Source organism: Bdellovibrionota bacterium, from assembly GCA_040386775.1.
Lineage (GTDB): Bacteria > Bdellovibrionota > Bdellovibrionia > Bdellovibrionales > JAEYZS01 > JAEYZS01.
In genome coordinates, this window is sequence record JAZKEU010000016.1 from 13,801 (window position 1) to 71,471 (window position 57,671).

At 39.0% G+C, this 57,671-nt stretch carries 44 protein-coding genes, 2 tRNA genes, 1 other RNA gene and 1 pseudogene (1 of these 48 running past the window's edge); 17 read left to right on the plus strand and 31 right to left on the minus strand.

Annotation, left to right across the window (positions count from 1 at the left end; translation table 11 throughout):
- A partial coding sequence (locus V4596_09505; GenBank protein ID MES2769371.1) for a biosynthetic peptidoglycan transglycosylase occupies positions 1–719 on the plus strand: 719 nt, incomplete at its 5' end.
- Here the strand turns inward: V4596_09505 and V4596_09510 are convergent.
- Entirely contained in the window at positions 716–1,444 is a 729-nt protein-coding gene (locus V4596_09510; GenBank protein MES2769372.1) for a hypothetical protein, read from the minus strand. The genes V4596_09505 and V4596_09510 overlap by 4 nt on opposite strands.
- Positions 1,445–1,645: 201 nt before the next feature.
- Here V4596_09510 and V4596_09515 point away from each other — a divergent pair, with 201 nt between their 5' ends.
- On the plus strand, positions 1,646–3,997 hold the full coding sequence (locus V4596_09515) for a hypothetical protein (protein MES2769373.1): 2,352 nt from the start codon (positions 1,646–1,648) through the stop codon (positions 3,995–3,997).
- 7 nt (positions 3,998–4,004) lie between these two features.
- Here V4596_09515 and dusB read toward each other — a convergent pair whose 3' ends face one another.
- On the minus strand, positions 4,005–5,015 hold the full coding sequence (gene dusB, locus V4596_09520) for a tRNA dihydrouridine synthase DusB (protein MES2769374.1): 1,011 nt from the start codon (positions 5,013–5,015) through the stop codon (positions 4,005–4,007).
- Positions 5,016–5,102: 87 nt separating this feature from the next.
- Here dusB and V4596_09525 point away from each other — a divergent pair, with 87 nt between their 5' ends.
- The 3 genes from V4596_09525 (at position 5,103) to V4596_09535 (ending at position 7,404) form a co-directional block, all read left to right on the plus strand.
- Positions 5,103–6,077 (plus strand): cysteine synthase family protein, encoded by a 975-nt coding sequence (locus V4596_09525; protein MES2769375.1) that lies wholly within the window; start codon positions 5,103–5,105, stop codon positions 6,075–6,077.
- Complete coding sequence (locus V4596_09530) at positions 6,077–7,249, plus strand: cystathionine gamma-synthase (protein MES2769376.1); 1,173 nt, start codon at positions 6,077–6,079, stop codon at positions 7,247–7,249. The genes V4596_09525 and V4596_09530 overlap by 1 nt, the downstream gene beginning before the upstream one ends.
- A gap of 79 nt (positions 7,250–7,328) precedes the next feature.
- Positions 7,329–7,404, plus strand: a tRNA-Phe gene (locus V4596_09535).
- Between the two features lie 32 nt (positions 7,405–7,436).
- On the opposite strand, the gene V4596_09540 is transcribed toward V4596_09535, so the two are convergent.
- The 3 genes from V4596_09540 to V4596_09550 are packed head-to-tail and all read right to left on the minus strand — an operon-like array spanning position 7,437 to position 10,777.
- Positions 7,437–8,996: a response regulator gene (locus V4596_09540; GenBank protein MES2769377.1), complete on the minus strand. Its 1,560-nt coding sequence runs from the start codon at positions 8,994–8,996 to the stop codon at positions 7,437–7,439.
- 1 nt (position 8,997) lies between these two features.
- Positions 8,998–9,462 (minus strand): response regulator, encoded by a 465-nt coding sequence (locus tag V4596_09545; protein ID MES2769378.1) that lies wholly within the window; start codon positions 9,460–9,462, stop codon positions 8,998–9,000.
- A complete protein-coding gene (locus V4596_09550) occupies positions 9,452–10,777 on the minus strand; it encodes a PAS domain-containing sensor histidine kinase (GenBank protein MES2769379.1) in 1,326 nt (441 codons plus the stop codon). Before V4596_09550 ends, V4596_09545 begins: the two co-directional genes overlap by 11 nt.
- A 496-nt stretch (positions 10,778–11,273) precedes the next feature.
- Here V4596_09550 and V4596_09555 point away from each other — a divergent pair, with 496 nt between their 5' ends.
- Positions 11,274–11,546 (plus strand): peptidylprolyl isomerase, encoded by a 273-nt coding sequence (locus V4596_09555; GenBank protein MES2769380.1) that lies wholly within the window; start codon positions 11,274–11,276, stop codon positions 11,544–11,546.
- A gap of 1 nt (position 11,547) precedes the next feature.
- Here V4596_09555 and V4596_09560 read toward each other — a convergent pair whose 3' ends face one another.
- Positions 11,548–12,492, minus strand: coding sequence for a TerC family protein (locus V4596_09560; protein ID MES2769381.1), 945 nt, complete (start codon positions 12,490–12,492; stop codon positions 11,548–11,550).
- A 161-nt stretch (positions 12,493–12,653) separates the two neighbouring features.
- Here V4596_09560 and V4596_09565 point away from each other — a divergent pair.
- Positions 12,654–12,743, plus strand: a tRNA-Ser gene (locus tag V4596_09565).
- Between the two features lie 180 nt (positions 12,744–12,923).
- On the plus strand, positions 12,924–13,403 hold the full coding sequence (locus tag V4596_09570) for a hypothetical protein (GenBank protein ID MES2769382.1): 480 nt from the start codon (positions 12,924–12,926) through the stop codon (positions 13,401–13,403).
- A 63-nt stretch (positions 13,404–13,466) separates the two neighbouring features.
- Here the strand turns inward: V4596_09570 and V4596_09575 are convergent, their stop codons facing one another.
- The gene (locus V4596_09575) at positions 13,467–14,366 is read right to left on the minus strand and encodes a M14 family metallopeptidase (GenBank protein MES2769383.1); all 900 of its coding nucleotides are present in this window, start codon (positions 14,364–14,366) and stop codon (positions 13,467–13,469) included.
- Positions 14,367–14,488: 122 nt separating this feature from the next.
- On the opposite strand from V4596_09575, the gene V4596_09580 reads away from it, so the two are divergent.
- Positions 14,489–15,142, plus strand: a complete 654-nt coding sequence (locus V4596_09580) for an SWIM zinc finger family protein (GenBank protein ID MES2769384.1) — start codon at positions 14,489–14,491, stop codon at positions 15,140–15,142.
- On the opposite strand, the gene V4596_09585 is transcribed toward V4596_09580, so the two are convergent.
- Positions 15,139–16,359 (minus strand): MFS transporter, encoded by a 1,221-nt coding sequence (locus V4596_09585; protein MES2769385.1) that lies wholly within the window; start codon positions 16,357–16,359, stop codon positions 15,139–15,141. The two genes, V4596_09580 and V4596_09585, sit on opposite strands and share 4 nt — an antisense overlap.
- 59 nt (positions 16,360–16,418) lie before the next feature.
- Here V4596_09585 and V4596_09590 point away from each other — a divergent pair, with 59 nt between their 5' ends.
- Both V4596_09590 and V4596_09595 read left to right on the plus strand, forming a co-directional pair.
- Positions 16,419–17,042, plus strand: a complete 624-nt coding sequence (locus tag V4596_09590; protein ID MES2769386.1) for an RsmG family class I SAM-dependent methyltransferase — start codon at positions 16,419–16,421, stop codon at positions 17,040–17,042.
- Between the two features lie 106 nt (positions 17,043–17,148).
- A complete protein-coding gene (locus tag V4596_09595; protein ID MES2769387.1) occupies positions 17,149–19,239 on the plus strand; it encodes a zinc-dependent metalloprotease in 2,091 nt (696 codons plus the stop codon).
- A 44-nt stretch (positions 19,240–19,283) separates the two neighbouring features.
- On the opposite strand, the gene V4596_09600 is transcribed toward V4596_09595, so the two are convergent.
- From V4596_09600 to lpoB, 5 genes are all read right to left on the minus strand, one after another.
- Positions 19,284–21,497 carry a cation:proton antiporter gene (locus tag V4596_09600; GenBank protein MES2769388.1) on the minus strand — a complete coding sequence of 738 codons (2,214 nt, stop codon included), beginning with the start codon at positions 21,495–21,497 and terminating at the stop codon, positions 19,284–19,286.
- 5 nt (positions 21,498–21,502) lie between these two features.
- Positions 21,503–21,895, minus strand: coding sequence for a hypothetical protein (locus V4596_09605; GenBank protein ID MES2769389.1), 393 nt, complete (start codon positions 21,893–21,895; stop codon positions 21,503–21,505).
- Positions 21,896–21,958: 63 nt separating this feature from the next.
- Positions 21,959–24,124 carry a transglycosylase SLT domain-containing protein gene (locus V4596_09610; GenBank protein ID MES2769390.1) on the minus strand — a complete coding sequence of 722 codons (2,166 nt, stop codon included), beginning with the start codon at positions 24,122–24,124 and terminating at the stop codon, positions 21,959–21,961.
- A 17-nt stretch (positions 24,125–24,141) separates the two neighbouring features.
- Positions 24,142–25,425 (minus strand): hypothetical protein, encoded by a 1,284-nt coding sequence (locus tag V4596_09615; GenBank protein MES2769391.1) that lies wholly within the window; start codon positions 25,423–25,425, stop codon positions 24,142–24,144.
- Between the two features lie 4 nt (positions 25,426–25,429).
- Positions 25,430–26,017: a penicillin-binding protein activator LpoB gene (lpoB, locus tag V4596_09620; protein ID MES2769392.1), complete on the minus strand. Its 588-nt coding sequence runs from the start codon at positions 26,015–26,017 to the stop codon at positions 25,430–25,432.
- 321 nt (positions 26,018–26,338) lie between these two features.
- On the opposite strand from lpoB, the gene V4596_09625 reads away from it, so the two are divergent.
- A complete protein-coding gene (locus V4596_09625; GenBank protein MES2769393.1) occupies positions 26,339–31,555 on the plus strand; it encodes a hypothetical protein in 5,217 nt (1,738 codons plus the stop codon).
- 235 nt (positions 31,556–31,790) lie between these two features.
- The gene (locus V4596_09630) at positions 31,791–32,465 is read left to right on the plus strand and encodes a hypothetical protein (GenBank protein ID MES2769394.1); all 675 of its coding nucleotides are present in this window, start codon (positions 31,791–31,793) and stop codon (positions 32,463–32,465) included.
- A gap of 71 nt (positions 32,466–32,536) precedes the next feature.
- Here V4596_09630 and V4596_09635 read toward each other — a convergent pair whose 3' ends face one another.
- The 8 genes from V4596_09635 to V4596_09670 all read right to left on the minus strand — a co-directional run bounded on the left by V4596_09635 (position 32,537) and on the right by V4596_09670 (position 40,991).
- Positions 32,537–33,049, minus strand: coding sequence for a hypothetical protein (locus tag V4596_09635; protein ID MES2769395.1), 513 nt, complete (start codon positions 33,047–33,049; stop codon positions 32,537–32,539).
- A gap of 60 nt (positions 33,050–33,109) precedes the next feature.
- Positions 33,110–35,035, minus strand: coding sequence for an ATP-binding protein (locus tag V4596_09640; GenBank protein MES2769396.1), 1,926 nt, complete (start codon positions 35,033–35,035; stop codon positions 33,110–33,112).
- Positions 35,036–35,042: 7 nt separating this feature from the next.
- A complete protein-coding gene (locus V4596_09645; GenBank protein ID MES2769397.1) occupies positions 35,043–36,113 on the minus strand; it encodes a hypothetical protein in 1,071 nt (356 codons plus the stop codon).
- Complete coding sequence (locus tag V4596_09650; GenBank protein ID MES2769398.1) at positions 36,106–36,567, minus strand: hypothetical protein; 462 nt, start codon at positions 36,565–36,567, stop codon at positions 36,106–36,108. The genes V4596_09645 and V4596_09650 overlap by 8 nt, the downstream gene beginning before the upstream one ends.
- A gap of 3 nt (positions 36,568–36,570) precedes the next feature.
- Complete coding sequence (locus V4596_09655) at positions 36,571–37,617, minus strand: rod shape-determining protein (protein ID MES2769399.1); 1,047 nt, start codon at positions 37,615–37,617, stop codon at positions 36,571–36,573.
- A 442-nt stretch (positions 37,618–38,059) separates the two neighbouring features.
- Positions 38,060–38,869, minus strand: a complete 810-nt coding sequence (locus V4596_09660; protein MES2769400.1) for a hypothetical protein — start codon at positions 38,867–38,869, stop codon at positions 38,060–38,062.
- A gap of 18 nt (positions 38,870–38,887) precedes the next feature.
- Positions 38,888–40,513 carry a glycerol-3-phosphate dehydrogenase/oxidase gene (locus V4596_09665; protein MES2769401.1) on the minus strand — a complete coding sequence of 542 codons (1,626 nt, stop codon included), beginning with the start codon at positions 40,511–40,513 and terminating at the stop codon, positions 38,888–38,890.
- 19 nt (positions 40,514–40,532) lie between these two features.
- A complete protein-coding gene (locus tag V4596_09670) occupies positions 40,533–40,991 on the minus strand; it encodes a hypothetical protein (protein MES2769402.1) in 459 nt (152 codons plus the stop codon).
- 29 nt (positions 40,992–41,020) lie between these two features.
- On the opposite strand from V4596_09670, the gene V4596_09675 reads away from it, so the two are divergent.
- Positions 41,021–41,782 (plus strand): HAD family hydrolase, encoded by a 762-nt coding sequence (locus V4596_09675; GenBank protein ID MES2769403.1) that lies wholly within the window; start codon positions 41,021–41,023, stop codon positions 41,780–41,782.
- A gap of 42 nt (positions 41,783–41,824) precedes the next feature.
- Here the strand turns inward: V4596_09675 and V4596_09680 are convergent, their stop codons facing one another.
- The 10 genes and pseudogenes from V4596_09680 to V4596_09725 form a co-directional block, all read right to left on the minus strand.
- Positions 41,825–43,141 (minus strand): aminopeptidase P N-terminal domain-containing protein, encoded by a 1,317-nt coding sequence (locus V4596_09680; protein MES2769404.1) that lies wholly within the window; start codon positions 43,139–43,141, stop codon positions 41,825–41,827.
- 87 nt (positions 43,142–43,228) lie between these two features.
- Complete coding sequence (locus V4596_09685) at positions 43,229–44,191, minus strand: patatin-like phospholipase family protein (protein MES2769405.1); 963 nt, start codon at positions 44,189–44,191, stop codon at positions 43,229–43,231.
- Complete coding sequence (locus V4596_09690; GenBank protein ID MES2769406.1) at positions 44,175–44,957, minus strand: TlyA family RNA methyltransferase; 783 nt, start codon at positions 44,955–44,957, stop codon at positions 44,175–44,177. Before V4596_09690 ends, V4596_09685 begins: the two co-directional genes overlap by 17 nt.
- Positions 44,957–45,895, minus strand: a complete 939-nt coding sequence (locus V4596_09695) for a polyprenyl synthetase family protein (GenBank protein MES2769407.1) — start codon at positions 45,893–45,895, stop codon at positions 44,957–44,959. The genes V4596_09690 and V4596_09695 overlap by 1 nt, the downstream gene beginning before the upstream one ends.
- Before the next feature lie 3 nt (positions 45,896–45,898).
- Positions 45,899–46,159: pseudogene (locus V4596_09700) on the minus strand (exodeoxyribonuclease VII small subunit).
- 10 nt (positions 46,160–46,169) lie between these two features.
- Complete coding sequence (xseA, locus tag V4596_09705) at positions 46,170–47,441, minus strand: exodeoxyribonuclease VII large subunit (protein ID MES2769408.1); 1,272 nt, start codon at positions 47,439–47,441, stop codon at positions 46,170–46,172.
- A gap of 44 nt (positions 47,442–47,485) precedes the next feature.
- A non-coding RNA gene (ssrS, locus tag V4596_09710) (6S RNA) lies at positions 47,486–47,662 on the minus strand.
- A 472-nt stretch (positions 47,663–48,134) separates the two neighbouring features.
- Complete coding sequence (locus V4596_09715) at positions 48,135–48,464, minus strand: hypothetical protein (GenBank protein ID MES2769409.1); 330 nt, start codon at positions 48,462–48,464, stop codon at positions 48,135–48,137.
- Between the two features lie 93 nt (positions 48,465–48,557).
- Positions 48,558–49,661, minus strand: coding sequence for a hypothetical protein (locus V4596_09720; GenBank protein MES2769410.1), 1,104 nt, complete (start codon positions 49,659–49,661; stop codon positions 48,558–48,560).
- Positions 49,658–50,755, minus strand: a complete 1,098-nt coding sequence (locus tag V4596_09725) for a hypothetical protein (GenBank protein ID MES2769411.1) — start codon at positions 50,753–50,755, stop codon at positions 49,658–49,660. The genes V4596_09720 and V4596_09725 overlap by 4 nt, the downstream gene beginning before the upstream one ends.
- A gap of 279 nt (positions 50,756–51,034) precedes the next feature.
- On the opposite strand from V4596_09725, the gene V4596_09730 reads away from it, so the two are divergent.
- The 3 genes from V4596_09730 to uvrA all read left to right on the plus strand — a co-directional run.
- Positions 51,035–52,339: a hypothetical protein gene (locus V4596_09730; GenBank protein ID MES2769412.1), complete on the plus strand. Its 1,305-nt coding sequence runs from the start codon at positions 51,035–51,037 to the stop codon at positions 52,337–52,339.
- A gap of 84 nt (positions 52,340–52,423) precedes the next feature.
- Positions 52,424–55,126: a PBP1A family penicillin-binding protein gene (locus V4596_09735; GenBank protein MES2769413.1), complete on the plus strand. Its 2,703-nt coding sequence runs from the start codon at positions 52,424–52,426 to the stop codon at positions 55,124–55,126.
- Positions 55,119–57,671, plus strand: the 5' portion of a protein-coding gene (gene uvrA / locus V4596_09740) for an excinuclease ABC subunit UvrA (GenBank protein MES2769414.1). It continues 261 nt past the right edge of the window; only the first 2,553 of its 2,814 coding nucleotides appear in the window; the start codon lies at positions 55,119–55,121; its stop codon lies beyond the right edge, outside the window. The genes V4596_09735 and uvrA overlap by 8 nt, the downstream gene beginning before the upstream one ends.

Below are 57,671 nucleotides of genomic sequence, written 5' to 3' on the forward strand. Positions count from 1 at the left end.
CCGAAGATGGTGGATTTTATACTCATAAAGGTTTCGATGTTGAAGAATTAAAAAATAGCTTTATGAAAAACATAAAAAAAATGTCTTTCGCTCGTGGCGGATCAACGATCACACAACAGTTAGCAAAAAATCTTTATTTGACTCCCGAAAAAACTCTAACCCGAAAACTAAAAGAGCTGATCCTGACAAAAAGAATCGAGGAAAGATATTCTAAGGATGTTATCTTAGAAAAATATTTAAATGTGGTAGAGTTTGGAAAAGGCATTTACGGCATCAAGGCCGCCACCGAATATTATTTCCAGAAGCCGCCTTCGATGGTGACTCCACTTGAGGCCGCATTCATTGCTTTCTTACTTCCAAATCCAGATAAATATGCCGTAAGTTTTAAAAAGAAAGAGCTCACGCCATTTGCCAGAAGCCGGATCAAAGATATTCTATTTAAAATGCAACACTACAAAAAAATTCATCCAGCAGAGCATTCAACTGCAAAAGCTCAGCTCCAAACTATGTTTAAACTTGCTCCTGAAATGGAAGGTGAGTCTGAAGATGCAGAATATTATTCTGATTCAGATGGAGCAACCTACGACATGACTGAGATTCGAAAACAACAAGATGAATCCATCAACAAACTAGAGTCTCTTCCCGATAATCCACCGGATTCTTTAGAAACGGTTTATCCTGATGAAATTCCTGCATCAGAAACTTACGAAGTGAATTAACAAGTCGTCTTTTCGATTATCATTATATATGGAACGTCTTTAATTTCATAAACTTCTTGATCACTTTTCAGTCTGATTTTCTCAAGCTTTGAAGTGTCTTTCATTTCAATTTTTTTGCTTTCACATTTCTTGATATCCACTTTTCTAAAAGCCTCTTTTTTCCTGAACTCAAAGCACTCGGTTCCATCGATAAAATAAAGATCTCCACTAGAATCAAAATGAATTCTGCTGATTGCCGCCGGAGTCATATCTTGAGATTTTGAAAGATAAGCTTCACGCTTTAAAGAGTTTAAATTTACCATTTGAATATTGCTCGCACCCATCGTGATGAGCTTGGACGTCAGCTCAAGATTACCTCTATCTGTTAAAACAATTGGATTTCCCATGGGAGAAAAACCCATCACTGCAGCGGTGCCCCTACCAAAAACCGTACAGCCTTTTTCATCTCCGCCACCAATAAACTTTAGGATGTGTTCTTTTTCTGCCTCTTTTTCTAACTTTCCAAAAACTTTCAGCGTGTACTCCGTCTCACCATTTACAGGTTTTCTGTCTACAATGAGGGATTTATCAACGGTATCCAACTCCATGGAGACACATGCTTTCTCGGCTTTTCTACAATTTCTAGAAATCGCAAGATCTGTAGGCTCTAAAACCGCTAAGGGTTTAGTCTGCGCCTGAACATTCAAGAATAGAACAGTGATTAAAATAAAGATCAATTTTTTCATAAATATTAAGGTATCACCTTAGATGCTTGAGTAAAGCAAAAACAAGTCGCTTAAATCTTTAGGCTTTTGTCTAGTTTTTTTGTAAATTTATTATTTTCAATAATAATGCCGATAACTTAGAGTATGTTGCCGTCTTTTTTCACCATTGTATTTATATCTCTTCTAGCTTTACCCGCGCAAAGCAATGATTCCGTTTCTGCAATGGAAAAGGCTAATAAGCAATTATCTTCTATTAATCAATTAACACCCCACTGCGACAATTGCGTATTAGAAAATAGAGACAATTCTTATTCATGTAGTTACTTCCTAAATGAATTGCGAACTGAAGACTTTAACCGCATTGTAACCTTGAATGGTGGGGCAAAGGCTTGCGAAAATTGGTCTTCTAGCCCTGGTACTAAAAATAAATTCTCAAGTGCGGCAGATCTGCAAAATCAACTGGCAAGTATGTTTCCGGAGGTCGGTGACTCTTCCCACAATCAGGTAAAAAATTGTACAAATGATAAAACAGAATTAGATTCTACAAAAAGATACAAAATTGCGAAATTTTATCATTACATCAAGCGTTTCAATCTGGCGGCCTCTCGAGCTTATGAGGAATTATCAGCTATAAATAACTTATTAGGTGAAAACGATGAATTGTCTTGCCTTGGAAAAGGAACTCTTGATGAAGCTCACACAAGATGTCAGGAGCTAAAAAAATGCCCTGTTTCTAAAAAAGGGGCACTTGCCGAGATAGCCGAAAAATCTAAGCTCGACGAGCAATCATATCTTCAGATCAAAAAAGAAATCCAAAACTTAGATAAAACCTGCTTAGCGTCTAAAGAAGAGTATGATTCATTAAAATCTTCACTATCTGAAAGAAAACCTGAAGTAGAAAAATGTCAGTACGGCGTAGGAACAAGAGATCATGCAAAGATCTGCAGGACATACACCTACAAAGAATACCAAAAAATTAGCCAGTGCGATTCTGCAAAAACAAATCTAGGATTTGTTTTGCATATAATTGAAGAATCAAATCCTTGGTTTAAAAGTGATAATTATTTTAATCTGCGAAAAAATTTTGATGTGCAAAGTTCCATAAAAAAGCAAATGCTAATGAATCGTCAAGAACTCAAGAAAAAAATCATTGAGTTTAGAGATGCTAGTTTTTGTATGAATGGATTTTTGAGAGCAGGCCAATGTGATAACAAAAAAATTAGAGGTCTCTTGGCGATTTCTCCAGAAATAGAAAAATCAGAAAATAAATCCTCCAAATATTTATCTACTTTTACTTACCTGAACACTCAGTCTTGTGTAGAAGAAAAAATGTCCTTCAACCGAAGGACCGTACCTCTACTACAAGGTGCGGCCATTGATGTCGGCTTAATTTTGATCGGTGGCGGCGTCGCATCCATTGCCGCCAAAGGAGTTCGCGCAATTTCGTTTGAAAAAAAAGCTGCTGACGCTATCTCTCTTGGCCGTAAAACCGCAGCGGTCTTAGGCGCAAATTTAGCAGTCGCATCACCTGTCTATTTTGATGCCCTAAAAACATGTTTTCGCCCAAATACAAGAAAATTCGACTTCAATACTTCTGCAAAAAATTCTTGTCTAGATTCCTTATCCAATCCATCTTTGGCTCAAGATGAACAAAAGAACTGCGTGACGGCGCTTGCCTGGGCCGGCGTTGCAACATTACCTCTGGTTCCACTACTTCCACAAAGTAAGAAATTAATCGCCGCCATGGCAGCGATGGAAAAAGAGTCAGGAAGAATATTTCTAGCAACATACGGGAAAATAAAAGATTTGAAAGTCGCTGGCTACATCAGAAACAGCGTAAACTTTACTCCTGCCGAAGCGGCGGCACTTCGGACTGAAGCTGAAAAAATATTTGCATCAACGACATTAAGTGATGCTAAAAAAATTCAAACCGTTTCTTCTCTTTATTTCAGGGCACGAAATAAACATCTTTCAACGGAAGAGTTAAAGAAAGTGGAGGAAGCTTTAGCTAATGTTCGTAACGATGCTGATTATAGCTATGCGCAGGCAGAAAGAATTTTTATAGAAAAAGGCATCGACCCCTTGAGCGTAAAATATCATAACACCCTGGCTCACGAAGCAGAACACGTTATTCAACATCTAAGTGAAAAAAATCGAAGCGCCTTTCTTGATATTGTTGAATCTATTATTAAAAGAAAAAATCTTTCGCTTGAACCTCCTGGCTCTCAACTTTACCGCAGAGAATTAGAGGCTATCGGTGCTCAATATGACATGCTAAAACTTTTTCCAGAAGAAATGATCCGAAAAGAAGCTAAAGAAATTCGAGAGAAACTAACAACTATAAGAGATAACCAAGGTAGAGATATAAGAGCTAATTTTAATTCCTCCATATTATTATCATCGCTAACTATGAGCCGTGATGAATATATAAAGGCGATGAGAAATCATCAGGGCTACAATGGGTACTCAGCAGCAAGTATAGATGCTCGACTTTTTAGACAAGTCGGACCTGTTTTGGGAGGAATTGCACTGATAGAGGCCTTCAGATACCTTACTGACTCCGAAACCGAATAAAATTATCTTATCCGTGACCACCCATTAAGAAGCGCTCTGCCGAAGTGTCTGTTTGCGTTAGATGCGCAATAGAACTGAAGTAAGTTTCTACGTGATTAAGAATTTCTTTAGAATCTTTTTGCTGAAAAACATCTTTTCTAAATTGCGCCGATCCCGGATATCCCGCAGAGAACCAACTTGAGAATTTTTTAAGCTGAACGCCGATGACTTTTTCTTCACAATCTTTTTGTAAATACACGTTCAGTAAATTGATAAGTTCGATAAAATTCTTGTCGGTTCTTTCGTTTTGTTTTTTATGGAGGTTCAAGGCCTGTCTAAAAATCCAAGGATTCTTTAAACATCCACGACCAATCATTACGGCATCACAACCCGAAGTTGTTAATCTCTCCACAGCTTGCGCCGCCGTGTGAATGTCGCCATTACCAATGATTGGAAGTTTTGCCTTCGCCTTCACTTCTGCAATGTAATCCCAATCTGCCAAGCCCTCGTAACCTTGTGTTCTCGTTCTACCGTGAATGGCCATCCACGTAATACCTTCTTCGTAGGCAATGCGTGCGACCTCTTGCGTATTGCGCGTATTTGCATCCCAACCTGTGCGAACTTTAATGGTCAGTGGAATTTGAATTGCTTTTTTAACTACGGATAACATCTTTGCAAGGCCGTCGAGATCTTTTAACATTGCAGAGCCTGCGCCCTTACAAACTACTTTTTTGACTGGGCAACCAAAATTCAAATCAACAAAATCTGCGCCTTTATCTTGAACAAACTTTGCACCTTCCGCCACGATCTCTGGAGTTTCTCCAAAAAGTTGGATGCCTACAGGGCTTTGAATTTTTTCAAATTTCATTAAGTCTATTGTCTTTTGACTTCCGTAATTCAATCCATTGGCCGAGATCAATTCCGATATGACAATTCCGCATCCCATTTCTTTCATAAAAGAACGGAACGCATTATCAGTAATGCCTGCCATTGGGGCTAAAACAAATGGATTGTTATGGAGCTCTTGGACTAAATTCATCGAAAAACTGTTATATATGTAATGTTGTATTTGCTCAATAGCATAGGATCAGAGTATGTTAAAAAACTGATTTATCCAGGAGATTTAATGAAAATTTACAATAACATACTAGAAACTATTGGCAATACTCCAATGGTTAAATTGCAAGGCTGTGTGCCCGCAAGTCCTCATAATTACTTTGCAAAAGTAGAGTTTTTCAATCCCGGTGGAAGCGTTAAAGACCGTATTGCCCTAAGTATCGTTGAAGAGGCAGAAAAAAGAGGTCAGCTTAAGCCCGGTGGTACAATTGTAGAAGCAACATCAGGAAATACGGGCGTTGGGCTAGCATTAGTTGCAGCAGTAAAAGGTTACAAATGCGTAATCTCAATACCTGACAAAATGAGCGAAGAAAAAATCAATACGATTAGATCTTTCGGTGCTGAGGTTGTGGTCACTCCCGCAGGCGTAGAAGCTGATGATCCAAGGTCTCACTATAGCGTTGCTAAAAATTATGTAAAAAATAATCCTAATTCTTTTTTGACAAACCAATATCACAACCCTGACAACGTAAAAATTCATTTCGAAAAAACGGGCCCAGAAATATGGAATCAAATGGATGGAAAAATTGATATCTTCGTTGCGGGAGCGGGCACAGGAGGAACTATCTCTGGTGTTGGCAAATACTTGAAGGATAAGAACCCAAAAATAAAAATCATTTCTCCAGATCCAATTGGTAGTATTCTTTTTGACGTTCACAAATATGGTGAAGTTAGAGACCCGATCAGTAAGTATGAGGTGGAGGGTATCGGAGAAGATATGATTCCAGAAAACGTACACTTCAAAGTGATCGATGAATTTATCAAAACACAAGATAAAGAAACTTTTTTGACTTGCAGAGATATTCTAAAAAAAGACGGAATATTCGTTGGACCCTCTTGTGCATCTGCTCTCGTTGCGGCACTGAAATACGGATCAAGAGTTACAGAGCCACAAAACATTGTGGTTCTATTTCCTGACAACGGATCAAAATATTTAAGCAAAGTTTATAACGACAACTGGATGAAATCGAAGGGATTTATCTAATGGGTTCAGATATCGATTACTCAAAAAAGAATTTTGCAACAAAAGCAATTCACGTTGGACAACCACCAGATAAAACAACTGGAGCAATTATGACTCCGATCACTCTGGCTACAACTTACGTACAGGAATCTCCGGGCGTACACAAAGGTTATGATTACTCTCGTGCAGACAATCCAACTAGAGAGGCCTATGAAAGATGTTTAGCAAGCCTTGAGAATTGCAAGTTCGGCTATGCTTTTGCTTCGGGTTGTGCCGCTTCTACAACAATCATCATGATGCTGAAGGCTGGCGATCATGTGATTTGTTCTGACGACGTTTACGGTGGGACATTCAGACTTTTTGATAAGGTGATTCAAGACAAAGGAATTTCCTTTGATTATGTGGATCTGACCAAAACAGACCTCATTAAAGCTAAAATTAAATCCAACACGAAAATGATTTGGATTGAAACCCCAACAAATCCACTAATGAAGGTTGTTGATATTCAAGCGGTCACAAAAATCGCAAATGCTAAAAAGATCTGGACCGTGGTAGATAACACTTTTATGTCTCCATACTTCCAAAATCCAACCGATCTTGGCGCAACGATGACCTATCACTCAACAACAAAATACATTGGCGGTCACAGTGACGTGATCGGTGGATTTGTTGCTACTAATGACAAGGACATTTCCGAAAAATTAAAATTCCTCCAAAAATCTATCGGTGCAGTTCCCTCTCCGTTTGATTGTTACCTTGCAATGAGAAGTTTAAAAACTCTTGCGGTAAGAATGGAAGCTCACGCAAAGAATGCGCAAGCCATTGCAGAATTTTTAGAAAAACATCCGAAGGTAGAAAAAGTAATTTATCCCGGATTGAAGTCTCACCCACAGCATGCCATTGCTAAGAAACAGAACTCAGGCTTTGGTGGGATGATGTCTTTTTATATTAAAGGCGGATTGAAAGAGGCAAAAACTTTTCTAGAAAACGTGAAAATTTTTGCCTTGGCTGAGAGCTTGGGCGGAGTAGAATCTTTGATCGAACATCCTGCAATTATGACACACGCCAGCGTTCCCGCAAAGAACCGCAAAGCCCTGGGAATAGACGATACTTTGATTCGCCTGAGCGTAGGAATCGAGAACGAGAAAGATCTGATCGATGATTTAAAAGGCGCTTTCTCTAAAGTGAAATAAAGTTTAAGATCGTTTGACACTTTTATATCAAAAAGGTACTTAAATTAGCTCTAAAGTATCATAGCTTCTAGACGAACGTGGCCCGGTAGCTCAGTTGGTAGAGCAGAGGATTGAAAATCCTTGTGTCGGGGGTTCAATTCCCTCTTGGGCCACCATTTTTAATACGGTTCTGTTTTTTCTCTTAATCTTATCTACTTGTTAACTCGCAAATGGCTTGAATTAACTCTGTATCATTTAAAGGTTTAGCAATATGGCGCTGAAATCCAGCCTGTAGAGCAGCTGTTTTTTCCTCTTCCCTTGTATATGCCGTCAATGCAATTGCCGGTGTACTTTTCTTCCCAAGATCCTCATCTGCTTTTCTTAGACTTCTTAAAAAAGCATAACCATCTTCGCCAGGCATACCTATATCACAAACAATTAAATCTAGAAGTGAGTCGTGAATAATAGTTCGAGCTTCTGCAGCAGACTCTGCTATTTTAACTTCTGCTCCTGCTCTCTTTAACACAAAACTCACTAATGCTAATGTATCTTGGGAATCGTCTACTGTTAATATGCGTAACCCTTTTAAAGAGCGTGCGGTTCTGTCTAAAGATACTATTGCAGAACTTTTCTCCTCAGCAGCGTCCTGAAAAGAATTTATTTTTCCCTTAGCCTCATCTGCGTAAGGGAGGCAAACAGAGATTGTTGTTCCTTTGCCAAGACCATCACTTTTGATTATGACTTCCCCTCCATGCAACTCTGTAAGATATTTCACTAGAGATAATCCCAATCCCATGCCTCCGTGCTGCCTTATCATGCTGTTATCCTGTTGGCGAAAACGATCAAATACGTAAGGCAAAAAATCCGCCGTTATGCCTTTGCCATTATCCCTAACAACAATTTCTGCCCCAGATTCTTTTGCTTTTAGCATGATTTCTATTTTTCCACCCTCTGGAGTAAATTTTAGAGAATTAGAAAGTATGTTCCACATGATCTGATGAATGCGAACCTGATCACAACACACATTTCTTATATCAGGATCAAAATTTGTCGTAAGAGTAATGTGTTTACTATTTACAGCTAGATTTATAGCCTGTATGGCATCATTAATTATTGGGACTAAGCTTTGTACTTGAGTGAATAGACTGAGTTTCCCAGTGATGATTCTAGACATATCTAATAAATCATTAATCAACGTAACTAATAATTTAGAATTACGAAGTATAATCTCCATTCCTTCCTGAGATTCTTTTTCGGACAATATTCCTTGATTCAGAAGCTCTGAGAAACCCTGAATGACTCCAATTGGAGTTCGTAACTCATGAGATATTGTGGCCAAAAATTCATCTTTGGTTCGACTGGCCTGCTTTAAGTTCTCCTCTGTTGATTTTCTTTCTATTGCATAACGTATAGATTTAAAAAGTGATTCTCCGTCCATGCGACTTTTACAAATATAATCTTGAGCGCCTTCGTGAACAGCTTTCATTCCAAAATCCTCATCATCTAATGATGATAAAACAACGATAGGGAGATTCGATGCTTTGGATAACACCTTCTGCAAAGTTTTATCAATTGTGCTATCAGGTAAACCCAAGTCCAATAAAATTACATCGATATCCTTTTGGTTTAGTCGCTCAAGTCCATCAGACAATCGATTAGACCAGTGAAGTTTTACAGAATCTCCGCGTTTGCGAAGAATATGAGCTTGAATCAAATCTTTATGTTCAATCTCATCCTCAATAAGTAAAATTTGTATTGGGGTTTTCATATTATTCCTTTGCCTTATGTGGCGCTTGATTCCATACACCCCAATAAAGATTTAGGTCTTCGGCCATTTTTCGAAAACTATTAAAATCTAAGGGTTTTACTAAATAACTATTTGCATGTTCTTGATAGGCTCTCGCCCTGTCCGATTCTGCAGCAGAGGTAGTAAGAACTACCACTGGTATAACTTTCAATCGAGAATCCATCTTGATCTTGCGTAAAACTTCATGCCCATCAATTTTAGGCAATTTGAGATCTAATAAAATAATATCTGGAGCAACCTTTTCTTTATATTTGTCTCGACAAAAAAGGTAATCTAGCGCTTCGGCTCCATCCCTAACGCGATCAATTTTATTTGTAATTCTATTATTCTCTAAACCCCTAATAACTAACTGCGCATGATCATCATCATCTTCGACTAACAAAAATGTAATGAGTCTGGGCAACACAAGGTCATTATTATTGTTCATATTCTTCTTCTCCGGGTTGAGTAAAGTCTTTTGGAAAGGCTAACCAGAACGTCGCTCCCGCACCAATCTCTGAGTCTATCCAGACGCGCCCACCGTGAAGCTGCATCGCTCTCGATACAATTGTAAGCCCCACACCCGTTCCTCTATTGTCACTTTCCAATCTTTGGAAAAGGCCGAAAATTTTTTGATGATACTCTTTCGCAATGCCTGGGCCATTATCTCGAATATAAAAGTGAATTTCATGACCCATATCTTTGGAGCCAATTTCTATTTTTGGATTTGGAACATCACATGCGTATTTCAGCGCATTGATAATAAGATTTTCTATGGCTTGGTAGATACGATGGCGATCACCAGATATCTCGTGTAAGCTTTTTTGGATAATTAATTGCACCGACTTATCCTTGATCTGCTGATTTATATTCTCTGTAATATTTTTAACTAGCGTAAACATATTGATGAGTTCAACTTGCAGTTTTACCCGACCCATGCGACTTAATTGCAGAAGATCATTTATGAGCTGGCTCATGCGAATATTTGCACGATCAAGGCGCATTAATGAATCCCCGAGCTTGTCATAATTTTTAGAGGCAATATCTTCTTTAATCATACCCAAAAATCCGGCACTGGTAACAAGTGGTGATTTCAAATCATGAGATACAGTATAAACAAACTGCTCCATCTCGTGATTTTTTTGGCGAACAGCAGAAGTAGATTGGCGAATACGATCCTCAAGACTCTTGCGTTTAGTGATGTCAACAATAGAGGCCAATACAAATCTTCCATTTTCAGTGATCAACGGATTCAGTCCGATCTCTACAGGAAACTCTGATCCGTCTTTTCGAAGAGCAAAAAGATCTCTCCCTGCGCCCATTTGCCTCGTCTGCGGAGATGCAAAGAAAGAACCTCGGTGCCCCGGGTGAGATTTTCTATATCTCTCTGGAACTAAAAAATCCATACTTCTTCCTATAATCTCTTCCCTCTGATATCCAAAAAGAGTTTCAAATTCTTTATTGCAAAAAACTACTCCTCCCACTTGATTCACCATTAGAAGGCCATTAGGAGTTGCCTCAACAACACTGCTAAGCCACTCCTCTCTTTTTTTTAATTCCACATCTTTATTTTTTCTTAGTTCTTCATTGATTTTTAATAGATTTGCGCTGTCTTCTTGTAAGTTTTTAATGTCTGGAAAGGCTAACGCTCGCGGCATTAGATAGATAAGTAATATAGCCGTTGCTAGCGATATTACTGCTGTAAACAGCTTTAAAAATCCATGAATTCCATATTCTGGATTCCAAATTGTTATAATATCCATTATATGGATCGCGCCGCAGAATATAATAAAAAGTGCAAACATAATAAAAATCCAATTGAACACTAAATCTTTTCTTTTTCTGACAAAGTAAAAAAGAACTATTAGCATCATAAAATATGAGAGCGATATGATTACATCCGAGCCCAGATGCAGCCATAAAATATCTGACCTCGCCAAGTAGCTGTGCCCGCGGGGAATAAAGCTGTTAGCGCTGAACAGCTGGTTTATAAATTGTAGCATCTGTTCTCCATACTCAGGATAGTCTTTGCATTTTTGTTATTTAAACAAAAACAATTTATATTGTAAACAATAATTGTTTTATATAGCTGACCGAAAATAAGAGAGCCAAGATACTTAGTGGTGTGACCGGTAAATGAGCCTTTTAGGGATTATTTCTTTAAAAAAGACGCTCTTCTTTAGAAATTCAAAAACGACTTTTGCAAACGACAATATCGTGTTAAATATATCCCATATCTAACCATGAGAGAGGGTAAGTATGAATCAGATTAGAGCTAGCCACATTTTAGTAGACTATGAACACGAAGCTAATGATCTTTTGGGTAAAATTAAGGATGGAAAGACTTTTGAAGAACTCGCGCAGAAATTTTCAAAATGTCCCTCCGGCGACCAGGGTGGGGATTTAGGTTTCTTTAAAAAAGGAATGATGGTTCCAGAATTTGAAGCAGCTGCCTTTGCGTTGAATACCGGTGAGACCTCAAAGCCCGTAAAAACACAGTTTGGATTCCACCTGATCAAAAGAACTGAGTAAATTAGATTTTTATATGACCCTGCTTCTTCTTTTTCTCGTCTTTGCGAGTTTTATAAACAGAAGCCAGAATCGCTGAAACTAAAGCTGCTAAAATCATTAAAAGTGAAATTACGATTGGAATTTTGTAAAAATCAGCAATAAGCATTTTCGTTCCCACAAAAGCTAAGATAAAACTCAACGCTGGCTTTAGATAAATAAATTTATCCATAAGTCCCGCGATGCAGAAATAAAGAGCTCTCAGTCCCAAAATTGCAAATACATTGGAAGTGAAAACAATAAATGGATCCTTTGTTACCGCAAAAATCGCAGGAATCGAGTCAAAAGCAAAAATAACGTCTGTGGTTTCGACCAAAACTAAAACAACAAAGAGCGGAGTGGCCCAGTATTTGCCATTCTTATTAATAAAAAACTTTTCTCCGTGGAACTCTTTCGTGATTGGGATAGCTTTCTTCAAAAGCTTTACGACAATGTTTAGCTCAGGATCAGCCTCTTCTTCTTTCTGCAAGAACATCTTTATGGCTGTGAAAACTAAGAAGGCTCCGAATACATACATAACCCAGTGGAACTTATTAAGAAGTGCCGCACCCACATAAATAAAGATCGCTCTCAATACTAAGGCACCTAAAATCCCCCAAAACAAAACTCTATTTTGATGCGACTGAGGAACTCTGAAATAAGTGAAGAGCATTAAAAATACAAAAAGATTATCTACGCTGAGAGAAAGTTCGATGAGGTAGCCCGCTAAGAATTCCATGCCGGCTACAGGGCCCTCTCTCATCCAAAGCAAGGCATTAAATCCAAGTGCAATCGAGATAAAAAGAATCGTTTTGAGTGTCGCCTCTTTCATCGACATTGATTTTCCCTTTTTTTGGAAAAAGCCCAAGTCTAATGTCATAATGATCAAAACTATTATTCCAAAACCAATCCACATAACTTGATGATTCACTGCTGATACTCCTTCAAAAAATGAACTCAGACTTTATAATAATCCTTATATCATTGCCATTTAGAACGGACAGAGTCGAAGATGTATGACTCGATGCAAAATGCCCTATATTGAATTTAAACCGTTTGAATTTTTGTACCGGTTCCTTTAAACCTAATCCCGGAAGAGTGGCAGAGTGGTTTAATGCAACGGTCTTGAAAACCGTCGGCCCTTCACGGGGCCCGTGAGTTCGAATCTCACCTCTTCCGCCATTTAAATTTTAGAAAACAAATCCTCTCAATAAAAAATCATCAAATATTTTTGATTCTATTTATAAAATTAATCTAATTAAAACTTCAACCACCATAGGCAAATACCTATGGAAGCTATTGTTGCTATTTATTAGCCTTCAAAAATAAAACGAGATACGGTTAGCGGCAATGGAGGTATTTATGAAAATGTTTATTTTGGGTTTAATTTTTTTATCAGCAAATGCATTTGCGCAAGAGAGTGGTTCGGTTTTTCAACTTAGTAGTGTACAAGAATGTAATCAGTCTTGTTTATACGCCGAACTTGAAGCCATAGCAGATCTTACAAGTCGTGCAGACGCTAGATGCAGTCCTGCTGCGGCAAATCGAATCTCTGACTGGCAAACGAATGTGACTGGTTATGGTAGACTAACAACGACTGCAATCTTCTCGTGCGAAAAAGAGAACAAATCAGTTTTTCAAATCAGCGGCGCAAAAGAATGTGGACTGGATTGCTTACAAGCTGAGATTGAAGCTATGGCAGATGCTAAGGCCCGTGCAGAAGCTAGATGCAGTCCTCTTGCTGCAAAGCAAATTTCTAACTGGAATACAGATGTAACTGGCTACGGCAGACTTATTACAACAGCGGTCTTTTCATGTCAAAACGAACAAGCTAATAATTAAATTGTAACTACCTTTCGTCGCTAAAAAAGCGACGAAAGCCTTTTCAAAATACTTTAAGAAAATTTACATTTTATTTACTAAATCAACCAAACTGATCCACATGGCCGTGTGGTTATCAAAATATTTATTTTCTTCATTCCGACGACCTTCAAAAGTGAAAGCCAATGTCTGGTATGCCTCGTAGTAATGGTCCTTAGAAGTTCCATGAGCATCATAACCCAGAATGTCCGGGCAAGTTCCATACTCAAAATCATTTCCCATATGTTGTTTTATCATTTGGCTAGCTGTAACAAAATTATTTTTTGCACTCATAGGCAATGTTGGCCCAGTGAAGGACCAAGGATAAAGAACTGCACCCGTACAGCAATGATAGTCCATTGAGAGCATCAGCTTTCTCTCCAGTTTAGCTTCTGCATTTAAAAAGCTTTTAAGCGCAATTGTTTCGGGCTGAGAAAATCCAATTTTTGGTTCTATAGAGATATCAAAATCACGATTCAAATCATATCCCGCACTATTCTGTCTTCTTCTACGATCATATCCATCAGGATTTAAAATAGGAATGATATAGAGTGAACCACCTTCTTCAAAAAATTGATTGATTGAAGTTTGACGCAGTCCTTTTTCCAAAAACCATCTCGGCAATCTATCTTCAATATTTAAATATTCATCACCATGAATGGCTCCTGCGATATAAATTGCTTTACTCGCTTTTGGCTTTATTGATTTCTTAGCTATTTTTATAAGTGAAAGTGGTCTTCCATCAATAGTTGTTCCATACCGAATGACCTCAGAATATTCCGGATAAGCTTTTTCTAAACTGAATAACTCTTCTACAATATTTTTATATGGCGGTCCGAATATACCTGAATCTGACTGTATTCTGTACGGTTCATGGTCAGGAAAATCTGATGCGAAGGCATTAATAGATAAGAAAATAGTAAATATTAAAAATAAATTTTTCATGTTCCCCTCCCGGAAATCAATTGATTCATAAAGTCTTTATAAACAAATTAATAAAGTCAATGAATCTAGGGCTGAATTAAACAGGCTTGCCATATTCCGCGAAAATTTGTTAAATACCCTCTATGTCGGTAGAACAAACCTTTGAACATTTTTTTAAACCCGAAGCAAAAAGAAGTGGTGCTGATTACTTTGCTAAAAATGCCGTGATCTTATCCAATAAATCAGACACGCATGTGCAAGGGTACATCAAAGGTGTCGCAGCCGGAAGGGTATCGCTTTCTTCAACATCTATCGAAAGTATTTCTTTTTCCGCAAGCTGCACTTGTCCTGTTTCCAATAAAGGACACTTCTGCAAACACATCTGGGCGGTTTTACTTTCTACCGAGATCAATTATCCTGATTTTTTGACTTCTAAAACAAATATCGAAAAAATTTCGAAAACCAATCTCAAGCAAGACGTCTATAAAGAAAAGCAGGCCGACTATCGCAAGCTTCAATATCAAAAACAAAAATTAAGCGCTAAAAAGATAAAAATAGAAAAAGAAAAAAAGAAGTTCCAAGATGAAGCCCCAAAACTCCCGAATGACGTAGAGAGTGCTTTAGTTTTTTTTGAAGAAAATGGATTTCCAATCGAAAAACCTATTCAAGAAGAAACTCTAAATAACGCGAGAAAAAAATTAGCGCGAGTTTTTCATCCTGACGTTGGTGGAAGCCACAAAGAAACCGTAGTTCTCAATGAAAATTACGATATCATTTTAAATTTTATCCGGTCTTAAGAATTTAATTTTTCTAATTCCATTTTTCGCAAAGATGGGCAGAAATACGCAACAACGCCAACTGTACAGAGACAAATGATTCCGCCAAAATAAACTGCCGGCACAGTTCCCAAAATTTTGGCGGCAACTCCGGATTCTAGTTCTCCAAGTTCATTTGAGGATCCAATAAAGATTGAATTTACCGCGGATATTTTTCCACGCATGTGATCGGGAGAGCAAATCTGTACGGCACTTGATCTCGTGATCATACTCACGCTGTCACACGCTCCACTCAAGGCAAGGGCCGCAAGCGACAAATAGAAATTCGTACTTAGGCCAAAAATCAAAATGCAAAAACCAAAACCTGCAACCGCCCACAAGAGCACAGTTCCTGATCGTCCCTTGATGGCTTTACTTGATAAATACAAAGCCACAATGGTGGCACCGACCGCAGGAGCCGCTCGCAGTGTTCCCAATCCTTTTGCTCCGATCATTAAGATATCGCTCGCAAAAATGGGCAGAAGTGCTGTGACTCCACCAAACATCACCGACACCATATCCAAAGTCAGTGCGGGAAATAAAATAGGATGTTTATAAACAAACTTTAATCCCGAAAGAAGTTCATCCTTGATCGACTTGTGCATATTCGTAGAATCTGGCGGCAAGATCTTTATCTTGATTAAGAAAATACTTCCAAAAGAAATGACAAGAGCTATGCACACCGCCGATGAGGCAACGATCGGGCCAAAAAAACCAAAAAGAATTCCGCCCAATGCAGGACCTGCAATTCGTGCCACCTGCATCACCGAAGAAGACATCGCGGTGGCTTTGAGTAAGTTTGCCTTGCCAACTATTCTGGGAACAGAGGCAAAGATAACTGGTTGTGAAAACGAACGAGCAAGTCCGGTTAAGAAAGATGCGCTGTAGAGCATGAACACTTGCATGTTGAGCGACAGTTGTGCCTGATAAATATGTTCGAGCAATAAAATCACACCAGACAGCAAGCTCACCAATAAAACATAACGATAAACAATCAATGGGCGAAGACGATCTACTAGGTAGCCTGCATAAAGCGCCAAGCCTATGGCAGGAACCGCTTCTGTAAGACCTATAAAACCCAGAGCCAATGGATCCTTGAGCAACTCCCAAATTCTCCATCCTAGAATCACTGCCTGCATCTGCACGCCAATGGTGTAGAAGAATCTTGCGGTAAGTAGTTTTTTAAAATCCAATGGCATATTTTCACCTTATAGCGAGGAACTTGTAAGGACTCTTAAATTATCGTAGATTGAATCCTATGTCTAATACTGCTTATTTTGAAAAAAGAATTCCGATTATGTTAGAGCTGGGTTTTAACGAAACTCAATTGCCAATTCTTAAAAAGTATATCGATTTTCTTTGGGAGTCGAACGAGATTCTAAACTTGATCAGCCGTAAAATGACTTTTGAAGAGCTAATTGATAACCACTTGATTGATTGTTTGCTGCCTCTTAAAAATTTTCCAACTAATGTTGAGAATGTTGCAGATTATGGAACTGGCGGTGGACTTCCTGGAATTCTCTATGCCATTCAATTTCCAGAAATGAAGTTTCATCTCTATGAAAAAAGCAATTTGAAGTGTGACTTTCTGGTGAAGTGCTTGACCTTTGCTCCTAATATTATTGTTCAAGGAGATATTCCTTCCGATCTGCCTAATATTGATCTTATCATTGCAAGAGCCTTTAAACCTATCGATGTGCATTTGGATATGAGTCGAAGTTATTATCTTAAAAAGGGGAAATACTTTCTTCTCAAAGCTAGAAAAGAGAAAATCGAAGAAGAGCTTATTCTTGCACGTAAGCGATTCAAAGATCTAAAAGTTGAAATTATTCCTCTCAAATCTCCAGTATTAGAGGTTGAGCGTCACTTGGTTCTTATCTAAATTTTCCGGCCATTTTGACACCAATAACGCGAGCCTACATTTTGCATTATTCTCTTTCTACTTATGAAAAAATGGATTTTCATTAGCGGATACTAGGGAGGGAACTATGTTTAAATTATTCTTCAAGGTGGCTTTGATCTTTGTATCAACAACATCTTTGGCAAATGCATCTAACTTCACAACTTTAAACCAATTGAATTCTAAAAAGATTTTAGAGTCTGACGGAATAAAGTTTGAAGTGCTCAAATCTCGATCCGATGATATCTTGCTGTCTTATCCGAGAGGATTGATTGGCCAAGGAAATATGTTCGGCACCTCAATCATCAAAGTTTCTGACAAAGAAGACGCAGCCCTCGGAAACCTAAAGCTTGCCTGGTTTGCAAGCCTTGCCCGTTCAGAATTGATAAATACCAATACAAAACAAGCATTGATTTTCAAAGGTTCCTTTGGTGGCGAAGGTTCTGAAACTCAACCTTTAAAAGTATTAGCGGAAATCCCGGTGACGGAGGTGACAGATTCTACAGTCACTCTAAACCTCTCTGCCCTGGGTAAAGACCTTGATATCGCGCCAATGTTTGTAAAACACAGTGGAGAAGAGATGCAAAACTTCACTCATCTCGGATCAAAAACCGTATCGGTTGATTTTTCTGTAAGTACTTTAGTGTTTGATGTGGAATCGACATATAAAATCGAGGCAACAAATCAAACCACTAAGGAAATAACTTCTAAAGAAGTTATGATCACAACGAGATGGTTTGTACGATTGAACTCTGGAATGACTCCTTATTTTGTTCCTAGAAAGAATACTCCAGGAGTTGGTTTTTTCACCAATGGCGAAAGCAGCAACGATTATATTTCTAGATTCGCAATCACAGATCTCGCTACAAATCCTGTGAAATATTATGTTAAGAACGTTCCTCTTGAGCACAGGCCAGCAGTTCTCTCGGGATTTGAAGATTGGAATCACAAACTTCAAAGTACCTTAGGACATAATCTTTTGGTTTACGAAGTGCTTGAAACAAATGATCCTCGCTATAACCAAATCATCGCGGGCGATGTGAGATACAATGTTCTAGAATGGGATATCGATAACAAGGCAAGTTATGGCGGCCTTGGCCCTTCGATCAAGCACGGTACGACGGGTGAAACGATCGCCGGTCATACTTTGATTCAAGGACCAGAAATTCTCGCTATCTATAAAAAATGGTTTAAAGTGAAAGAGCAAGTTGCAGCTCTCAGTTCTCGCGGTCAAAATGATCGAGCAGAGAAATTAAAAATGGATTTTGTAAAAGAAATTTCGGCAAAAGTAATTTCTCAAAAAAATGTTAGAAAATATAAGCTTTCTTTCAGAGATATTGAATTGCAAATTCCTTCGCAAGACATCAGGCTGCATGATCCTCTCGCAGTTGATCCATTAGATTTTTATGAAACACCGGTTGGATATACCTATGAAAATTACATGAATGGATATTGGAGAGAAATTATTCCTCATGAGTTGGGCCACAACATTGGCCTAAGACATAATTTCCGAGGAAGCTTAAAGGACAAAGGCGAAGGAACTGTCGGCTCTGTTTCGAGATCGGTAATGGAATATCTTGGAAGAGGTCATAGACACCTCAATAGAGTTTCAGAATACGATATCATGGCAATTGCCTACGGCTACCTTGGAAAAAAACCTGCGCACAAAGATTGGTTCTGCACCGACGGAGATCAAGGCATCTACAGCTATACAAATTCCGCAGAGTGTTCAAATGGGGACGCAACATCGGATCCCTTCAGCTACATGGAAGGCAAAATAAACCGCGGATTGGATCTCTTGTTAGCAAGAAATACATCTTCTGCACCAGAGTGGACCATGAAGGAAGCAGCAGGCCCGATAGGAGGATTTTTCCTTCACCTCACAACCTATGCAACTACCGCACAAGCTTCTGCCGAGAAATGGACAAATTTCTTTGGTAAGGAAGGTCGTCCAACAACTTCAGAGGAAGTTCCAGCTTATGTTTTGAATAGACTCAATGATCTTATCTGTAGCCCTGAGCTTGACGCACAAGCAGCTGCAAAAGACACCCAAGAAGGAAAAATAATCGCAGCGAAAAATTTAGAAGATTATCGCAACCATGCCTTTACGGTTATGAAAAACGTGCCGGCACCTTGGGCCATTGTCAGTAAACAGAACTTTAATTGTTACAAGGATTAGTATCTAGATAAAAGAGCCAACTCAAAAAAAATTGGCTCTTTTTCTCATCTCAGTTTTTCGAGAACGTTTTGGTCGCCGGCTACCCAGACGATGTCGCCTTCGTTGAAGATAAATGAGGCTTCTGGGTTTAGTATTCTTTCGCCGTTTCTTTCAACGCCTACGATGACGGCCTTTGCTTTTCCTCTGATTCCTAAAGAACGGATTGATTGGTTCAAGAGACTTGAATCTTTATCCACTTCTATCTGCTGCAATAAGAACAGCTCATTATCATCGGGGAGCGTACTCATGCTTGGCTCGATGATATCCTTGAATTTGCTGAGCTGCTCATCTGTTCCGATAACAGAAAGTTTGTCGTAGGGATAAAGCTTTTCGTTACCATCGGGGGCTTTGATTTTTAAATCGCCGCGTTCAATCAAGGCAATAGTCACGCCATGTTTTTCACGCACCCCAATTTCTAAAAGAGTTCTGCCTATGCTTGCCGAGTGAGGAAAAACAGAAAACTTTGCGATATGCGCATCCCAGGGAGCAATCGCAGGATTCTTTTTGCTATCGTTTAATTCTTTTTCATTAAGGTTAAGCAGAAATTTTTTCTCAATAAAATTATAAAGAATCTGCAACCGGCTTGAAAAAGCTGCTAACAGTACCACGATAATTACAGTAGGAATTGCAATGGCAATCCCTACGGAAAAATATTGCTTTAGGAGGAAACCAATCAACATCAGGCCAATAACGTATCTAACCACTTCAAGAGCAATGATCGCCCCCCGCAGTCTATTATTGCTCCAAAGTTTAGAATAAATTCCATAACTTATTTTTTTACTCACTAGAGCCCACAAAAATGGTGCCGCACAAATCAATGTGAGAACTAGCGTGATCGCTACTCCTGTAGCACCAGAAGCTATGTTGCTGTAGATGATTTTTGAAAGGACTTTTGAGAACAAAAGAAAGATTCCTAGAATCAAGGTCACATTCAACCCAATATGAATAAAGAAAGATCTCACCAATTCTTTCCACTCGCTCACAGAGCTTACAGTTTGAGCTGATGAGCTGTATTTAACAAGTGCATCATTCACCTTCGTGGGAACTCTTTTTTGAATGAATTCATAAATAGGAATGGAGTACTTGATCATATAAGGAGTGGTAAATGTCGTGATCGCCGAAACAGCAACAGCAATGGGATACAAAAAATCACTTGTGACCTTTAAACTCACTCCTAGCGTAGCAATAATAAAAGAAAATTCACCAATCTGCGAAAGACTTAAACCAGCTTGTACCGAGTGCTTTAACGTTTGGCCAGCGGCCAAAGCGCCAGCCAGCGTACTGATAGCCTTTCCAACAATGGTAACAATAGTAATGATTACTACGGGCCCTGCATATTCAACGAGAACTTGAGGATCAATCAACATTCCAACAGAGACAAAAAAGATCGCGCCAAATAAATCTTTTACGGGCTGAATGATATGTTCGATTTTATGAACATAGGTGGTCTCCGCCAAAATAGATCCCATAATGAAAGCCCCAAGTGCCGGAGAGAATCCTGCCTCTGTTGCCAGAAGCACCATCATCAAACATAAACTCAGCGAAACTATCAAAATCGTTTCAGATGACATTAATTTTTGGGCGCGCCGTAGAAAAGATGGAACAATCAAAATTCCCGCTACAAACCAAAGAACTAAAAAAAATCCAAGCTTGAGGACAGAGCTGATCATCTCTGCGCCTTCGAACTGCTGACTGATAGAAACAGTCGATAGCAACACCATAAGTAAGATCGCAACCAAATCTTCTACAATAAGGGCACCGAACACCAGTCCTGCGAATTTTTGATTCTTCACTCCCAGTTCATCAAATGCTCTGATAATAATTGTCGTAGATGAAATGGATAAAATTCCTCCGAGGAATAAGCTATCCATATGCGACCAGCCCAAGAGTTGTCCTGTCACATAACCAATACCCAACATCCCAAGAACTTCAGTGATGGCCGTGATCGAAGCTGCTCCGCCCACTTTCGTTAATTTTTTAAAACTGAATTCCAATCCCAAACCAAAAAGTAAGAAAATCACTCCGATCTCGGCCCAAATTTGAATATTTGGAAGATCAGAAATTGTTGGGAAAATAGAAAAATGAGGACCAACCAAAATACCAGCAATAATATAACCAAGAACAACCGGTTGCTTTAGTTTTTTAAAAATCAGTGTAGTGAAGCCCGCGGCGCCTAGAATTAATGCAAGATCTCTTATCAGCGGGGGTAAATGTATCATTTAAATTATTGAGCCTTCGGACAATCGTGCATTCTTAAAAGTCTTGCACCAAAATACGTACCGGACTTATCAAACTCCCATGGCGGGTATGGATAAAATTTTGCGACCACGCACTTTCCCTTCTCCGCAACAGACCACTGGCGATCCTCTGTAGAGGCCGTCATAATTTCACCGTCTTCAACTTGGATCGCTACAGCGTAGGAGAAGAGTTGCTTTTCTGCTAGTTTTTGATTGGCATTTTCGCTTCCAACTATAGCCATGGGAGCAGTTGGTTTTTCTACGTTAATGATGATACCCTTCACTTCTTTCGCGAAAATATAACTATAAAATCTCACAAACGCTACACTTGAGCCCATCAAGATCAGAACGAATACGATTGCATAGAAAAACTTCTTCATAAAACCTCTTTAATGTATAACGCTAAAAGTATCTAAGCTTTTTTGCTAAATCAAGCTGTATGTCTACGGTGACTTCTTAGGCGCGCTTTGAGGCTTAGCTGACTCATCTTTTATTTTAAAATAATTTGTTAAAAGATCGATCTTAGCCTTCGCATCTAAACTTTTGTTGAATTGCACATAAAAAGATAAATTTCTAAAAACCAGTTTTGCATAGTATTCAGTTTCTAAATACGGAATGTCTTCAATGAATTCGTATGTATTGCCTTCGTAGCGAGATTTCAACCAACCTTTGACAGGATTGACGCCGGCATTGTATCCCGCTGCAGTCAGCAACATTGAGTTGTCAAAAATATTTAGGAGCTGTCTCAAGTGTGCAATTCCCAATGGCAGAATGATTGCTGGGTTATAAAGCTCTTCAGGATTTGAGAATGTCACTGCTGTTTCGTCCGTGTGCTTGGCAGCAACTCTTGGTAACAATTGTAATAACCCGAAGGCATCCGCAGGAGATCTTGCCTTTGCATCAAAGAGCGATTCTTGTCTCATGATCGAATAAACCAATTCATGGGGAACTTTAAATTTTTTAGCGTATTTTTCAACGATTTCAAAATGTGGTTTTGGATAAAAGAACGACGGAGCTTTTTCGAAGAGTTCGAGTTTGGAATCCTTTTCAAAAATTTCTATGATCTGTTGATTCTCCTTCAGAAGCCCAGAATCACTCGACCAAGCTAGGAATTGAAGTCTCGTTGCTATTTTTTTACGAGAAGATTTTCCTATACTTCTCCACAAATCACTTAGGTACTCAGACAGAATCTGAGGTTCGTCCATAGCCAGTAATGTTTGAATTGTTTTTTCTCTAGATGGATCAACAATATCGCTTTCCTCCATTTTTACTTCCGAGGAAAGTTCTTTTTCAAAAAATTTGGGATTGATCTCTAGAGTCGCGAGTCTTCCGTAATAGCCCAAAGTATTTTCTTCAGAAATTTCTTTCAATATATCTTTGGCCTTTTCTTCTTTCTTCATATCTCTATAGAGCATGGCTTGCCAAAACAAGCTCTTGTAGTAGGAAACTTCGTCGTCTGGCCCCTTGCTTTTACTTTCCAAGGCCTCCAGTCCGTCGATGGCTTTTTCAAGCTGATTGTTCTTCTTGGCATTCCAAGCCACCAGCCAGAGTAGTTTTAATCTAAAAGTTTTATCCGGATCTTCTTCTAGGGCCTTTTCGAAATATTCGATCGCTCCAGAATAATTTTTCTTTTCCTGATCCATTCTTCCAAGAACCCAGTAGACTTGATCAAGTGATGCGGATTTGGGAGAGTTCTTGGCCGCTTCTAGCAGCAAGTTTTTAGCTGCCTCTATTTGCCCTTCAGTCCACATGTCTCTTGCAAGTTGAACAGTAGAGTCCGTATAGAATTTTGCGAATTCCTTTTTAGGATTTTTCAAAAAATACGTTTCAAAAAATTTATGACCTTTTTTAAACTCCGCAATTCCCTTCTCTTTACTTTCCTCAACTCTATAAGTAATTCTAGAATACTCATAAGCTTTAAAAATATCATCTAGCTCATCGGCTTTAGATTTTACTGATTTGTACTTATCAAGGTCTCTTGTGGATTCCTTAATGATTTGATTATAAATTTTTCGACTGGGAGCAAATTTTCTTTGCATACGTAAGCCATAGGCCGCTTCAAAAAGTTTTTTCTCTGGAATGTCTCGTCCATACTCTACATAGAATGCTGGAAACATAAAAAGCATCTTATCAAATAGTTCTTTTTGTTTTGCAGGATTAACTTTTTTTATATTTTTTCTATAGAGATTTGCTCTTTCTAAAAATTCAAGCGTCGCTCTGGCCTGCACGTCGAGATTTAAATACGCCTCATAGTACTCCGCAAATAATTCTGGACTATTGGTTTCTCTCAAACCACTGATGATGGCATCTTTTTTTAACCAATCATGTTTTAGATCCTTTACGATATTCTGTTTTTTATTGCACTTCTGAGCATATCTTAGATTCACGACCGCTTTTATCTCTGGAGTTGGGGCTTCTTGCTTTAGAAAATTTTTAAAAGCTTGGCAGGTTTTTTCAGATTTTTTATAATCCTCAATCCATTGATTTTCATTTTCTTTTTTCTCAGCCTCAGATGCAATCGCACGTTGCGCTGAGTCCAAAGAACTGCAGGACACAAAGATGAGTGCAGCAGGAATAAATGTCAGGATTGTCGAGCGAAGATGCTTCATCACAATCAGTTTAGTACTTAATTGTATGATCTCCAAGTGATAAACGTTTTTTGCTGAGCTTTGATCTTAACTTTAGCTGCAGACATTTCTTCTGAAAGTGCATTTCCGTTGGGACCAATACTTTCCGCAGAGATTTCATATTCTCCTGGTGGAAGTTTTATTCTCGCGACCTGAAATGCCCCTGGAAGCGTTGACCACTGCCGAAGATCTGCCTGATCCGTAAGGTTCAATCCAATCCAAGCCACTGCGCCCAAGAGTTCGTTTTTCTTTCCAACTTGTTTTGCAGCTGCATACTTTGCAGCAATTCCCGCAGCTCTTTTTGCAATCAGTCCAGCGTATTGATCATCGAGAGTTTTGATTGCTACATCTGACACATTATAAATTTCTTTTGTTGAAGCATTTGTTGAAAGTGAGGAGCTTAAACCCTTTATATAAACCTTTGCCGCTGAACTCTGTGTAGCCTGTGGATAAAGTTTGGGGATCCGTGGAAAATCTGGATGAGGTTTTTTAATTGGCCCAGGTCCTTGTTGATAAATAAAAATCAACTCGCTGTCACCCTTACCAATTGGATTCTCTTCTGCTCTTTTTGCAACTTCCGTTATATTGATTCCATGTTTTTTAAACAAAAATCCTAACTCATCCATGCGCGAAGACATTTTTGCTAATCTATAAGCATCTTTTTGGTAAACTTTATTTCTAGGTTCTTGATTAAGAGCGTCTTTATAGGAAATGTAGGCATCATCCCACTTTCTATCGGCTTCCCAAATGATTCCGCTCAAATAAAATGCAAAGGCATTTTGATCGTAGTTCTTTTTTCCTTCATCACGATATTTTTGCAGAACCTCGTTCGTTCTTCGGGTCTCCACCAGAGCGCCATCCAAATCATTTTTCATTAAAAAATCTAACGCCAAATAAACATGGATAAATACTTTTTCAAAATCATCACCCTTGTATTGAACCATGCCTTCGTTCATGAGAATGCTTGCGGCAACTTTTGAAATGGAGTGATAGTCCTTAAGGGCCGCGATGTCGTCCGCTTTTAGAAAAGCCTTGATGCTTTCATCGTATTTTCCTGCGAGATGCAGAGCCATTCCATAATCCAATAGATAAACCAACTGATCATCACCCTCTTCTTCGGCCAGAGGTTTTAAGACATCAATTGCTTTATCGTAATCGCCAGATCTTAAATATGAATTTGCTTGTGAACTGGTCCGAGAAAAATGCGAACAGCTCACAAGAAAGAGTAGAGAGAAAAGCCAAAGCAAATTTTTCTGAAAACTTTTCGATGCTTTGGCTTTCATGATCTTATAATCCTATAGATTTCTTTTTGTAGATTTTTCTGATTTGCTTGTATCCAGACCAAACTATGACGTTTCTTTCTAAGCTTGTTAGATTCAAAGTCACTTTGTAATAAACAGTTTTGTCTTTTCCAACTTCTTGCACAATAGAATCTAAGCGGCCATTAAGAATATAATCTGCACCTTCTTGTTTTCCCGGACCTTTTTTGGTGTCTTTAGAAACCATTCCCGTGTCTTGGTAGTCGTATTCGCCTTTGATGTCTTCTCTGGCTTCTTTATCCACGAATAATACTTTTCCAGAATTCATTAATTCTACACGCACCATATCCATCACACTTTGTGTGTCGATGTGTTCGCTCGTTTTATTTTGTAATTGCGTGATCATCACAAGTGGTTCTTTTTTTGCTGCTGCGATAGATCTGTGCGCCGTTAAGCTTGCCACTAGATCTTTAACCACTTTTTGCATGTCGGTTTCAGACCATTTGTCGTTGAGTAAGTTTGTGCTCTCTACGTTCTCATCGTAGTCACCTTTTTTGAAGGCTTTTGGTCCACACGCAGTCAAAGACAATGCGATTATTAATACTAGAAACTTCATTTTTCCTCCGGTTGCTTGATAACTTTATCGCCCGATATATTTCGAGTTAAAGACACAGCCAATTTTCTAAAAAAGAGACCTTACTTGTCTCTTTTTTAGAAAATTGGCCGGTGCTTATTTATATTAAACAGGAGATTTGGAGGTGCCAAGCTCTTATACAGGTGTTTGACATAAATTGTATGTAGACCATTATTTAGACAGGGCCTTGGTCTGGTGCAGCGTAATTACTTATAACTATTGATGTTTTTTTGCCTCAAAACCATACACTCCAAAATCCCGTGGCACATAGATTGTAATTACCTACTTGTGAGGTAATCCATTATGAAAAAACTGATTAATGAAGTTGTGATATTCCTGCTGATCATCTCGTTCACCAGCAACACTTTGGCAGCAAATACGAATTCATCTTCTGACAAGAAGCCATTGATTGCCATGACTCCAGGAGCGGAGACGCGCGCACAACCTACGCCTAAAACATTCTCGGAAATAGTCCTCGAGCATCTTGGTTTAGGTCCAAAGCCAACTATCACTCCGCAGGTTCAAAAGGCCAATATAGGAAAGTCCGGCAAGCATACTCAAGATAAGTATGGGGCTACAGAAACTCCCAACTCATTACAAATTCAAAAAGACATTATAAAAATTAGAGAAAAAAGAGAGATGGCAAGAAAATTTAGAGAGTTCATCGCTCTAGAACAAAAAAACGAACATACTTATAGAATACAGCTTGAGCAACAAAGAAAATCTATAAACTCTCAGACTATAAAACAAATCAATGATTACTATGAAAGAATAGATACTGAAAAATCTAACAATTCATCTTTGGATGCAAACGTTATCAATTCCAGAGAATACCAATTGATTGATGCTTACTACGTGTCAGCAATTCTAAGATACGTTGAAACAAACAAACAAAAATCAGAATCCAATCCAGATGCAAAATTCTCTATGACTGAATTTCAAGCATACTTAGATACAACACAAAAAATGATGAGTAAGCTCTTTGGTTTGAGTGCCGTAGCAACCAAAAATTATTCTTATGAACATCTTTTGGATATTCATGAAAAATTATCAAGCCTACCTGATAAACCTACAGTCATTATGGATATAAGAAAAAATCCATCTACACAAATAGAGGTAGATTCAGATGATGACTTGCTTTATGCCCTCGCAGGTTCTTCAGAAATTTTAAGATTTGCCTTAGAAAATTCATTGGCCCTGGTTACATATCAAGATGGTTTAATGCCTAGAAATGCAGATGGATCAATTGATGATGAGTCCATCGTAAAAATTCGAGATAGATACGGCAATGAACAAGATATGAAACTCAGTATCTTTATGATGTTGATGGGTGACCGCAGCGGCAACAGAACAAAGTCTTTTGCCCATGGTAATTCTTTATTCGCATTAAGATATCTTCTTTCTCGCTACGAATCGGAGAAAAGAAAAATTGAAGAGATCAAAGCCAACAATAAAAGAACAGTAGAAGTTGCAGCAAATCTGTTAAGAAGAAATACAGAGAACCCGGTGCAACCAGAACTATTTAATAGCGGAACAACCGACTCGTCAAAAAGAAAGCTTGGTATCGTCAATGCCGATGGCTCTTTGGATTTATCCGGAATAGAACTTCCCGCACTCAAGGCTGTCCCTAGAGAAGAAAATATTCGTTTGCAAAATTTAGTTGAAATTTTTCAACGTAGTAATCAAGCTGATAACCAAACAAGAAATGGGTTCTATTATCCAACCTCCAGAACAAACTACATTCTAAAGGTAACGCCTGAAGAAAAAGAACAATTCAAAAAAGAATTTCCAGAGTTAGAATTCGAGAGTCTCGGACGCAAAGGGAATTATATTCACCTCCGTCTAAAATCTGCAGACCAAAAAAAGATAACTCTTATGAGATATAAGGTTCAGCCTGAACTCATTAAAAAATTCTCTCCCCTCATGATAGAAAAAACTCTTGTTTCAGAAGTTAATTCTTCTGTTAAACATGCCGCCGCTGTATTCCCTATAGAATCTGTCTCTTTCTATATCGGTATGTATGTTAATACGATGCTTAACCTTAGTATTAAGTATAAAGATGATCCTGCTGCGCTAGAAAAATATTATCACGAAGCTACCTCTGCAGCTGGTCAGTTAAGCTTTTTTGCCTTCATGCTTGGAAACAGAATATTCACAAACTTAATTGGTCCACATATAGGATCTAAACAAATATTACATCAACTCCTAGGATTCCTTGGTATGGGTGTAGGTTCTATTGCTTCTGCCGGTTTTCATGATGTTATATCAATGACAAAAAGCTGTGCCATTAATCTTATGGGTGTTGACGAATTTGATGGCAAAGAACAACAAAAAGTTCTGCAAGAATGTCAGGCAACTTACGATAGAGTGGTCAGTTCCGAAAACATGCATAATTATATCGTATCATTTATGAATATTGCGATAGCCGGTGGTGCGTCTACAGCGACAACCGCCATTGCCGGATTGACTACTTCCGTCGCTGCGCAAGGATCAAAATGGGCGGTGCAAGAAGCCGCACTCGCCACCGGTAACAAGACACTTCTTCGTGCTGGTTCGACATTGGAAGGTCTTGCGATGGAAATCAACGTCGCAAATCAAGAGTTGCGCGCCTATTCTCTAACCAAAAGCGTTATGGCCGGTGGGAAGCTTACAACTTCATCTAGACTGGCAAGTTGGTTTGGATTTATTCCTGGAAAAGAAGGAAACTTAATGCGTATCAGTTTAAGCTTCGGACGCTTAGGTTGGAAACTTGTAGGCGGTATTGTTATCTTCTTCCAGTGGGATGAATGGTTTAGACCTTATACCTACAAATTTGAACAGAAAACTATGGGTGCAGGAAAAAAATTAGGATCACTGCACACCAGACAATATGAGCAGCTGAGCTACCTAGAAAAAAATAACTGGACAATGCCACTTTGTATTCTCGATGGACTAAGAACGCCTGCGCCAGGCCCAGTACCTGCTGATTGCGATCCATACAAAAATTCTACCGATATTAAAGAACAATCAAAGCTGTGGAGAGATGCTCTATTGTATAAGTTCATGGGGTCTTATTCAAACTGGTTAATGTATATCGAGAACTACCAATCTCAGTGGTCGATGACTCAGGAGTTTTACAAGCAACTCTCGAGCTATACTTATATCGCTCGATCTGAAAATTTTGATGGAAAAAAACTAAGTTACTTTAATCCATTACTCCACGATGATGACTTTAATGGCGTTCTCTATTCAGATAGAGTTAAATTATTTGATCCCTCGATGATGGACGTTGTGCGAGACGAGATGGGAGAAATCACTTTTGACGGAATGAATAAACTACGCGCACAAAGAGTTATTGATTTGCTACCAGCGATTGGTAACAAAATTAAGGAAATTCAAGCAAAGATTGATCAAACCAAAGGGCCAAAGAACTCCCTGGCTGAGAGTCTTATTGTTAAGGACTTGATTGCTACCAAGACTCTACTATCAAAAATTTCTAAGAATATTGTAAATTACCTCGTTTTATCTGAAACACAAAGAGCTAAGGAAAATAGCTCTATCCTTGATTTCTTAAAAGGAAAAAAATCTACAACGGCAACCGATGTTTCCCTTGGAATAGTAAGAAGTCATTTCTCTAAAAAAGAACTGAATGGCGAAGACTTACCTGTATACAAAGATTTTTCTCCTTTGATCCATGTTATTGATATTATCAATACATCTTTTAAGGACTACACAAGTACCTACAGAAATTATAAAGCAGAGGGGCCTACACGCGAGAAAACTCCTATAGAATCACAAATGATGTATGCGGCTTACGAAAAAGCAACATTCTTTAAAGGCCTCAGAGATTATTTGGGCAATCCTTATCCTGCCTCAAGAGGAGAGGCTTTTGTCCGTGCTTTTGATGATTTTGTTAAAAATTCTTATACAGAAGAACAAATTAAAAAAATGTCTAAAAAAACCGGATCTGTTGGTAGAGATTTACTTTGGAACGCTGTATGCGGTGAGCACTACATTGGCGAAGCAGATCTTGAAAACGATCCCATGAAAAGCAATATCATTGATGAAGAATGGGGTGAAGACGCTGACTTTAAAATACCGCGCCTTGTTCAAAAAAGGAACGATAAGCTTTGCTCAAACTACAAAGTTTCGCATCCTACCCGTGGCTTAAAAGTAACAGATTCAGTTTTGGATTACTTAATGAGAAATTCTGAACTTGGAAAAAGCTCCGGTGATTTTGATTCTCTATGGAAGGATATAATTCAATTAAAATTGGAAAAAATTTATAATAAATTTGATAAAAGCTATCAAGTGTTAATTCGCAAGAATTATATACCAAATTTAACTGGTGAGATTACAGAACCTTCTGAACCAAATCTAGCTGAAAAAATTAATAACTTCACCCCTACTGGTCAAATTACTAATTTCATTTCTGCGAAGCTCGAGCAAAAAATTGATCTTTCTGGAACTCCAATAGAGGTTTATAAGAAAATCAAAGCACAAAGAAATTCTTATGTCGCAAATGTAGGGCTCAATGTTATACAAACATATGTAGGCGAAGTGGATATTTATCTAAAAGTATTAGATAGTGTTTTTAAAAATTCTATAAAACAAAATTTCAGAATAAGGTCTGCACAATTGAAGAAACCTGAAGAAATTAATAAACTCAGAAGAGAGTTATCTGATCGTACGCAAAAATTTGATCATGTAGTGAAAAACTTTAAAGAATCTTTCATAAAAATTCTTTTGAGCTTTAAAGAAAAAAAGGTAGATGTAGAATCTGAGTATGCAGCCTTGCTTTTTTCATACTATAACATTATCAAATCTGTTGGAATTGTCGGCGATATCGAAATCAAACAAGAAAATGAAGATATCCAAGGCGTGGGAGAAACTACAACTAAAATTGTAGCCCATATTTCTAGAAGTACTTTCGGAACGAAAATTTTGGCTATGTATTTTGAGAAGAAGCAGAAAAAGGAATTGGAAGATCTTGTCAAAAAAATGGGAGCTACAGATGATGTTTCAAAGAGCTTCGTACAGGCCCAGGCTCTCGGTGATTTAGTTAACGAAAATTTCGCAAGCAAGATGAAAACAAGAATTGAGACTCACCCGGCGATCAAATCTACCTTTGAAGATCTAATGAAAAAAGTAGAAGCCGAGAAATCCATAAACAATCCCTATACTCAGGCTATAAACATGTCTTTACCTGTCCTGGACGAAGAACGTAGAATCCTATTTCAGCCTGCTGGTACACTGGCGTTTAGCTTAACAAATGAATCCGGTAGTCAGTATTTAATGAATATTCCTAGTGTTATTGATACTTTGAAAAATAAAGAATCTAATCCTCTCGACCTTCTTATGGCAAAGTTAAGCAATCAGTATTTAGCAGTCGTCGGTGCCGCCCGCAGTATCGATGTGCTGATGGAAGAAGTATATTTTAATGTGAATATCCTAGAAGCAGCAGACATTAATAATGAGTATAGACAGATTGAAATACAAAAAGCAGATAAGTTCCGCCCTGGAACAATGAGGAGGAATTAAATTCAGATTTTAAGGATTTGGCATAGAAGTTCTTAAATCTAAAATAAAGCGTACCTAAGGTCTGAAAACATAATTTAGATGTCAAAATTAAGCCCTTAGTCTTACCTTTTTTCATACCTTACAATAAAGGCATGTTTTAATAGAAAACCTAGAGGGTTTAAACTATAATTGAAAAATATTATTAAGTTATTTAAACATTAAAATAATTAAAAAACTATAAACGGAGGAATTTAAAATGAATCTAACTAAGAAAACAGTGATAGTCGCATTATCACTAGTAGCTCTTTCAACTTCAGCAATTGCGGGCCCAACAGGCGGAAAGCCAAAAAGAACTAGCGAAGATGCTGCTTCAAGCTTAAAAGGCGGCAAAAAAGTAGAAGGTACATCTGAAGCTGCTGCGAAAATAAGAGAAGGAAAATCTTATAGATTGGTTCAAGATACTATTACTAAAGTTGGCGTAACTGGAATCGTAATTAGTGGCATTAAAATCAATGCAGAGAACCAAGAAAGAGTTACGCTCAGGCTAGCTGAAGCTCTAGATAAAAATCTTCTTGGAGAAGGTGCACAAGAGACTCTCGCTTCAATCGCTAAAGATCCAACTAACGAAGCAAACAGAGCGCTTTTAGCAAACCTTGTTGGATTAGCTATCAGACAAAAGCTCACTACTGAGAATTTAGTTTTTGAAGAAATGGTAGATGGTCAAATGACTAGACTCAACACTATGGACTTCTTAAATGGAGAAGCTAAATCTATTGCTGCATCTGGTAATCCAAAATTTGCTAGCTTCTTAGCTAAGAAATCTCAGTATGAAAGAACAATGTCTTCAAAAGAAGCTATCAAAAAGGCTCTTGAAGAACTTGGAATTTCTTATGAAGAGTTCGTAAGAAGATGCCTTAAATCAAAAGCATAGTTTTAAAATAACTATAAAAAAAAAGCCAAGCCCTAAAAAGCTTGGCTTTTTTTATGCTCTTTCGAATCTACTTATTGATTCCCCGTACTGTCTTTCACTGGGCGAGCCTTTAAAGTCTTTGGATCCACTTCCACCTTCACTCCTGCTCTTGCGGCATTTTCTTTGAACTCGCGTACGAATTCTTCGTTGGTCACGCCTGGCGGCGGAGTGTTTCTATTTTCGATCACCTGCTGTTCAAATTCAGTTGAAGGGTCTTTTCCGACCGCATGATCGTATTGATCCCTAAAGACTCCTGGATCTTGCGGGTTTTGTTGTTTTGGATTTACAATAAATGGCGCGCGCTTTTTCTGTGTAGGCACCGCTTGCAGATTCTTGGGAGCTTCATTTTTTAACTCCATTTCTTTTCTCTGACCTTCGATTTCGATTCTCTTTCCTGTGCTTATGATTTTATCGTTCACTCGCTGCTCAACCTTCGAAGGCTTCTGTTCGATATTGCCTGTGTACTCTGGACCTTGTGCAAAGGCCATATTCGGAAGGATCGCATTTAGAATTATAAGATTTAGAATTATAAGTTTGTTAATCATGGCTTAAGTATACCTAAAATCTAGTGGTTAATAAAATCATTCTCATTTTGAAACATTAAATTATGTATTTTTCGGAGTAATCATTGGCAAAATGATTTTAAACTCTGTACCTTTGCCCACTTCGGAATCCACAAGGATTTGGCCGTTGTGTTTTTCGATAATTCCGTAAGAAATCGACAGACCCAGGCCGGTGCCTTTGCCTACGGGTTTTGTGGTAAAGAATGGATCAAAAATTTTACTTAAAGCTTTTTCGGGAATTCCTCTGCCATCATCCCTAATAGAGATAACAACTTCTAACCCTTTTTTCTTGGTCTCAATCCAGATCTCGCCCTTACCATCGATGGCTTGAATTGCATTGGAAACTATATTCATAAAGACTTGGTTGATTTGCCCTGCATAACAATAAATCAGCGGAATTTTCCCGAACTTGGTGTGGACTTCAATATCTTTTAATTCGCTCTTTAGAATTTGCAGCGTACTCTCTAATCCCTCTTCAAGATCATACTCTTTTTTCTCGAGCTCGTCAGATCTTGAGAAATTTTTAAGATTAAGGACAATGTCCCTCACTCTTTTTGCGCCATCTTGGCAAGACCTAATGAGCTTTGGCAGATCCTTCATCATGTACTCGTAATCCACTTCTTCTTTTGCAGCGTCAAGTTTCTTTGGGGATTTCTCGGCCACTTCGATAAGCTTTTCAAAACGATCGATATAATCCTTGAGCACTCCCATATTGCTGTAAATAAACCCAATAGGGTTATTGAGCTCGTGGGCGACTCCCGCCACCACTTGACCAAGACTTCCCATCTTAGCAGTGTGAACAAGTTGTGCTTGGGCCTCTTGCAATTCTTGGTTTGTCTTTTCGAGTTCCTTTACTTTTTTGGTCAGTTCGTTTTGTGCTTTCGTCACTTTCTTGGACATATCATTAAAGCTCTTCGTTAATTCCCCAATCTCGGTTCCGGAGTCGGCTTGGATATATGTGTGTGCGCCGCCACTTTCTAAATTTTTAACCGCACTCATCAATTGCACTAAAGGTTGAATCAAAATTCGGGAAACAATCCAAAGTGCAAAAAGAATCAAAAGAATCACGACGCCCACAACGCTGAATACCGTTTTGTTGATTCTTTTTGTTGTCGCGTCGATTTCTTTCTTGGAAGAAGCTAAACCAAACTTAATATTTTCTTGTTCTTTTTCGAAAGGCTTAATCAATAGAGAATAGGGCTCACTCTTGCTTTCAATTGTGATGAACTTTATGTTGTCTGTTTGACCCTTTTGATAGGCGGAAGCCCCAATCAGTAAGAAATCAGGTTGAGTGGAAACAATCGGTTTGAATTCTTTATCCAAAATCAAAACATCTAGGTTAAATCTAGTTTTTAGGTTATCAATAAATTTTTGATCGATACGGATGGTCTCCTGAATGTAACCGTCGATGTTTTTTCTTTTGCCCACAATCTTGGAATAGGAGATCAAATCAAAACCTGATTTAGGGTTGATATCGCTCAGAATAATTTGATTTTTTTCTTTAATGGTTTTTATCAAAGAATCTGTCAGGAAAACATCGCCCTTTTCTAACTGGAGCTCGTTAATGATAAACCCATCTTCATCTTTTTTGAAGGCCACGATCAGCTGCCCCTCTCTATCAAATAGAGAAATCTGATCCAGGTAGCCTGCGCCCAGCCACTCCGAAGCTGCTCTTTTTAGGTTGGGAATATTTTTGGTAGAGATATTGTAAACCAAACCATCGTCAGTTGTATGGAGTTCGCCTGAAGTTTTTAAATAATTTTTTAGTTCATCGATAGATTTGGAAATAACAATAAAATTATCATTCAAACGTTTGAGCATTTCGTCGCTGAATACTTTTTCAAATTGGACTAGTGAATATCCCGTAATGAATGTGAGCGGAATCAAAGAGAACAATAGAAACCAAAGCGTCAGCATGGTTCTTAGAGATTTTTGCGGATATAGAAAAATCTTTTTAATTTGATTCATTACATTCCTAGTTATTTTCCGGAGTCGGGCCTTGAGAAGAATCTTCTGCTGGAACCGTAGATCCCTCACCGCCCTCTTCAGAATCTTCCATGCCTGATGAGCCTGCTCCTGCTGCACCACCGATATTTTTCTTTTCTACCCAGAGAATATATCTCTCTATTCCCTCGGGCATAATCCTTGGATGAGAAGATTTGACGATATTGAATGGAGCATATTTTTTGAGCCCGTCTTGTAAAGTGCCACTATTGTTTTGTGGAACAGAAAAATGGAAGTAACTTCCGCCTTTTCTTCTCCAGCCCAATTCCACTTCCCCGGCTTTTTCGCCCCCAAGACTAGAAATAAGTGTGGCGATTTCTGGAGTGACTGTATCTACGTCCTCCACATACATCGTCATACGATAAACATATGCGTTTCCTTTTTTAGGAGCAGGCTTCGCTACCGGTGCTGTCGCCACAGGTGTTGTTGCTGGAGCTTGAGGTGCAACCGCCGCAACCTCCGTAGGTTTTGTATCCTCAGGTTTTATTGGCTCAATGGAAGGCTTAAGCAGCAGGGGAATTTCCTTGGAAGCAATAATAGGAGCTTTAAGTTTTACATCAGCAACTGCTATTTGCTCGCCAGTTTCTTCTTTGCCTGAAATTTCTGTTTCCGCAACCATTTCGGGTCCCGGCGGCTTGATATCAAATTTTTTCACAAGCATTGAATCTGGCTGTGTTTCTTCGCCCTTAAATAAATTTGGAACTTGAGTGACGAAAAGCGCGATCGCTACCGCCACCACAACAGCTTCAAGGGCCCAACGTACTGGTTGCGGAAAACTATTCCATTTTAATTTAGAGAATAATTTTTCTGTGGGTTTTGGCTGATCTAAGATCAAATCCACTAAGGGTTCTGAGACTGAAATATTTTTTAATTTATCACAGTAAGAAATTCCGATAGAAAGTTTTTTTAATTCTTCACGCACTCTCGGCGAAGACTGAAGCCCCTCTTCTACCGCTTGATGTCTTAAGGGATCGAGCTTTCCTGATTTGTAATCATAAAGCATTTCGATACACATGAATTCACTTAAGTTTCTTTTACGCATCAAAACCCCCGCCAGGAGGAACAATTTCACCTAATATCTTTAAACCTTTTCCAACGCGGTACCTGATGCTTCCCTCAGTTACGCCGAGACCTTCTGAAATGTCTTTATCTGAAAAATTTAAAAGCTGTGACCAGATCACGGCGAGATAAAGTTGTGGATCGATATCTTTTACAAACTCTCTCCAAGGTTCAAGCTTAAGTGTGGGAGGAATAATCCAGCCTTCTGCCAAGAGATCAAAATCTGTAGCTTTGATATTTCTTTTTTTTGAATATTTTTTCCAAACTTTGTAAGTTGAATAAACAAGGAGAGGCTCCGTAGGACCATGAGTCTCTCTGCGCTTTAAACGTTTATCATAAAGTCCTAGGGCTTCAACAGAAGCCTTTAGTGCAAGGCTCTTGTCTAAGAACGTGTAGAAAAAAAATAAAGCGACAGATCTTATCTGTGCTTCTTTCATAGATTAGTCCGTTGTGAGTTGTCTGAGGAGCTTGATCTCTTCAAGCACTTTGCCTGACCCCATAACAACGCAAGTGAGTGGATCTTCAGAGATAGAAACCGGAAGACCCGTTCTTTCTCTCAACAGAACATCAAGATTTGATAGCAATGCTCCGCCACCTGTAAGAACGATACCGTTGTCCACGATATCACTTGCAAGTTCTGGAGGAGTTTTTTCTAGAGCAGTTTTCACAGCATCTACCACTTCAGAAAGTGGATCCATCAAAGCGTCGTGCACTTGAGTGCTTGTGATCTCGATTGTTTTCGGAGCACCAGCAACGAGATCACGTCCTTTGATCTCCATTGTTTTCTCTTGCTCAAATGGGTAAGCATTTCCAATTGCGATTTTAATATTTTCGGCAGTTCTCTCGCCAATCAACAAATTGAATTGGCGACGAACATAATTCACAATTGCTTCATCAAATTTATCACCAGCAACTTTAATGGATTTACAATAAACGATACCGCCGAGTGAAATCACAGCAACGCCAGTTGTTCCGCCACCAATGTCTACAACCATGTTTCCACTTGGTTCTGTGATTGGTAAGCCTGCACCGATAGCTGCTGCCATTGGTTCTTCGATCAAATAAACTTCTCTTGCTCCAGCGGAGTGTGCAGATTCTTTTACGGCTTTCTTTTCCACTTGAGTGATTCCGTAGGGAACGCAGATGATGATTCTTGGACGAATGAAGCTTTTCTTAGCTCCCGTAGATTTTGAAATAAAATATTTTAACATTGATTGCGTAACTTCGAAGTCAGCAATTACGCCGTCTTTGATTGGGCGGATCGCAACGATACTGCCTGGAGTTCTTCCTAGCATCTCTTTTGCTTCTTTACCAACGGCAAGCACTCTTGATTGGTGTGAGCCTCTCACGTTTTTTTGAACCGCAACCACCGAAGGCTCGTTCAAAATAATTCCGCGACCTTTTGCAAACACAAGCGTGTTCGCTGTTCCCAAATCGATAGCAATATCATGAGAGAAATACTCAGATATCTTACTGAAAAAACTCATGGTTATATCCTTCTCAAAAAACTTTTTTAGACTGATCTAGTGTAACTGGTTTGAAATGTGAGTCAACCCTCTAAACCTCTAGAATTATAGCTCAAAAATTTTTTATTTTGACAGCTTAAGACGCGGAGTGATATCAACCCACAGATGACACAAGATATGTACTTCGAAAAAATTCAGAACTTCCTTGAGACAAAACCCGCAAGCCACAAACTCATGAGCTATCTCAACTCGAGCGCTGAAATTGGAATCAAGATTGGAAATAATCTTGATTGCTCATATTTTAAACAAGACGGTAAGGCAAAATTAGAAAAGCGCACTCCGAAATCCCCTGATGTGGTATTCAATTTTACCCCAGAAGCCGCCGAAACCCTTCTTAAAACCGAAGGGATCGATCTAGGTGATCTTGTGGTGGATGTTGTGAAGCTCTACCTGGCTGGAGTTGTTAGTATCCATCTGGCGGGGTCAATCCCTCTTCTTCTATTTCGGGGTTACGTCCAAATTCTAAAAGCTTCTCGCGCGCAGCTTCTGGTACTTTTAAAAGATCGCGGATTAGGTAACTTGTCGATCCTCTCACTAATTCAGAAGCTAAAATCTCCGAAGTAGATCCCGGAAAGTTTCCATTCTCTAGAGCCCTCAAGATTCCATGAAGTTCACTTTTGTAATAAGAGAGAATCAAATAATCTTTTGGACCTTTGACTGTAATGTCCAGGGTTAAAAACAAATCTTTGATTTCATAAAATGCTTCGATTTGAGTGAAGCGATATCTCGAAGGCTCTGTTGTTTTCGCAGGATCAATTGTTACTTTGTACAATCCCTCTTTTACTTTTTCTGTATGGGCCTGCAAACCTAAAAGCTTAGAAACTTTTTTTATCGCTTGCGAAATCGCTAAGCGTGCAATCCAGTCGGCATACATGTATTTGATACCGCTGATGTCTTTTTCTATGACTTTTATATTCGCAAATTCGTACGCTTCGTTGTCTGTCACTTCGAGATAAATTTTGGCTGGATTGCGTTCGCTAGCTTCAGGCTTCGGAGCTTCTTGAAGTAAAATTCTAAAGTAATCCAAGTACCCGCTCTCGTCGTAAAGTTTCTGATATTCAAGGACATCACCTTTGAATCCCACATGAGCGAGCCACTTTCCGAGTATCGTATCAAAATCTGTTTTCTCTAATTGAGATTGGCTTGTTGATGATAAAAATATTATAGATATAAATCCCAAACAAACTATGGAAAGCAAAACCTTCTTCAACACACGTCCCCCCAAAAAGAACTATTTCTTCCACGAGAGCTCAAAGCTTTCGTGTTTGCGTACATCTGCGATATTAAGCTGACGCTCTTCCTCGCTCCAATCTAATTTTTGCTGGAAGATTTGTGACAATCGCTCGAGATGCTTAAAACCATGATCCTTCTCCGCCAAGAATAGTGGTACCCGCCTTAGATAAAAATCCAATAGTTTTCCACACATAGACTCATTTGATGCGAAGTGCGCTTCCATTTCCCAAACCGAGGTTTGCGCTGGACTATAGTACTGACTCACAATATCAAACGCCTCTGAACCATGACGGTCTAAAAGTATTTGGATCTCGTTTTTCGAGAAATGAGTCTTGGAAGTGAGTTCATCGAGTTTACTTTGGGCTTCTTTAAAACTTTCTGCAGTCACTTTTGGATTGAGAGCGACCTTAGTATTTCCGGTTTTAAATTTCTTTCGATCAGCTTTTGAATAATTTTTTAAGAATTTTTCTACAGTTTGTTCGGCCATTTTTCTATATGTCGTGTATTTTCCGCCAGCAACGAAGGTGATATTGCGTGGATCTTCTAAAATCACATGTTCGCGACTCGTTTTACTTTCTGTTTCCGATCCATCATGTACCAAGGGCCTTACTCCTGCATAAGATGCCAGGATGTCTTCTTTTCTGATGGCACCAGGAAAGTATTCTTCTACTACTTTTAAAAGATAATCGACGTCGGCTTTTGTTGAGTGAACTGTTGATGGATTATCTTTGAAATCTGTATCGGTAGTTCCGATGATGATCATTTCGTGTCTAGGTATTCCGAATACGATTCTTTTTTCTCCTTCCGTTGCCATCACCATAGCACACGGAAGTGGCAAGCGATCCTTACTGAGCGTAATGTGAATTCCTTTTGATGGGCGAAGAAGTTTTTTCCACGTTTTCAACAGACTTTCCCCCAAGATATCTGTCCATGGACCGACCGTCGAAACAAAATGTTTCCCCTTGAGAGTGAATTTTTGCCCGGAGAGAACATCTTCGCAATCCAACGCCGTCACTTTTTCGTTCGTCATTTTTGCGCCAACGGCCTTCACGTAACTGATTTGATCCGCTCCTAAGCGCTTTGCAGATCTTAAGGTTTCAATTACAAGTCTATCGTCGTCCATGTATGCATCTGAATAAACAAAAGAACCCATCAGATTTTTGGGCTGTAGGATTGGAATTCTTCCAACAGATTTTTTGGCAGAAAGTCTTTCGTGAAGTTTTGGCGCGCGAAAAAGTGAAAGGGCATCATAGAGCCACATGCCGAGGCCCATTTTATTCATACCCACTCTGCTCCCCTTGTAAAGTGGAAGTAGAAATCTCAAAGGATGAACCATGTGCGGTGCAATTTTAAAAAGAAGCGCTCTCTCTGAGAGAGCCTCGAAGACCAAATGGAATTCCATATTTTCTAAATAACGAATTCCACCATGAATGAGTTTGGATGATCTTGAACTTGTTCCGGAAGCAAAGTCAGAAGCTTCTACGAGGGCTACTCTCATTCCACGGCTAGCAGCATCTCTTGCGACACCTGCGCCCGTGATTCCGCCACCGATGATCACCACATCATATTCTGTTTCGGACATTTTTTTGATGATTTGTTTGCGATCTAAAAAAGAAAAACTCATTTTAACCACCGGTTATTTTTCAAACGATTTTTGTCGTGTAAACTTCTAAGTAATTTTTTGTTTGATTGGCTATTTTAAATGGCAACTGCACCTTTTCATCGAGACTATCAAAAATAGAATCTTTATTAAAGAGTACCCTTTGTAAATGCTTATCTCTGCCATACTTATAAGCAAAATCCAAAAGCTTCAATCCTGTTTCTTGATCTGTGTAAGATAGATATTCAATCCAAAGTGTTTGCGTAAGAGATTCCATAAAGAGAATAGGCTGAGCTAAAAAATATGCTTTGAGAGCTTCTTTCTCGTCGTACATGCCAATGCACCAACCGGTTTTTAGGTAATGCTCAAGAGATTCAGGTCTCCAGGCCGCCTTCCATACCAAATTCATGCGTTCGATCTCGTCGAGATTTTTAATCTTGGATTCTTCGAGGTTTGTGATCTCTTCGAGATTTTGAATGGTGAGGACTTTAAAATTTGACATGTATATAGAGGAATATATAGCTTCTTAGTATGCAGTACAAAGATTTTTCAGATGAGACTTGGAGTTTTATTACGAGGCAAATAGATGATGCCGTGAAGGCCCCGGGCCCTCATTATGCAGCCTTTGATGCCGACGGCACCCTTTGGGACAACGACGCGGGCAATGCCTTCTTTGACTATGAAATTGATAATCAACTTGTACCGCTACCGCCGGAACCCTGGAAACATGTTTATGCCGTGAAAGAACAAGATCCCAAGAAGGCTTTCTTATGGCTTGCGCAAATTCATAAGGGCGTTCCCATCACGACTGTCCGTCAGTGGGCGCAAGATTCCTTGAGCAATCGAAATGGTATTCCGTGCTTTCCTGCAATTAAAAAACTGATCGAATATCTGCGATCAAAAAATGTTCAGGTCTTTGTAGTTACGGCTTCCGTAAAATGGGCCGTGGAGCCTTGTGTGGCTCAACTCAATATTCCTTTTGAAAATGTTTTGGGAATTCAAACCAAGATCATCGATGGTGTGTGCTCAGATATTCAAGAAGGACACATTACTTACCGCGAAGGCAAAGCTCACGCGATACTAGAAAAAACCAACAACATTAGACCCATTTTGGCTTGCGGAAACACCATGGGAGATTATTGGCTCTTAGACATTGCAACTCACGTGCAACTTGCTGTGAGAACAGAAAGCCATGATGTCGCATTTAAAGACAAAAATATTCTGAATCAAGAAAAAGCTCTCTACCACGAAGCCATCCAAAGAAAATGGCTAACTCATAATTTCTTAGGCTAAAAAGGTACCCCTTAGTTTTTCGTACTGGTACTGCGTCAAATTTTAGCTCATCGCCTTTTCGATATCGGCGACTTCTTTTGGCGCGAGGAGTGTTAGATTCTCGTAGCCTTTTTTCGTAACCAAAATATTATCTTCGATACGAACACCCAAACCTCTTAATTCTTTTGGTGCGCCTTCATCATTTTGTGGAACATAAAGCCCGGGCTCAACGGTGAAAACCATTCCCGGTTCTAGCTTTCTAGATTTTTTGCCGATTTGGTAGTGGCCGGCATCGTGCACATCCATTCCTAGCCAATGAGAAACTCCATGCATGTAGTATTTTTTGTAAGAGAGATCTTTGATTAATTTTTCTTTTTTGCCTTTAAGAAGTTTCAGATCGATCATTGCTTCTGTTAGCATCTCGATTGTTTTTTCCTGCATAGCACTGAATTCCATTCCCGGTTTCACCATGGAAATAATGTGCTTATTCACCTTCAATACGTGTTCGTAGAATTCTTTTTGGATCTTTGAGAACTTACCACTAACAGGGAAAGATCTTGTGATGTCGCCAGAGAAATAATTGTACTCGGCACCAGCATCGATCAAAATGATATCGCCTTTTTTGCATTCTTCATCGTTAAAAACATAATGAAGAGTGGTTGCGTTTTTTCCACTCGCGACAATGGCGTTGTAGCCCTGTCTTGCTGCCAATTGATTTTTAAATTGGAATTGAATGTAACCTTCAATTTGTCTTTCATTCATCCCTGGCTTTGTGAACTTCATCGTTTCTTTGTGAGCTTTCGCCGTGATCTCGCAAGCCTTTCTTTGCCATTCAATTTCGGTAGCATCTTTGAAAAGTCTAAACTCACCCAAGAGTTCTGAACTATCAAGAACTGGAATATTCCCACGCACTCCTCTACTGTAAACCGTTTTTGCTTTTTCTAAAGCCCTTAGGAAAATCACATCATGCTTCATGTGCTGCTGAAGTCTAAAGTAAACTTGCTTAACGTCTTTGATCAATTCAGGAAGTTTTTCTTCTAATGTATCAATCAAGTAAACTTCGTCGATACCGAAATATTTTTTTGCACCCTCTGGTCCATAACGAAAACCATCCCAAGTTTCTCTGAGCTCATCTTTTGGACGTACAAATAAAATTGTTTCTGGTTTTTGGCCGGGTCTAAAAACAAATACAGATTTGGGTTCTTCAAAACCCGTCATATAAAAGAAATTTGTATCTTGACGGTATTCATATTCAGCATCGTGGTTTCTTAAAAACTCCGGATTCGAAAAAATCACCATGGCAGAATCCTGCATATACTTGCCGATTCTTTCTCTTCTCTTCTTAAAAATACTCACATCAAATTGTGGCGTCCTAGACAAGCAAAGCTCCTCTCAAAAGGTGAGCCGCACCTTTTGCTCAGAATTGCGTTATTTAACGCAAAGTTTTGGAAAAGGTGCGGCTCACCTTTATAGACCGAATTGTTGGGTGATTTTTTCGGCGGCTTCTTTGCCGGCGCGTTCACCCAATTGAATATATTCTTTTCTGGATTTAAAGTCCAAGATGTTGTTGGAAATAGGAATTCTGATCGTTTGGTGAACGTATTTTTTGTTCTCGTTTATTGATTTATTGATATTTGACCAGAGGATCGCCGTTGATTCATCCACCTTAATTCCTGCCAGTGGGTAATGTGAAGTCACAACATCAACAAGGATAATATAATCCACGCCTCTAAATGCCACTTGATCAATAAGGTATTTCGCTTGGAGTGATGAGCTCACCCATCCATTCTTGCTGGTTGTTATAGGCGGTTGACCTAAGCAGTATCCAAGAGTGTCTTTATAAGTACCTTTAAAGATCATCAAGCTTTTAAAATTTTTCAAGTTGTCCGTGATACATGAAAAAGGAATTTTTCCGGTTTCAACTTTTGCATCGCCAAACATGGTTTTTAAATAGGGCTCAACTTCTGAAAAAGGTTTTGGTTCTTCAGAGGACAATAATCCTTTTTTAGAAAAATCATCAGGAATCTTTGAAGCTTTCCACTCTACATCGTGAGCTTTCCCATTCACAGAATAAAGTGCCCCCATGAGAGCTCCCCACTCTAGACCTGCTATGGTGTGAATAGGAATTTTTGCTTTTTCAAACTCTCTCAATACTCCAATATAGGCATAAGATCTTGCGCCGCCGGGGCCCAAAACGATTCCGATCTTTGGAACCTTAACGTCAGGAATAGCTGGTGGTTCTGCGCCCTCGCCGCTTTGATCAGGAATATCTACGCGATTTGGTAAATCTCCCGTGGCAGGAATTGGAAGATTGGTTTGCGATCCTTCTTTTCTTTTTGTCGCGACAGAGCACGCGATGAGATTAAAACTAATGAGTATTACGAGTAGAATGCTGAATTTATTTTTGCCGGATTTATTTTTTTTGTGCATAAACAAAGAACTCCTGGTTGCCGTCTGATCCTGTAATTGGACTTTCAAAGTAGTTTAAGACTGAAAAGCGTGAATCTTCAAATAAAGATTTTATCAAAATTTCCACCCTTTGGAAGAGAGAAGTGTCTTTCACGACCCCACCCTTACCAAGGTCTTCTTTTGCGACTTCAAATTGGGGCTTTACCAAGAATAGCAGCAATCCGTTTTGTTTAAGGAAGGGCGCGACATGAGGAACTACAAACTTTAACGAGATAAAAGAAACATCGCACACGATAAGGTCAAATTGGTCATCTAGACCAAAGCTTGCAAAGAAATTTTTGCCGGACTTATCTTTTTGCGACAGATTCTTAACATGAACGCCTTCATAAACATGAAGCTTGGGATTTGACAGCAGTGAGTGATGGATTTGTTTATGGCCCACATCAATCCCCACAATTTCCTTTGCTCCGTTTTGCAAAAGGCAATCTGTGAATCCACCTGTAGAAATCCCAATATCTAGAATTCTTAAGCCCGAAACATGAAGTGCCACTTGAGTGAGCGCACCTTCCATTTTGATTCCGCCCCGAGAAACGTACTTGTTGCTTTGCCCGTTCTCTACGCGAATTGAATTTTTAGTTTCTTCATTTATGTCGACTTCAAGATTTGATTTTAGAATTTTTTGATCTTTTAGAAAAACAATGCCTTCTTCAATCGCAGCCTGTGCTTTATTGCGAGATTCAAAGAATCCCCACTCCACTAAAACTGAATCGATGCGTTTTTTAGACATTATTTTAGTCTTTTAGAGTTGAATTGAGAAAGTGAAGTTAGAAATTGTGACGTTTCAAAATTTACTAAAATTTCGAGAGACTTTTTAGTGAGACTTTGTAAAAGTGCTTTGGATTTTTCTAAGCCCAATACTCCCACAAAACTTCCCAATTCGTGTTTATCTTTATCGAGAATATCATCTGCAATTTGAAAGTTTAAGCCAATGTATCTCGAATATTCCTCGAGAGCCTTGATTTGCTGAGAACTCGCCTCGCATAAGATTGCTGAGCCCACAATTGCGGCTCTCATTAATGCGCCTGTTTTATTGATCTGCATTTGGGAAAGCTCTTCAACGCTCACTTTGTTTTTTTGGGTCGAAAGGTCAACGTATTGACCGCCGATCATTCCGAGAGTTCCCGCACACTCTGCTAAAATATTGATAACTTTTAAAGTATTTTTAGGATTCGAAGAATTTTCAGACAATACTCTAAAGGCCTCTGTCAAAAGCGCATCCCCTGCGAGGAGCGCTGTTGCCTCCCCGTAAACCTTATGATTTGTAGGTTTTCCGCGTCTTATGTCGTCGTTATCCATGCAGGGAAGGTCATCATGAATAAGAGAATAAGTGTGAATCATTTCGATAGCTAAGGCTAGCGGCAAAACTTTTTCGTAATTGCCTTTGTTGGACTGGAATAAGTCAGCAATGGCTAAGCAAAGAACTGGGCGAAATCTTTTTCCCTCACCAGAGAGTGAGTACTTCACCGCTTCATAGAAATTTTTTAGTTTGTCTGTGTAATTTATAAATTGAGACTCATCGAAATCAACATGTGCTTTGAGAAGAGAAAGATTTTTTAGTTGATTAGAATAGTAGCTTGAAAAAAATGAGCTCTGGGAGGATGTTTTTTCGTTTAAAAAATCCTCGAAAGTTTTTTGATATGAAGAGTACTGGCTATCAAAGTTCAAAGCTTAATCGGCCGACTTGGCTGGACTTTCACTAAAGGGTACAGTTACTGGATTTCCATTTTCGTCTAGACCAGTTAAGATTTTTACTTTTTGCTCAGCCTGACTCAGATGAGATTGGCACTCTTTTGTCAGTTTAACGCCTTCTTCAAATAACTTTAAAGATTCGTCGAGCTCTAAATCTCCTTGTTCCATTTTTTTTACAATTTCTTCTAAGCGCTTAAGTTTGTTCTCAAACATATTTTCCTCACTTACTTTGCTACTGGTATGTTACCAGTCACTTTGTAGATTTCACCTCAGCCACCACTTCGCCTTTGAAGAGTTGAATGCTGATTTCATCACCTTTTTTTAATTTTTTTACATCTTTTATAATATTGTCTTTATCATTTTTCACGATAGCGTAACCACGATCCAACACTTTTAGTGGACTTAAAGAATCTAAAACGGAAGCCCATCTGATGAACAACTGTCTTTTGAAAGTGATATTCTTTTGAATCGCGTTTTGCGCTCTCCCGGAAAGATCATCCAGTTTGAGCATAAGATCTTGAAGTTTTCTTTTTGGATCTACAAGTTGTCTCTGCGCGTGGAAGAGCTTTTGTTTTTCCATTTGAATTTTTTTATTCATCGAGTTTCTCAATGCTTTAAACTGCATTGAAATTCCACCCATAAGGTCCGCAGCATTTCTAGAAATCAATTCTGCCGCTGCAGATGGTGTCGGTGCTCTCAAATCGGCAACAAAGTCAGCAATCGTAAAGTCCACTTCATGCCCCACAGCCGAAACCGTTGGAATTACCGATGCAGCAATGGCTCTCACCACAGCCTCTTCGTTAAAGGCCCAGAGATCTTCGATGGAACCTCCACCCCGACCTACGATCATCACATCAAAATTTCCGATTTTATTTGCTATTTGAATGGCTGCAACAATTTCCTTTTGAGCTTGAATGCCTTGTACTGCACAAGGGAAAATTGTAACTTCGAGATTCTTCATTCTTCTTCCGAGAACATTAAGCATATCTCTGATTGCCGCTCCTGTTGGAGAAGTCACGATGGCTACTCTTTGCGAGTGTTCTGGGATTTTTCTTTTTCTAGCTTGATCGAAAAGACCTTCTTTTTGAAGCTTGGCTTTAAGTTGTTCGAAAGCTATCTGCAAAGCTCCGGCGCCAACAGGCTCCATCACTTCGCACATGATTTGGTACGAACCGCGCGGCTCATACACTGTCACCTTACCGCGAACCAGAACTTCCATTCCGTCTGCAGGTTTAAATTTCACGTGGCGGTTAAAACCCTTGAACATCACTGCGCTGATTTGGGCTTTATCATCTTTTAGGCTGAAATAAAAATGTCCTGAAGAGTGAGGTTTGAAGTTTGAGATTTCACCCTTGATCCAAATCATAGGGAATTCACCTTCAAGTTGATCCTTGATGGCGCGATTCAGTTCATTAACGGAGTAGACTTTAGATTCCTCTGTCTCCTCGACAACCTCATCTGCGAGCTCTTCGCCCGGCTCAACGTTAAACATTAATTGATTTAAATTAGACATATCTGACATCGGACATGAAAGTATTTACAGAGCGAGGGAGTGTCAATTACAAAAAAAAAGATGGCCTGCAGTTATCTAGAATAACGACCCGTTTTAAAAAAGTGGTAGGCTGTGTAGCGACTTTAGGCTTCTCAATACAAGTTGAGCTTGCTCACCATCGCTAAGAACTGCCCCCTATATTATTAAATCTTGTAGGGTCGTTTATTGCTATAACAACAAACCATCTAATAACACTATAATACCACCGATTCTCGGACAGACAAATAAAACTATTTGTGAAAACGCAAAAATATTTCTTATGGCGATTTATACATTTTTAGAGAGGAAAATCCTTATATGTGACAAGATGTAGCTAATAGTCGAGCGTTGACTTATCGAAAAAAATTATTTTCTTGCCAAAGATTTTTGGCTCATAACTTGCTAAGGAGCTTTAGATCACTAAAGATTGGTGTACCAAATGTTTTGCAGAGACCAAACAGAACCTATAATCAGGCAAACGAAACCTAAATATCTATGGCTTACAAAGTTTGCGTGAAGATTTTTTGGCAATCGCTCTTCTGCCAATTTCATGAAAAATTCTGAATTCAAAACAAGCGTCATGATCAGGCCATAGCCAAAAACGAAATAAGGAAAAATCATATCGAGTTCTTTGTGTGTCATACATATTTATCGGGTTTTTGCGGATTGTCTTTATAGGAGGACTTATTTTGAACCGCGACTTGCAGGGCTTAAATTATCTTCCCCAACCTCAATAAAATCTCCAGCCCTTCCGCCCGCTTTGACTTCCTTAAATCCTCCCGCTGGTCTTCTTGATTTAATGGGTCCAGCTTTGCGTTTTGGAGCTTCGTGGATCGACAAAACAGGAATTGCCGGTTGAGCGGTGGGTATTTTGGGCTGTACTAATAACCCATCATTATGAATGTAATCGTCGTTATAGTAAGAGCCGTCGTTATGGGATTGCCCTCGCACGTTGGATTGTGCTCCCGATGAGATGGAATATAAAAATATGAATATCGAAACAATGATCTTCATAATCACTTATCGGCTGGAAATCTCAAAACTAGACTATGGGTAACTGGGCTATAGTTGAAATATTAATTGTCTCATTATGAGACACTTCCAAGATCAGTAGATACTAGAAAGAAGGAGGTCTATCTCCTCCATGGCATCAATAGCAATAAAAATTTCCGTATAAAGAATTATGAGATGGGCCTGCAAGGCATATGTTATTTCCACTTGCTCACCTGCATCGCATTTGGTGGTGATGGGCTTTAGCTCTTCAATACTATCCAATCCAAACGTAAGAACCATAGGATGTAATGCTCTTTCTAGATTTAAAACAATTCTCTCATTGATAATTTTTTTATCTAAAAGCCATTTTTTATTTTCACGCAGGGCTTTTGTATAAATTTGATAGAGAGACTGCCCCAACAAAGACATCTCCGCAATGTTCTTACAAAGCTCCGCTTGCTCCTCTTCTTTTAATTTTCCAACCATAGAGGAATATTTTTTAATAACCTCTGTATTGGCGGCCAAGAAACCTCGTTGAAAATTATTGCTGAGTGGTTCAAATCCACCCTTTAAAGTTTTGGTTAAGATTGAAAAGCTACTTGTAATTACGGTTTGAATTGTAATCGCGTTTTTTTCTCCAAAATCCAGAGCATGCAAATATTCGTGCAACATAACGCCTAAGATTTCTTTATATAAAGAATCCTGAGGAATGGTTTTTAGTTGATAAAAGCTAATGCAAATGGGACTACCAATCTTAAACTCTTTGATCGACGCATAACCATGGGGTTTGTCCTGAGATGCGCATGGTCCGTCTTTTTTGATTATAATTTCTGAGGCCTTGACGATTTTTTCGAAAGCACGCCTTAAGGGCGCCGGTCTTTCTTTCATCGAATACATCTCATGGTCTTCGATTTCTTTATCGATTTGGGCTCTCTCTTCTTCGGGGACTAACTCTGTAAGTTTATTTTTGAAAGCGCGTAGTAGAATTTTTTTTTCTTTGTTTGAAACACTCTCTATAAAATAGAGATCTAAAATAGAATTTACCGCTTTTGGAAGATCTTCTATTACCTCAAGGTAGGTATCCTCGATTTCTTTATCCGTACTGAATACGGTATTGCCACCGCCGCTATCTTGGCCGCCCTGAACTACGCTTTTATTTTCCGTTTTTGAGCAGGAAATTATGGTGATTGAGAATAACAATAAAACTAAATATTTCATTTTTTATCCTCTGTGCCGTTTGAAAAATACATTTTAAAAAGATTGGTGTCCTTTTGTTTATGCAGCTCAATGGTTTTTCTAAAGGATTCCATTCCGATTAATATCGAATCGATATCTCCCTTATCCAGAGTTTCAGCTACTGGATTTTCACAAAAACCATAATAGTCACTCGAGGCTGCTCCCAGTTGAGTTTCAACAAAAATCTTTTGAGCATACAGGCAATAAGAACTGCGTTGAGCAGGGTTGATATCGTAATTGTAGCAATCAGGACTTTTATTTATACGCGCTAATTTTAATTCATATTTTAAAATATTTATATCCATCTTATAGGAATACACTCTCTTTGCTTCCATTAACGAACACAGCTCAACTTTGTCTGGAGATGTGAGTGGAGTTTTTCGAATCAAAGATTCTATCTTGCTGGCAAGAGATTCCATATCGTCATAATTATAATACTCAGCCAAGAGGCCACCATCACTCTCTAAAATAGAAGCAATGATGTTATACAGCGGTTTTAAATTTTGTATAAAAAGATCGGTCAGCAACCTGGACTCTTCCGCGTTCAAACCCAATTCTAAAAGATGTGCGGACAACAATTGCACACTCATTTTTTCTCTTACGATTTCTATGGACTTGCTGCTCAAATGATCTTCAGGGGCAAATTCTTTATCCGCTAAAATTTCTAGGTACGTTTTTGAATGGTCTTTCTTTGCGAGATTAACTTTATCCATGTAATGTTGCATTCCGAAGAGCAGACGGTTTATTTCTGTATCGTCGTACTCGTTCTCATCGAACTCCACATTGTTTATTAAGGCTGTTCGTCCTTTTTCCAATAGTGACTTCAAATTCCCATCGCTTACCGATTGAATGAAAGATTCCGAAAATAGCATGGCATACATTGCGCGAATATCTTCTTTGGCTATATGAAATATCAGCGCGATGTCATCCAAAGAATTCTTTTTTTCCGCGGCGATTGTGGCCTCTGAATCTATCACTTTTGTATTTGTTGTCTTAGAGCACGAAATAAAAAACACCGAAATCAATCCGGAGATCAAAATAATTTGAACTGAATTTCTTAATGATCTTAAAAGCATAAAGGTCTTTATGCATCTCCGATGCCAGCTAAAAATCCTTCATTTCAAATGTATTCCATTTAAAGCAACGGCAGAGCGCTAAAAAGGAAAACCTTACATAAAAGATGTTTAAAATCGTCACCTTAGCTCATAACGAAAAGGACTTTTTTGGTCCAGAAAAGCTTTGAATCTATTTAGCTTCTAGAGCTTCGAGTATATGATTGAAGGAGGTCGAATATTTTATTTATCAAAGACTTAAGTCTGGCTCATTTTGAGCCGATATATATTTTGAGGTTCAATATGAAATTTTATATTTTGGTTTTAGTATTAGTAATTATTAATTTTGCAAATGGTTTTGTAAAAGCTGAAGAGAAAAAAAGCGACGATAGTGCGACGGCCCTCGCTGCTCTTTTAAGTAAAAATAATGACGATGCTTGTTCTGCCTACGGTGCACAATCTCAAGAAGTGAAATGGAATGATTCATCGATCCCCGCTATAGATGTCTGTCAAAATACGATTTCGTGTGCCAATGCTTACGAGGAATACACAGATGCTTCCACTAGTCAAAAAACTGAAAACAAAGACCTTCAAAAAGAAATTGATGAACTGAAAAATGACCTGCAAGAAGCGACCTCATCAAAGGCTGAAAAACTCAATGGGATTAACGATGAAATTATAAAAGCCTCGCAAGCTTTGGAACAAACAAAGAGTGACTTAAACGAAGAATACATAAAGCACGACGAAGAAACTCAGAAGTTAGTCGATGAACTGGAATCAAAAAGTAAGGCCAAGGCAACTGAGCGCACTACCCTTATAACAACTAAAAAAGACCAGCTCGAAAGAAATGCGCTGCTATTACTTCAAGAATCTTACAAAAAATGCCATAACGATTCGAAAGAATTCCATAAAAACTTAGTTGCGGAAAACAAGGCTATTGCAAGTGTCGGTAACACAGGAAAAAGCAAACAATCTGCTAGATCAAATAAAAAGTTAAAAGAGGAAACGTATGCTAAATATAACGATTGCCTCAAGAGCGCCGCAAGCTCCGTGAATAATCAAAAAACAACAACTCAGGAAGAAATGGCAGATCAACTTACAAAAATAAATACTGAGCTTGAGTCCATCAATAAAGAACTTGCCGTTTTGGTTCAAAAAACAAATCCTCAAAAACTAGCACAATTTACGCAAAGACAAACAACCGCCGAAAATATTTACAAACAAACCGCTGAACAAAAAGATCGCGAAAAAAAAACCATAGAAGAATCCACACAGCAAAAGGTACAACTTTTAAGCCAGCAAATTGCAGCCAAAGAATCTGAACAAATTTCCATCAAAGACAAAAAAGCTAACACTGCAAATTCTGCAAAAGATAAACGGGCTAAGAAAGACAGAAAAGCTAAGGATGACGAGTCTGAAGACAGCGAACTGGTGGATAAACTCTATGGCGCTCAGGCGGCTTGCTGCAATATGGCCGCACCCAAAGATAAGAGATTGATTGCTTTATTCCCACAAGTAGCAAAAAAAGTGAATCAAAAGACTCCGAGTCCAAATCTCTGCAATGACAAGCGGGTTAAGACTGGCAGCGGAAACTCGTCTAACAAATAACCTCTCGGCGCACCGCTTCGAGTTTTCATTTAAAACAACGTAAACATACCTTTTTCATCTCATAGGGGTTACACTTAAACCCTTATGAGTAAACTAAAAAAACTGATCACCATTGCTATAGGCGGATTCTTCTTATTCATCGTTGCGATTGCTCTCTTTCTTGTCTACGTGACATCATCGCTCCCAAAGCTCGTTACGGTGCAAGATTACGAACCCCTTGTCGTAAGCGAAGTCTTTGATCGCAACAATCAGAAGATTGGTGAGTTCTTTAGAGAGCGTAGAACTATTGTATCCTACGACAAAATTCCCAAGAAAATGGTTGAAGCCTACATCGCCGCTGAAGACTCAAGTTTCTTTGAACACGGTGGAGTTAACTTCTTAGCAATTGGTCGCGCTTTCTTTGTAAACTTAAAAGCCGGAAGGACGGTTCAGGGTGGATCGACAATCACTCAGCAAACTGCAAAGACAATTCTTCTGTCTTCAGAGAAAACTTACATCAGAAAAATCAAAGACGTTTTGCTCGCTTACAAGATGGAAGAAAATCTTTCTAAGCAAGATATCTTGTATCTTTACTTGAACCAAATTTATTTGGGTCAAGGCGCTTATGGTGTAGCAGAAGCCGCAAAAGTTTATTACCGAAAAAATCTAGATCAATTAACGATCGGCGAGATCGCAATGCTTGCGGGGCTACCTCAGGCTCCCTCTCGTTACTCTCCGGTTTACCAGCCTGTGAGAGCGAAAGAAAGACAGATCTATGTTCTCAATCGAATGGCTGAAGAAGGGTATATCACCAAAGATGAAGCCAAAAAAATCATTGCGGAGCCCGTCACAGTTTACATCCGAAAGAATTATACGGAAGAAGCTCCGTTCTTCTTGGAGACTGTAAGACAGCATCTTGTAAAAACTTTGGGTGAAGATCAGGTTTTAAATAAAGGCTTAAAAATTCATACGTCTCTTGATATTGAACTGCAAAAGAAAGCTCAGCTCGATGTGCAGAATGGTTTAAGAGAACTCGACAAGCGCCAGGGTTATCGCGGTGCAGTTAAAAATATTGCAGATACAAAAGAGGTTGCAGATTTTTTACTCAAAACCCGAAACGAACTTATCGATCAAAAATATCAAAAGCGCGTTATCAATGTCGATGGCACAACCGACGCCCCGGGCGCACTGAAGTTCGAAAAGGTTCCCGGTCAAAAAAATATTCCTGATTATCTTTCTCAAAATCAAATTGTGGAAGGAATTGTGATCAAGGTGGATGACGTTCTGGGATTGGTGCAGGTTCGTTTTGCGGAAAGCAAAGGGATCATCGATCTCGAGACCATGCTCTGGGCAAGAAAACCGAACCCTGAGGAAAACTACGCACAAAATGACATCAAAATTCCTTCTGAAGCCTTGAAGCAAGGTGATATCGTTAAGGTGAAAATCGTTGGCGAAACCTTCTCTTCTTCTCGATTGAATGAAGACCTCGCAAAAAAGAAAAAAGCTCAAGGCAAGAATTATAAACCGCCTGATGATCTACCGGACTTCAAGCAGTACGCAAGACTTGAACTTGAGCAAGAGCCTCTCGTTGAAGGCTCTTTGATTTCTTTCGGTTTGAATTCAAAACATGTTTTAGCCCTTGTGGGTGGTTATGATTTTCAAAAATCAGAATTCAATCGCGCTCTTCAGGCTGCAAGACAATCTGGTTCATCTTTTAAACCTATCGTTTATGCCGCAGGCCTTGATCATGGTTTTGCACCCAACAGCGTGTTGATGGATGCGCCCGTAGTTTACGAAGAAGCCGTTGAAGGGTCTGAAGGCCAAGCCAACATGGATGAAGTTAAAAAATGGAAGCCTGGCAACTATGATTCTAAATTCGGCGGAGACATTCTACTTAGAACGGCATTGATTAAATCAAAAAATATTCCAACAATTAAAATTTTAGAAAAAGTCGGCGTTAACAGCGTCGCAACTTATGCTCGGAGACTTGGAATATTTAGTCCACTAAATCTAGATCTTTCTATTGGCCTCGGGTCTAGCGGTACTACTCTATATGAAATGACAAAGGTCTATGCCACTTTTGCCAACCAAGGAATGAGATTTAAACCTGTATTCATTTTGTATGTTCAAAGTCAAAGCGGACAAAACTTATTAGAAAACGTAACCCTTGATGCAAGATTTGAGAGCGAGCTCAGACAAATCGATGATAACTTCGAAGCAGAAAGACAAACTGCTCTTCCGATCTTAAAAGGGAGCGACGAAGCCGCAAAGAAAAGAATCCAACCGATTTATTTTGATAATCCAGACCAACTTATATCTCCCCAAACTTCTTACCTTATGAACAGTCTCTTAACGGGCGTTATCGCGGAACCTGGTGGAACCGGTGGCGCCGCGAGATCTCTTGGAAAAATTGTTGCGGGTAAAACAGGAACCACTAACGGTTACTACGATGCTTGGTTTATCGGATACACTCCGCAAATCGCAACTGGCGTTTGGGTAGGATTTGATAACGAAAAAACTTTGGGCAAAGGTGAAACTGGCGGTCGCGCGGCACTTCCTATTTGGATCAACTACATGCATGCAGCGCTGAAAGATTTTCCATCAAAACCTTTTGATGTTCCACAAGGAATTGTATTTGTATCTATTGATAGTGAAACAGGCAAGCTCGCATCTAGCAATTCTGGAACCGTCATTCGCCAAGCATTCTTAGAGGGGACTGAGCCATCGGCTCAAGCCAACAGTGGAACTCAAAGCCCTGCTGGGCAGGACGAGAGAACTGACTTCTTTAAAGAGGACCTCAATGAATGAAGTTAAAAAAATATTACCAGTAAAGAATATCAAGCTCCGCGGCGTACGCCAAAACAATCTTAAGAACATCGACATTGATATTCCTCTCGGATCTTTTACGGTTGTTTGCGGACCCTCGGGTTCGGGAAAGTCTTCTTTAGCATTTGAAACTCTATACGCCGAAGGGCAACGCCGTTACATCGAAAGTCTTTCTTCTTATGCCAGACAATTCCTCAATAAATCTCCGCAGCCCGATCTCGATGACATTGAGAATATTCCACCCGCTATTGCCATTGAACAAAAAAATACAGTTAAGACTTCAAGATCTACCGTAGGAACTGTAACGGAAGTTATCGACTTCCTGAGATTACTTTTTGAAAAATTAGGAATTCCTTTTTGTCCAAATGGCCACGGAATTATTAAATCAGAAAGTGTATCTTCCTCCGTTGATCATTTAATCAGAGATTTTGATGGAGAACGTGGATACATCCTTGCTCCTATTACCGCTGAGGGTCGCGTGGCTGAAGGAAAAAAACTTTTAAGCCTTCTCATTCAAGAGGGGTTCATTAGAATTTTTTACAAGAAGGAAATGAAGGAAATTAACGCTAAAACAAATCTTCCAAAAGAAGATTTCTTCTTGGTCATCGATAGAACTTCTTTTTCCAAAGACGAACGCGGAAGAATCGCAGATTCATTAAACCAAGCTTACAGCGCTTCAAAAAGATTAAATAAAAACTACACCGGCGGTCACGCAAGGGTTCAAGCACTTTCGGGTAAAGAGCTAAAATTCTCTGAAGAGATGTCCTGCAATGAATGTGAATTTACTTTCCCACCAATTTCTTCAAGGCTCTTTAATTTTTCTTCTCCCATTGGAGCATGTTCGAATTGTAACGGGTTTGGAAATACTTTGGATCTCGATGAGAGAAAAATTATCCCCAATCCTACAAAAAGTTTAATCGAAGGCTGCATCCATCCTTTTGCAATGCCTTCTGCCACGCAAGATAGAAAAGAATTAAAAAAATTCTGCACTAAATACGATATCGACATGAATGTAGCCTGGGAGGATCTTCCTGCCAAACAAAGAAAGATGATTTGGGACGGGACAAAAGAATTCTACGGCGTGAAAGGCCTGTTCACCTGGCTCGAAACAAAAAAATATAAAATGCACGTCAGAGTATTTCTTGCAAGATTTAAATCCGCAGAGATTTGCAAGGTGTGCAAAGGCACGCGCTTAAAACCTGAAGTGCAACATATTTTAATTCATGAAAAATCCATCACGGACATGTCACAAATGACCGTAGAAGATCTATTAGAATTATTAAAAAGTTTAACTCTTACAAAACAACAAAAAGAAACCACGGCAGAGGTTTTGAAACAATTGATCGCGCGCCTTGGATTTATGATGGACGTTGGGGTGAATTACCTGAGTATGGATCGCCCCACGCGAACTCTTTCTGGCGGAGAATATCAAAGAATCAATCTCGCAAACCAACTCGGCATGGGATTATCGCAAACACTTTATGTGCTTGATGAACCTACGGTGGGGTTACATCCGAGTGATAATGATCGTTTAATTAAAATTTTAAAAGATTTAAAAAATTTAGGAAACACCCTTGTTGTTGTAGAACATGACAAAGAGGTCATCAGAGAGAGTGATCGCGTAATCGAAATGGGTCCAGGCTCTGGTCATCTTGGCGGTGAAGTTCTATTCCAAGGAACAAAGCTGGATTTCTTGGAGAAAAAAGATTCCCTCACCGCTCATTACTTAAGAGATGAACAATCTAAGAAAGTGATCATCAATCCTCGACCTGTGGATCTTGATTCTTACAAATATAAAATCGAGCTTCAGGGCTGCAAAGGACATAATCTCAAAAATGTCGATGCCACTTTTCCTTTGAGAAGATTCGTGGTCATAACGGGAGTTTCTGGTTCAGGAAAATCATCTTTGATTTCACAAACTCTGTACCCTGCAATTGAGCAGAATATCACGGGCGAGAGACAAGAAATCCTCGAATACAAAAAGATTTCTGGAATCGACGAGATCAGCAACGTTATTTTTATTGATCAAAAACCTATCGGCAAAAGCTCAAGAAGCAATCCTGCCTCCTACATGAAGGTATTTGATGAAATTAGAAATATTTTCTCTTCTACCGATGATGCGAAAGAGCGCGGATTAACTCCCGGCTACTTCAGCTTGAATGTCGAGGGCGGAAGATGCCCAGATTGCAATGGCGAAGGTCATCAGGTGATTGACATGGCCTTTATGGATGATGTGATCCTCACTTGCGAAACTTGCGAAGGCAAACGCTACAGAAAAGAAGCGCTAGATATTGAGTATCGTGGAAAAAGCATTAACGATGTTTTAAATATGACCGTCCTTGAGGCAATGAACTTCTTTGTAAATTATCCGCAAATCAGAAGATCATTGATGTACCTCAAAGAAGTTGGCCTTGATTACCTCCGGTTAGGCCAAAGCGCGCCAACTCTTTCTGGTGGTGAATCACAAAGATTAAAAATCGCAAAAGAACTTACAAAGTCTCAGCAAAACAATACTCTTTACATCCTG

Coding starts and splice junctions, on each gene's coding strand:
- V4596_09625 (MES2769393.1), top strand. CDS start 26,339: ATGAAAAAACTGATTAATGAAGTTGTGATATTCCTGCTGATCATCTCG.
- V4596_09610 (MES2769390.1), bottom strand. CDS start 24,124: ATGAAGCATCTTCGCTCGACAATCCTGACATTTATTCCTGCTGCACTC.
- V4596_09545 (MES2769378.1), bottom strand. CDS start 9,462: ATGAACAATAATAATGACCTTGTGTTGCCCAGACTCATTACATTTTTG.
- V4596_09615 (MES2769391.1), bottom strand. CDS start 25,425: ATGAAAGCCAAAGCATCGAAAAGTTTTCAGAAAAATTTGCTTTGGCTT.
- V4596_09540 (MES2769377.1), bottom strand. CDS start 8,996: ATGAAAACCCCAATACAAATTTTACTTATTGAGGATGAGATTGAACAT.
- V4596_09640 (MES2769396.1), bottom strand. CDS start 35,035: ATGAATCAAATTAAAAAGATTTTTCTATATCCGCAAAAATCTCTAAGA.
- V4596_09510 (MES2769372.1), bottom strand. CDS start 1,444: ATGAAAAAATTGATCTTTATTTTAATCACTGTTCTATTCTTGAATGTT.
- V4596_09515 (MES2769373.1), top strand. CDS start 1,646: ATGGAAAAGGCTAATAAGCAATTATCTTCTATTAATCAATTAACACCC.
- V4596_09525 (MES2769375.1), top strand. CDS start 5,103: ATGAAAATTTACAATAACATACTAGAAACTATTGGCAATACTCCAATG.
- V4596_09655 (MES2769399.1), bottom strand. CDS start 37,617: ATGAGTTTTTTCAGTAAGATATCTGAGTATTTCTCTCATGATATTGCT.
- V4596_09530 (MES2769376.1), top strand. CDS start 6,077: ATGGGTTCAGATATCGATTACTCAAAAAAGAATTTTGCAACAAAAGCA.
- V4596_09585 (MES2769385.1), bottom strand. CDS start 16,359: ATGCCATTGGATTTTAAAAAACTACTTACCGCAAGATTCTTCTACACC.
- V4596_09650 (MES2769398.1), bottom strand. CDS start 36,567: ATGAAAGAAGCACAGATAAGATCTGTCGCTTTATTTTTTTTCTACACG.
- V4596_09685 (MES2769405.1), bottom strand. CDS start 44,191: ATGCACAAAAAAAATAAATCCGGCAAAAATAAATTCAGCATTCTACTC.
- lpoB (MES2769392.1), bottom strand. CDS start 26,017: ATGAAGTTTCTAGTATTAATAATCGCATTGTCTTTGACTGCGTGTGGA.
- V4596_09630 (MES2769394.1), top strand. CDS start 31,791: ATGAATCTAACTAAGAAAACAGTGATAGTCGCATTATCACTAGTAGCT.
- V4596_09665 (MES2769401.1), bottom strand. CDS start 40,513: ATGAGTTTTTCTTTTTTAGATCGCAAACAAATCATCAAAAAAATGTCC.
- dusB (MES2769374.1), bottom strand. CDS start 5,015: ATGAATTTAGTCCAAGAGCTCCATAACAATCCATTTGTTTTAGCCCCA.
- V4596_09715 (MES2769409.1), bottom strand. CDS start 48,464: ATGAAGATCATTGTTTCGATATTCATATTTTTATATTCCATCTCATCG.
- V4596_09580 (MES2769384.1), top strand. CDS start 14,489: ATGTCGGTAGAACAAACCTTTGAACATTTTTTTAAACCCGAAGCAAAA.
- xseA (MES2769408.1), bottom strand. CDS start 47,441: ATGTCAGATATGTCTAATTTAAATCAATTAATGTTTAACGTTGAGCCG.
- V4596_09720 (MES2769410.1), bottom strand. CDS start 49,661: ATGAAATATTTAGTTTTATTGTTATTCTCAATCACCATAATTTCCTGC.
- V4596_09725 (MES2769411.1), bottom strand. CDS start 50,755: ATGCTTTTAAGATCATTAAGAAATTCAGTTCAAATTATTTTGATCTCC.
- V4596_09730 (MES2769412.1), top strand. CDS start 51,035: ATGAAATTTTATATTTTGGTTTTAGTATTAGTAATTATTAATTTTGCA.
- V4596_09635 (MES2769395.1), bottom strand. CDS start 33,049: ATGATTAACAAACTTATAATTCTAAATCTTATAATTCTAAATGCGATC.
- V4596_09570 (MES2769382.1), top strand. CDS start 12,924: ATGAAAATGTTTATTTTGGGTTTAATTTTTTTATCAGCAAATGCATTT.
- V4596_09605 (MES2769389.1), bottom strand. CDS start 21,895: ATGAAGAAGTTTTTCTATGCAATCGTATTCGTTCTGATCTTGATGGGC.
- V4596_09555 (MES2769380.1), top strand. CDS start 11,274: ATGAATCAGATTAGAGCTAGCCACATTTTAGTAGACTATGAACACGAA.
- V4596_09575 (MES2769383.1), bottom strand. CDS start 14,366: ATGAAAAATTTATTTTTAATATTTACTATTTTCTTATCTATTAATGCC.
- V4596_09670 (MES2769402.1), bottom strand. CDS start 40,991: ATGTCAAATTTTAAAGTCCTCACCATTCAAAATCTCGAAGAGATCACA.
- V4596_09645 (MES2769397.1), bottom strand. CDS start 36,113: ATGCGTAAAAGAAACTTAAGTGAATTCATGTGTATCGAAATGCTTTAT.
- V4596_09675 (MES2769403.1), top strand. CDS start 41,021: ATGCAGTACAAAGATTTTTCAGATGAGACTTGGAGTTTTATTACGAGG.
- V4596_09600 (MES2769388.1), bottom strand. CDS start 21,497: ATGATACATTTACCCCCGCTGATAAGAGATCTTGCATTAATTCTAGGC.
- V4596_09550 (MES2769379.1), bottom strand. CDS start 10,777: ATGGATATTATAACAATTTGGAATCCAGAATATGGAATTCATGGATTT.
- V4596_09690 (MES2769406.1), bottom strand. CDS start 44,957: ATGTCTAAAAAACGCATCGATTCAGTTTTAGTGGAGTGGGGATTCTTT.
- V4596_09590 (MES2769386.1), top strand. CDS start 16,419: ATGTCTAATACTGCTTATTTTGAAAAAAGAATTCCGATTATGTTAGAG.
- V4596_09735 (MES2769413.1), top strand. CDS start 52,424: ATGAGTAAACTAAAAAAACTGATCACCATTGCTATAGGCGGATTCTTC.
- V4596_09595 (MES2769387.1), top strand. CDS start 17,149: ATGTTTAAATTATTCTTCAAGGTGGCTTTGATCTTTGTATCAACAACA.